The following is a 57,671-nucleotide window of genomic DNA, read 5'->3' as shown; positions in this document are numbered from 1 at the left end:
CTGGAGTGTCAGTTCTTCTTGAGCTTGCCCATCGCTTTTATGATATGGACACACCTTGTACTTTGCAGTTTGTATTCTTTGACACAGAAGAATATGGTGCATATGCCGGTTCAAGCTGCTTTGTCTACACCTACCTGATGACAAATAACCTGCTTGATGATGTGCTTTGCTGCATCAATATTGATTCCATCGCAGGCGGTGATCGTCTCTATGGTTATGGCGGTGAATATGATGAGGACGGAAAGCTTACTCGTGAATGGGTCTATGACGAAGCTAATCTTATTGCAGATGATCTAGGACTTGACCTTTACACACTTCCAGAACAAGTTACTGAGTTTCAGTCTCCGACAAGACTTCTTGGAAGTGACAGCTACTATTTTGCCAAGGAGGGCATTCCTTACCTTTATATGGAAGCAAGTCTTTGGTGCAATGATGACGGAACAGGCGGCAATGATGAAACACATTTAACGTGCCACTATCAGACAGCAAATGAAGCGTTTGCCTCCACCGGCGGTCAGATCATGCATACAGAATTTGATGATCTGAATCGTTTAAATGAACTGCTTCCTGGCCGTGTCCAGAAAAATCTGCATGATGCAAGCGCAATCGTAACCGGAATGCTTCTTGACATTTCTCCAAACACAGAGGCAGGAATTGCCGCGGGCAAGGCTGCTGCAAGCGCTGCTGCACAAGAGGAGTCGTCTAGCATTGATAACTCTATCGAGGAGAACGTCTCTGAGGACAGTTCATTTGAAAATGATACTTCTGAATCTATTGAATCTGAAACACAGAATGCTTCACTTGATGAACCAAACGAAAGCGCAGCGTCAGTCATCGAGAGCGATCATAAATTTATGACCGGACTGTTTGCTGCCGCTGCGATTGTATTAATTCTATTTGTTGTTTTTCTTTTGACTGCTGCTCTTACTGCAAACCAAAGACGCCGTAAGCGTATCCGCCGTTTTGGAGAAGACTATAAGAAGAAAAAATATTAACGTCGTATTACTTACCATATACCTTTAGCTGTGACAATGCCGGGAACGGAGACGGATCATCTGCCTTGATCAGTTCCTCAAGCTGTACCCAGCGAACTTTCTTGGGCGGGAATGTAAATTCCTGCCCTTCGTCTGTCTTAACAAGATCACAAACCATTGTAGTATCATCTGAGAAACGTACAGTTGCCTTTGTCCACCATGCATCGTGTGGGAAATCTGCACGTGTATAGATTTCAATACGATCAGTTGTTACTTCTCTTCCAAAGTCAACACGCATTGTTGCCTGTGGATTTCTGTTGATTCCCCAGGAACCATATGGCCAGTAGCCATGAGAATGATTTGAGGTTACACCGTCAATGGCATTGCGTGCTGCAAACACGGACTCACCGCGAGTTTCAACATTTGCTGTTGCGTGCGGATAGCAATTAGTATCTCCGTGCTGATCCATCACATTGACTGCCAAATTGCGGTATGACTCGTATTCCCACTCTCTTGCCTTTCTGGCAGTAATCAAATGACTCTCACCTGAGAAAATCTTCGGTGAATAGCACACCTTCTTTTCTCCAAATGGAATCTCATAAGAAACCTCGCCTGTCACATAGACAAGTGCCTCTCCTAATGCATCATCTGCCTGAAATACATAAAATGCCGGAGTCTCATCTACCAAAAATACAACGCGATCCCCTTCTTCATATGTACGTGAAACTGGTAAGTTTACTTCCCTTGTTCCTGCAGCCTCTGCAATAATTGTTCCTTCTTTGTTAACTACCTGTACCTTAATCATAGCTGATTTACCCATACTTCCATTTCGCCTTCACCACGGTTTGCCCATGCATAGTAAGGGATGAAACGAAGTTCCTTTCCTTCATATACTGGCTTTTGCCATGTTTGATATAAGCCATTTTCTACTGTTACCGGCTTCTTTGTCTTTGCGTCTACACGCAGCATAATCATCGTAAAGCCAAGCTCATCAGTCTTTTCCTCAGTAAAGACGGCATCTGGCTTTACTCGCACAAGCGGCAATCCCTGTCCATTGTCAGCTTCCTCTAAGCAGTAAACAACCGGTCCTCTCATAATGGCAACCTTGCCCTCATCCTGACGAACTCTGCTGTCTGCCTGCATTACCTTTACCTTCATTGCAAAGCGAAGCTTTAACAAATCCCCTTCTTTCCACTCACCGCTGACATACAGATAGCCGTTTTCCATACGGCACTCCTTGCCAACAGCACCTTCCAGCTCGAAATCTTCACCGCACCAGCCTGGAATGCGAAGTGCTACTGTCATTGTAACTGGCTGTTCACTCTCTACCTTGAGTGTCACATCTCCATCCCACGGGAGGCCAGAAGTAATAACAACCTGCGCCTTCTGTCCGTTTACCTCTTTTTCAACAGTACCGCCTGCATACAAATGTACCCACAAGGTATCTTCATTTTCTGTGTATGCATAGGAACCAATAGAACTGATCAATCTTGCTAAGTTTGGCGGACAGCAGGCACAGCCAAACCACTTTTGACGAACAGGCTTTACATGCTGCTTGCCTGGATCATCATGACAGCTTCTTGGATTGACAGATAACGGATTGACATAGAAAAAGCTCTTTCCGTCAAGTGCCATACCGCTTAAAACGCCATTGTGAAGCGCCAGCTCCATAACATCTGCGTATTTTGAATCTGGATTCATCTCAAGCATACGGCGGGCAAAGAAAACAAGACCGATAGATGCACACGTCTCAGCATAAATAGTATCATTTGGCATATCATAATCAAATGTAAATGCCTCACCATGATGCGTCTGTCCGATTCCTCCTGTCACATACATCTGTTTTGTAGTGATGTTATTCCAAAGCGTCTCGCATGTCTGATACAAGGAATCATCTCCTGTCAGTCTTGCCACATCTGCCATACCAGAGTAGAGATAAACGGCGCGAACAGCATGACCCATCGCTGTTTTCTGCTCTCTCACTGGCAAATGTGCCTGATAATACTGATAGCGGATCTTTGTCTTCTTTTCCTTTTCTGTAACCTTGCCCTCACTGTCAAAGTAATACGGCTGCGTGCCTCTCTGGTTGACAAAATATTCAGCTAGCTTTTTATATTTTTCATCACCCGTAACCTCATACAGACGGACAAGTGCCATCTCTGCAATCTCATGACCAGGATAACCCTTACATTTGCCTTCTTCTGTTCCAAAATATGATGCAATGAAATCAGCGAAACGCATTGCTGCCTTTAACAGCTTATCCTTGCCAGTTGCCTGATAGTAAGCGACAGCACCTTCTGTTAAATGGCCAAAGCAGTACAGCTCATGATGATCCTTTAAGTTTGTGAACATCTTATCCATACCATTAATAATATAGTAGGTATCAAGATATCCATTTTCAAGCTGTGCTGCACACACAATATCAATTGCGCCGTCTGCAATCTTTTCAAGCTCTGGATCTGGATGCTGTGTCAATGAATATGCCACTGCCTCAATCCACTTGGAAAAATCGCTGTCCTGGAAGACACATCCATAAAACTTATCATCATCAGGATGTCTTGGATCATCTGGAAGTGCCTCAAAACCACGAAATGTATATGTTGGTTCCTGATACCTGCTTCCAAGCTCTCTCTTTTCTTTATTCATCCGTCCTGCTACTTTAAAATTATGCATGCAGTAGCTTGGTGCTGCCTCTGGTACTCTGTCGTTTAACGTTTCCCACTGATAAGGAATTACTTCCTTTCTTACCAACTCCATCTCTGGCTTCCAAAATCCACCATCAAGCTGAATACGCTTTAGACTGATTGGTTTACTGAATTTGGTGCTGTCCATTTTTCATATCCTCCCTTTCTGCACTTACGTGCTTATTCCAGTCCTGCCTTTTGTCTGGCCTCGTGTACCTGCGCTGCCTGCTCGGCCTGAAGCTGGAACATATAATCTAAGTTAAAATTCGCATTGCCATTGCCGATATTTCCTGATTCTGCAATTGCTCTGGAATATTTACTCCACGGATAAGTTGTAATGATATCAAAATAATTGGTGACACGTACACCGCCAAGGCGATAATCTGTCACAAGTGTTTCCATATCAAAGTCAACGATTCTTGCTCCCTTAAAATCCTTCTTAATTGTTACCTTTGCCATGCCTCCAAGAAGAGTTGCCTCTTTTCGCTGTAAGGACTGAAAGTTTCCAAGTGAGTAGTAAATCAGCATTTTTCCGCCATCCGGACGATCTATGTAATCAATTGGCTCTACAACATGAGGATGCGTTCCTATTACAAGATCAACTCCTTGTGCTGCCAGAAAAGCTGCCTGCTCAGTCTGAGAAGCATCTGTTCCCAAATTGTACTCGGTACCCCAGTGTGGAAACACAATCACAAAATCAGAGGCTTCCTTTGTCCTTTGAATTAATGTTGCCAGACGATCATAGTCAAGCATATCGACAAGATATTGTCCATCTGCATTATAATCTCCCTTGCAGTTTAAAATATCTGTATAATTGATCATGCCAATTTTTATGCCATTTTTCTCAATTACGTGAATCTCGTCCCGTGTCTCCCAACTGTCATGAATACCAAGAAGCGTCAGCTGTGGATAATTGTTTCTAAAAAAGTCAACCATATAAAGACTGCCGACCTTTCCTATATCAAGGACGTGATTTGTTGCCGCAAGTACAACGTCAAATCCAGCATTTGCAATTGCTGCTGCTACCTCAGTACGGACATTGAAGCAAGGATAATCTTTGATTCCCCACTGATCACCGCCAATGACACACTCCTGATTGATGACTGCCAAATCAGCTGCCTGTACAATATCTCTGACATAAGCAAAATTATAATCATAATTATAGCTTCCATCTGCCTGAAGTCCGCTCATTGACACATCATAGTGCATCAGATTATCTCCGACTGCGACAAGACTTACATATGTTGGCTTTTCTGACTTAACATCACCTATCACAACATTATGTGCCGGCTCAGCCTTAGAAGAAACATCTGCCTGTGTCTGCGTCTGTGTTTCTTCTTTTTCAATGACTGTGCTTACAATACTTTGTTCTTCAGTACTTTCTAATTGTAATTCACTTTCTGTTTGTAATTTGCTCTCTGATTGTGAGTCACTTTCTAATTGTGACTCAGACTCTGACTCACTTTCTGTCTGCGATTCCCCATTAAATGCATATGCCCATTTTGCATCCCTGCTTGATTCTAACATTTGCGGAAGCTGTGCGTTCTCCTTACGCATTTCCTTATGATATAACCCATTCATAAAAAGGATTATTCCGCCCACGCCAACTATAATTACTGCTGCTACTATGAGCCACGAAGTTACCAGCCAATGAAAACGGGCCTTCTTTCGTTCTTCTCTCTTACCTGCCACTTTCTTTTCCTGCTTATCAATACTTTCTAATACTTTTTATTCCAATCCAAAAGCCTCTGCCATGCGATCATATTCCTCATCGGTAATCGCAACTACACTTCCGTGACGCTTCATAGTCTTTCCCATATCAAATTCTGACTCATCAAGAGGCTTAAAATCCATTGTCTTCAAGCTGTCGCACACAAGTGGAAGATATCCTTTATGAGAAGCAAACCTGTCAATTATCAGACACCACTTTTTCTGATCTTCTAAATAATAGATTTCTGGTCCCTCTACTCCATAAATTGCCTCCAGATTTGGGACAGGGCGATCTGTAAATGATTCTTTATTTAAATCTGGTGCTGTATCAGTTTTAATATTCTTTGTCGTCTCATCCTTTGAGAAACGGTAATATACGCCATCGTCATACACCATCGTAGAATCAATAACATGATTATCCTTCTCAAGATACACCTGTGCCTTAGTAAATTCATGAAAATCCTTTGTTCTTGCGGCATAAATGCGCTGCTTTGGCTCTTTATCACCATCTAACTGTACCATAGATGCCCAAAATACAAGATAATTATCCTGCTGTCTGTCATAAATTGCCTCGGGTGCCCATGTACATCCTGCCTCTGGCACTGATACTTCTACTAATACCGGATTACTCCAATGAATGAGATCCTTCGACTCCATAACAGCCAGATTTTTGCTTCCAGTTTTAACTGCAGCATCCCATCCTCTGCCATTTGCAATACAAAGATCTGTAGCAATAATTACAAAACCACTTCCGTCTGCCTTACGAATCAAAAATGGATCACGCAGACCACACTCTCCAACTTCTGAGCAAATTACTGGCTTTCCATCATGAAGATCCTTCCAGTGAAGACCATCCTTGCTCAAAGAAAAATAAATTTGCTCGCCCTGCGGCTGCTCTCCGATAAAATGTGTAAATAAGTATGCCATATCAAACCAATTCCTTCCACATTATGTTCTCTTTTTCCCTGTCTTTTTCACAGGACATGTTCTTTCGTCAGTATAGCACAATTTTCATCATGATACAATTCTTTCATGATGAAAATCACAACTATCTTCTTTCCAAAACGCCAGAAGTATGCTACACTGAAAGCAGTCTTACAAAACAGGCATAGTCAATTCTTTGTCTGGAAATGAAAGGAGCTTTTTACCATGTTTCAACAGTTACTTGGGGAGTCTGCCAGCCCCGTCATTGCCTTCATCGGCATACTGGCCGCATTCTTTCTTACGTGCGTGTCACTTGCAAAAGGCAGCGCTCATCTTCCAAAGGATCAGGGGCGTGAATTTGCCGTAGGAGGCGCACTCTCTGCCGGAAAACCAAGAGGTGCCGGACTTATTTTCGTCCTTGTTTTTGCTATTACTGCCGTTTTATTCGCACATGTTGATCCAGAGATGATTATCTATCTTCTTCTTTTGATCTGCTGCATGATGACTGGATATCTTGACGATGCTGCAAAAACTTCATGGGGACGCTTAAAGAAGGGCATTCTTGATTTTCTTGTTGCTCTTTTAGTAACATTTACGTATCTTCATTTTAATGGCAATCAGATCACTCTTGCACTGACTGGATCTAGCTTTTCTATCCCAGCTCCTGTTTTTGCAGTTCTTTCTATCGCGCTGATCTGGATTTCTATTAATGTAACCAACTGCGCTGATGGTGTAGATGGTCTGTCTGGAACATTAACGATTATTACGATCATGACCTTCTACTTTGCAAACCAAATTTTGGGACGCACTGGAGATTTTGATTATTTAAGCTTACTGTTTGTTGTCTGCCTGCTTGGCTATCTGTGGTTTAATGCTACACCAAGTAAGATGCTTATGGGAGATGCAGGTTCTCGTGCCATGGGACTTTTCATCGCAATCGCAGCTCTTAAGTGCCATGATCCGTTCCTCTATATTTTAGCTGCACTTGTGCTTATCATCGATGGTGGTCTTGGTCTTGTAAAGCTTACATTAATCAAAACAGTTCATGTCCATATTTTAAAGAATGTGCGCACACCAATCCATGATTTTGTCCGCAAGACAAAGGGATGGTCTAACACACAGACTGTTTTTCGTTTCGCTATCATTCAGATCATTCTGTCTGTAGCACTTATTTACCTGATTATGTTATAAGATTTCTAATAAAATAAGAAGAAACTCTTATTTCATACGGATCTAGCCATAAAAATATGATTGCGATCCGCAAATACATTGAAACATTATTTTATTATGCGAAAGGAGATTTCGTTATGAAATTACCGAATTACTATGAGGATCCTAATACGCTCCATGTAGGTACCTGTGAAAACCGCAGCTACTACATCCCATACGGTCAGGATCTAAACAGCCACGCTACATTACTTTCCGGTGACTGGCGCTTTGGCTACTACCCATATCCGGAGGCTGTTCCAGCTGATTTTATCAATCCGGATTTTGATGATTCCTCTATGGATACCATCCCGGTTCCTTCCTGCTGGCAGTGCCACGGATATGATTATCATCAGTATACTAATGTAAATTATCCAATTCCTTTTGATCCGCCGTACGTTCCAAAGGAAAATGCAAGCGGTGCATACCGCACTACCTTCACTCTCTCAGCTGAGGCTGCAAAACAGCGCAATTTCCTGTATTTTGAGGGTGTTGATTCCTGTTTCTATGTATGGGTTAACGGCAAATTTGTCGGCTACAGCCAGGTTTCTCATTCTTCCAGCGAATTTGAAATTTCTTCTTTTGTTAATGAAGGCACAAACACACTGGCAGTTCTTGTATTAAAGTGGTGTGACGGCACATATCTTGAGGATCAGGACAAGCTTCGTATGTCCGGTATTTTCCGTGATGTTCTGCTTTTAACTCGTCCTAAGAGCTTTGTTCGCGACTATACTGTACGCACATTCTTAAAGGATGGCGGCGCTGGTGTAGTTCGTGTAAGTGTTGAAGCTGATGGTGAGATTTCCCCAGTTCTTACTCTGTGTGATGCTGACAAAAATCCAGTTGGTGAAGCTGTCTTAGCAGATGGTGTTTATGAGTTTACTGTTTTAAATGCAAAGCTTTGGACTGCTGAAACACCATATCTGTACACCTTAACTATTTCAACTGCTGATGAAGTGATCACTCAGGCAGTTGGTATCCGTGAAGTTTATATCAAGGATGGCGTTGTTTATGTAAACGGACAGAATCTTAAGTTCCGCGGAACAAACCGCCATGATTCAGACCCAGTGACTGGATATACTATCTCTAAGGAGCAGGCAATCCGCGATCTGACTCTTATGAAGCAGTTTAACTTTAACGCTATCCGTACAAGCCACTATCCAAACGCGCCGTGGTTTACAGAGCTTTGTGACCGTTATGGTTTCTATGTTATCGCTGAGTCTGATATTGAGATGCACGGATATTTAAGTACCTATCACAGTGACCGTGAGAACACATTAGGACTGCTTGATGAAGGCGGTGTCTTCACTGAGGCTGTTTTAGACCGCGTTCAGAGAAATGTTATCCGCGATAAGAACCATCCGTCTGTTTTAATCTGGTCTCTTGGAAATGAGGCTGGCTTTGGCTATGCTTACCAGAATGCCGGACGCTGGACAAAAGAGTATGACCCAACACGTCTTACTCACTATGAGTCTTCTACATGGGATCACTCCAATCGCTTTGATAAGAGTATGCTTGATCTTTACAGCCGTATGTATGCTACTACGGAGGAAGTTGACAGCTACTTTGCTGAGGAAGGTCCGAAGAAGCCATTTATCCAGTGTGAGTTTGTTCACGCAATGGGTAACGGCCCTGGAGATATCGAGGACTATTATCAGCAGATTATGAAATATGATGGCTTCTGCGGCGGCTTCGTATGGGAGTGGTGTGATCACGCAGTTAATCAGGGCATTGCTGAAAATGGCAAGACAATGTATGGTTATGGCGGCGACTTTGGCGAGTATCCTCACGATGGAAACTTCTGTATGGATGGACTTGTATATCCAGACCGCACACCGCACACTGGTGTTTATGAGTGGAAGAATGTTGTTCGCCCTGTTCGCGCAAGACTTGTTGACGCACACAAGGTAACTCTCGCATTAAAGAACATGCTTGATTTCACTGATATGGCTGATGCTATTACTCTTTCCTATGAGTGTAAGGCTGACGGAGAGCTTCTTTGCTCTGGTGAAATTGCCGTTCCTTCTACTGCTCCGCACACTGAGTCAGAGGTTACAATTCCTGTTACTCTGCCAAAGACAGCAGCTGACTGCTACCTGAAGCTGACTTACCTTACAAAGACTGCTCATGAGCTTGTACCAGCTGGACATGAAGTTGGCTTTGATCAGTTCTTATTATCTGGAAGCGCTGTTCGTCGCCTGAATACTGTTACTGATGAAGCTACTGCTCCAACTGTTACAGAGGGTGATCGTTTCCTGACAGTAAGCGGTGAAGAATTTACTTATCAGTATGATACATTTACTGGTATCTTCTCATCACTTGAGCGCGGCGGTGAAACTATCTCTATGGATTACAGCATTTTCCGTGCACCAACTGATAATGACCGCAACATCCGTGAAGAGTGGGAGCGTGCAAATTATCATCACAGCCAGACACGCACCTACACAACAGAGTATGCAATTGACGGTCAGACAGTACAGATCACAAGCACAGTTAATCTGTGTGCAGTTACTGTTCAGTCTATCATGAAATTCACTGTAATCTGGACAATTGATGGTGCTGGTACTATTACATGCAAGATTGATGCAAAGCGCAATACTGATATGCCGTATCTGCCAAGATTTGGTGTTGAGCTGACACTTCCAAAGAGCTGGCAGCAGGTTTCTTACTTAGGATATGGTCCTCAGGAATGCTATATTGATAAGCATCATCTGGCATGGTTCGATGCATTTGAATCTACAGTTGAAGATATGCATGAGGATTACATTAAGCCGCAGGAGAACGGAAACCACTATCACTGCCGCAAGGCTTCTGTTGGAAATGGAACAAACGGCGTGACTGCATATGCAGCAACCAGCTTTGATTTCTCTGTTTCTAACTACTCTGATTATGAACTGGCAGTAAAGAAGCATAATTATGAGCTTGAGGAAAGCGATTTTGTAACCATGCATCTTGACTACAAGAACAGTGGTGTTGGAAGTAATTCCTGTGGACCACAGCTTCTGCCGCAATATCAAATGAATGACAAGGAATTTGAGTGGGAATATCAGCTGAAGTTCTGATGATAAGATGTGCTGCCTGGTAGGTTATAAATGCTACCCGGTAGATCTACGAATGCGGTGAGTTGAGTGTGCTGCCCGGTAGGTTATGCAAGGGTGCTTCGACGAATGACTTTGTCGGTGGACCCAACTCCGCGGGTTCCTGTTACGTTATTTATTATCATACGTTACTTTGAAAGACCCGCTACAACGGTCCACCTCGTAAAGCATATCGTCTCAGCACCTAGGTAGATTACGAGTAGTCAGCCATAAATATCTATAATGTTAACATAAAAGACCATATCAAAAGAGATGCTATTCCTCTAATGATATGGTCTTTTTTATTCAACTAGGATTGGAAGCGAAACGCTTATTTCGAGTAGGTTGGTGTCTCGTCTTTTCCTTTATAATCAAATAAACCGTCGTTTTTTTCTTCTAATGCTTTGATCATGTGATAGGTGTATTCATTATATGGGGTTGGAATGCCAAGTTCTTTGCCCATGCGCATCAGCACACCGGAAAACATGTCAATCTCTGTATGGCGTTTTGCGTCTAAATCCTGCAGCGTGGAGTAACGAGCGGATGGCATGACAGGAGAACCTTTTGCAGATGACTCGATTTTACTAAATTCAATTCCTTTTGCAGCAGCAATTGCTTCTATTTCGCTGCGAAGTCCTTCACTGATCGCTTTCATATGAACACTATCGCGATAGCAGCCTACACCCGCACCGAGAATTGCCTGTGGAAGATTATTGCAGACATTTAGGCGAAACTTGCTCCAGATCTCCTCGCGGATATAGTCAGTTACGCGATAGCTTATATCACTCTTTTCAAAAAGATCGCAGACTGCTTTGACTCGTTCACTTTGAAACGGTGATTTATACTCTCCAAAAATAATGCCAATTGTGGACTTGCGATCAAAATGATAGCCGTCTGGCTCTTTGTGGGATGCCACTTTGATCAAAGCCGGAAGAATATGGGACATGCCAATCTTTGCTCCTATTATTTCTTCGCTGTCTACACCATTCATCAGACTCATGACAATCGTGTTTTGTCTAGTTGCCTGTTTGATTGTATCTAATGCGGTCGGCAATGCGCCATATTTTAATGAAACAATTAAAAGATCAATATTGTCTGTTTCTTGGGAAGTCCATACCTCTGGATGATAGGTCACTCCATTTATAGTACAGCCTGCACTCTTAAGACGTGCGTTTCGTTCTCCCTCTGCGATTACGCCAAGACGAATCTCCATGCATCCTGAAATTCCTTCTATTACATAGGAGCCTACCGCTCCTGCTCCTAGAATTGCTACTTTTTTGATTTCCATAGTTTTTCTCCTTTGCTATCTATTACTCTTCCAGCATTACTTTACAATCTTTAATCTGGCAAGCAATTCCATATTTAAGAATCCGCTTTACCCCCGCCTGATACAATGTTTCTGTGTAATTTTTTTCATCTATCTGCTTTAAAGCTGCCTTACAGTCACTTTCCATTGACTTTCCTTCTTCAGTATACTTCACTTCAATTACAATTCCAGTATCTGAATCATCAATTTGAATCAGTATATCACTGAATCCATTGCCAGATTCTCGATTTGATGTTACTGTCCATCCATCCTTAAAGCTTAGAATGCCAAGCAGAATACCATGATAAAAATTCTCTCTGATCGCCTTTCGCACAAAAGTATCTCTCACGCTGACCGTCTTTGACATATATGTGGCAAAAATCTGTTCAACCTGCTGTGCTTGTCCATTAGCCAATGCCTGACAAAATCGCTGCACCATCTGGCCATCTTTTTTAATATCCTGCCGAAACTTAACCAGTATGTGCTCTGTAATGATATTTCTCACTTCCCTATTCGGTATTACAAGATTGTAACGATTTCCATCCGCTTTTCCTCGTTGTGTAAGATAGCCTGTCATAAAAAGTGTACTCCATAAATTTTCAGATGTATTGTACAACTCCTTATAGGTGATAAACTCGTTAATCTCTTTCTGAACTATTTCTCCGCTGATTAATCGCTCTAGCTCAATTTTTGTAAGCGTCTGCTGCCCATTCACACTATCAATAAAATGTTCAATTACATCGTTTCCACTCGTATTTAACCAATAGTTTTCAGGTTGTGCTTGTTCATCTTTCAAAAGATCACGACAATAATTGAGCACATCCCATGGACAATACACGTCTGCTTTTCCGAAACGATATCCATCATACCATTCTTTTACTTCAGTATAATGAGTTTCCTGCCCATAATATTGCAATATCGACTTTACCTCACTGTCGGTAAATCCAAATGCCTCATCAAAATCGCTGTCTGTAATCGAACAGACCTTAAAATTATTTAATCCAGTAAAAATACTTTCCTTTGCGACTCGCAGACACCCAGTCAGCACAGCAAATTTCAGACTATCGTTCGTTTTTAATACATTTTCAAAAAGCCCCCTAATCAAAAAAACCATATCTTCATAATAACCATTTTCGTTGGCTTTCGCTAGTGGCACATCATACTCATCAATTAGAACAATAACTTGCTGACCATAATATTTCTCGAGTAATATTGTAAGCTTACGCAAACTACCTATAAGTGTACTTTTTGTCATATGCTCATCAAGAAGTGCCTCCAAACGTGTTTTATCAAATTTTGTAAGCTTATCACTTTCCAATAAGAACTGAAAACGACCAACTTCCTCATTGATCACACTCACCAACAGCGCATAAGCATCCTTATAAGATCTTGCGTTAACTCCCTTTAAGCTGATCGATACCACAGGAAACTTTCCCATATAATTTTGACATAGCCCATGATTTTCAGCAATAGAAAGACCTGAAAACAGCGCACTGTTTGTACCGATTTCAAAAAAATGTCGAAGCATGCTCATATTCAATGATTTTCCAAATCGACGTGGGCGTGTGAATAATGTAACGAAACAGCCATCTTCTAAAATCTGTCTTATCACATCAGTCTTGTCCACATAGTAATATCCTTCTGTTCTGATCTTTTTGAAATTTTCAATTCCAATCGGAAGCTTTAACTGTGCCATTTAAATCTCCTTTCGATAATTCACTGCCATAATATGTTATGTATATGATACCATGGAACTAATTTTGTTACAAGTTTCTTTTTCTATAGTAAAACCGCCATGCAATCAGCTTTTACACTTATCGCACGGCGGCTTTCTCTTTAGTATCTTTGCAATCTTTTCTCTTTTGTAATCTAGGGCAGTCTTTTGTATCTTTGTATTAATTTTCTTTTGAAGGCATCCACTTTTGTACTTTTAGAAAACGCTTTTCTTTGGTACATTGTAAATCATCTTTTGTAAAAGCTATCCTTTGTACTTCAGAATTTTATCTTTTGTAAAAATCATCTTTCGTACAGGTTGTCTTTTGTAGGGTGATCCTGTATGGTTTCGTCATCTTTTGTATCTTGCTGCCCTGTTTCGTCAAAAGGTGATTCCTTTCGACAAAATTATCATAGCACACTTTTTACACTTTGTCATTGAATTCGTCGTTCAATCAGCAACTTTTTTATATCTTCTTCGATATAGCCATTTCCCGCTATAATGTCAGACGGTTCCATAGCATTTGCACTGCTTCCTTTTATATCAATCACTCGTCCGCCTGCTTCCTCGACAATGATCTTTCCTGCTGCAAAATCCCATGGCTTTAAATTTCGCTCAAAGTATGCCTCGACACGTCCACAGGCAACATATGCCAGATCAACGGATGCTGCTCCCATACGGCGAATGTCCACACAGTGCTCATAAATACAGCGGATCGCATCAAAATTTTTTTCTGTGAGATCGCGGTGGTATGGGCTTGTTCCAACAGCAACAAGGCTGTCCTCTAATTTCTGTGTATCACTTACATGAATCGGCTTTCCATTGCAGAACGCGCCTTTTCCCTTCTGTGCCCAGAAAACTTCATCAAGAAATGGCTGATAGATCACACCAAGCGTCACCTGCCCCTGTTCGCACAACCCTAAGGACAATGCACTATCCTTAAAGTCATGAATCAGATTTGTCGTGCCGTCTACTGGATCTAGGATCCAAACTGCACCGTTAAAATCAATGTCGCTGTTATCTTTTTCCTCGCCCATAAACTGTACATCCGGCCAGCGCTTTGACAGCTCGTTTCGCATATATTCCTGCACACGGATATCTACCTGTGTAACAAAATCTGCGCGTCCCTTAACAGTGACATGCTCTGCCTCTGTGTGATTTAAAAACATCGGCTTTACGCTTTTTACCAGTTCAATGAGTTCGTTTATATCAAGCTGCATCATTTAGTCTGTCCTTTCTTATTTAATTACTTCCTGTTACTTTTTATCAGTTTGCTGTCTTTTATTTCCTGTTCTTATATTGATGCTGCGCGTTTATTTTGTCACTTTTCGGGGGATTCTGAATTTGTAACTATTTTACACTTCTACGAAAGGATTCCACCTATGAGACAAAATTTTATCCGCTGCGGACTTACCGGCCTTTTCATTGAAATCTTCTTCACTGGAATGGGTGCTCTTTTTGCGCACGACTACAGCATGACTGGTCACTCTTCTATTATAATGTTTCCCATTTATGGATCTGCTGCTTTCATTGAACCTATCTGGCGCCGGCTTTGCAGCAAGCCCATCGTGCTTCGCGGTCTAATTTACACCATTTGTATATATGCTGTGGAATATACATCTGGCCTGCTTCTTCGCACACTCGGCATCTGCCCGTGGGATTACACTGGTGATCCTACGAACATAAATGGACTGATACGCCTTGACTTTGCACCATTTTGGTTTGTCGCAGGACTTATCTTTGAGCGGATTATTATTTTAAATAACCTTAAATCTAAGCCACTTTCCTCTGACAAAACGGATTGTAAAGATAACGCCTCTTACGCCCCAGTCTGCGAACATTCCGTACCAGACACCAATCGGACCTGTCTTTACAACACGCATCAAAAAGATAGAAAGTGCTACACGGCACAGCCACATCGTCAATGTCGCAGTAATCATTGAAAAGCGCACATCGCCTGCTGCGCGAAGACCATTTGGCGGTGTAAAGGAAGGTACCCAAAGAATCGGTTTTACAATCGTAATGGCAAGAATCATCTGCATACAAAGCGCGGTACTCTCTTCACTCATGCCTGCCAACACAGTAACCGGCCGCGCCGCAATATACACAAGAATACAGCTGATAATCATCGCAACCTCTGCATAACCGGCAAGCTTCACTATGTAATACTTTGCCTCTTCCTGCCGTCCTGCACCAATGCTTTGGCCAACAACTGTCATTAATCCAATACCTATTCCAACTGCTGCCATTCCGTTTACATTTTCAAAAATAATAGTCATTGCCTGTGCCGCGATTGCTGCCGTTCCAAGTGATGATACAGTTGACTGAATCGCAAGCTTTCCAAACTGGAACATTCCATTTTCTATACCTGACGGAACACCTATTGCAAGAATCTTCACGATCAGATTCAAGTCTGGGCGAATAGAAAAATAATTCTTAAGCTGAATTGCATAGCCCGGCTTTCTCAGTGCATAGAAAACAACAAATGCACACACTGCTCGTGAAATCAATGTGGAAATAGCTGCTCCTGCTGCGCCCATCTGTAAAATAAAAATAAACAATGTATTTCCAACAATATTAGCTACATTTGCGATAAGTGCTGTTTTCATTGTAAACTTAGAATTTCCGCATGCACGGTAAAATGCTGCTCCTGCCTGAAACAATGCTATAAACGGATATGAAAGCGCCGTAATCAGAAAATACATCTGAGCGTTAGTCATAACAGCCTCTTCGACACTTCCAAATATCAAATGAAGCAGCGGCTTTCGAAAGCCAACGCCAATAATCATAATAACAGATGAAATTACTACCACGGTAAGCACAATCTGTTTAGCGGCATCATTGCAGCCCTTTTCATCTTTTCTTCCCAAATATTGTGAGCAAATGATTGCCGCACCTGCTGCCATCGCCGCAAATACCTGGAGTACCAGGTTGTTTATAGAATCTACAAGTGAAACGGCTGAGATCGCCTCCGCTCCGACACGGCTGACCATAAGCGTATCAACCATTCCCATCAAAGAGTTTAGCATCTGCTCAATAATTAAGGGAATCAGCAGCATCCACAGCGCACGCCGCGGAAACAGCAAATTCCCATAATCAACTTTACTCTTATCGTAAAAAATATTTTTCATACTGTCTTCTGCCTCCTGTAATTGTCCAATTTATCGTAACACCACAAAGCAGAAATTACAAGTTAGTTTTATATGTAAAATCCATCTTTCAAGGATTATACAAATTTTTTACAAAATATACATCCTATTTTATACAGCACTGCTGTGCGTCAAAAAAATTCAGCCAACCTCTCTTTGAAGGATCTCTGTCAGCGCATTCTGGCTGCTTGTATGACAGCGCACAATATTAGCATTACATTTTTCTGCCTCTGTCACAGCGCAGTGAACCATTTTGTGAGAAACAGTATTGGTAAATAAAATAAGCAGATCAGGACTTCCAATCTGACCACTCAAATTTGCAGACATCTGCGTAAACACCTTTGCCTTACATTTGAAATCCTTACAAATTTTCTTATACTGACTTACCATGCGGTCATGACCGCCCACAATAACAACACTCATTAAAACACTCCTTTCAAAATGCAAAATCTTCTGATATAAACGATAAACTTTATTGATATCCAATAACCTACTTTTCTTATATGTTAGTTATTTCTAACTTATGTTAAGTTTACCTTATTTTGTCATACACGTCAATGCTGTTATTGAGTTTTTTTCTCATTTTTAATTCTGCATTTTTGCAATAAGCTGCTCTTATTTTAAACCTATTGACAAGGTAGGTTTATAGTGCTATAATCCCCGTAAATAAAATATGTCCTTAAAAGGAGGATACTGCCATGATTTACACATCTGCTGACCAGCTTATCGGAAAGACCCCTCTGCTTGAACTAACTCACATTGAAAAGGAACTAGGCCTTCAGGCAAAACTGCTCGCTAAGCTTGAGTATTTTAATCCTGCCGGATCCGTAAAAGATCGTGTTGCTAAGGCTATGCTTGATGATGCCGAAGCAAAGGGCATTTTAAAGCCTGACACTGTAATCATTGAGCCAACTTCCGGAAACACTGGAATTGGATTAGCAAGTGTTGCCGCAGCCAGAGGGTATCGTCTGATCATAGTTATGCCTGATACGATGTCCATTGAGCGCCGTCAACTAATGAAGGCATATGGTGCAGAGCTTGTGTTAAGTGATGGCTCTAAAGGCATGTCTGGCGCGATTGCAAAAGCTAATGAACTTGCAAAGCTCTATCCAAACAGCTTTATTGCTGGTCAGTTTGTTAATCCGGCAAATCCAAAGGCTCATTTTGAGACAACTGGTCCAGAAATTTACGAAGACACCGAAGGTGAGGTTGATGTATTTGTAGCTGGTGTCGGCACAGGCGGTACAATCACAGGTGTTGGCAAGTACTTAAAGTCCAAGAAACCATCCGTAAAAATCGTTGCTGTTGAGCCAGCATCCTCAGCAGTCCTGTCCACTGGAAATGCAGGTCCTCACAAGATTCAGGGTATTGGCGCCGGCTTTATTCCAGAAGTACTTGACACTACCATTTATGATGAAATCATTGCTGTATCTAATGATGATGCCTTTACAACAGGAAAGAGCATTGGAAAGAAGGAAGGCATCCTTACTGGTATCTCCTCCGGCGCTGCTTTGTGGGCAGCTATTGAGATTGCAAAACGGCCTGAGTCAAAGGGCAAAACAATTGTCGTGCTGCTTCCTGACACTGGCGATCGCTATCTTTCAACTCCACTTTTCGCTGATTAATTTTTAAAAAAAGTCCGCCGCACCTGCATAACAGGTACGGCGAACTTTTCTTTTATAAGGAAGATTTACTAAAAGCTATTTTACTCAGCTGCCTTCTGTGCTTCTGGCAGTTTTGTGGTATTTCCATCCTCAAATGCAGCCTTACGCTCCTCAACGATATCTGCAAATCCTGCATCATTGAAATCATCAGTATACTGCTGATACTTCTCGTCAAACTCTTCTGGTGCACACATGGTCAAAGTATCACGTGCTTCCTTGTACAGAGTAACTAATGTCTGCTGATACTCAGAAGTATTCTCCATGGAAGATGCATACAGACAGTCAGCAACTGCATACTTTTCAGCGATTTCCTGTCTTGCATAGTAGAAGTCGATTACATCCTGAGTGAAATCCTGCGGCAGATTGTGTGGTGTTGTTGCATAGATAACATCCTCGATAGTACCTGCTGCCTTAGATGCAGTCTCACAGCTCCAGTAATCACCGCTGCTGTTGTAGCCCTGCTTGTAGTCTCCGCTGTAATCAGCTACAGATACTGGCAGACCATCTTCATTGTAGTTGAAGTTCTCACCCTCAATACCATACTGCATGGTGAAGAGTACATCGTCGTTGCACATCCACTCAAGATACATCCATGCTGCCTTTAACTCATCCTCTGTTGCAGATGATGAGAAGCCTACCATCATACCAAATGGGTTATTTGAACGATAAGCAGGAGTAACTGTGATTCCATCAGCTGCTGTATCATCCTCGGTAACAACCGGATAAATTGCCAGCTCAGCATCTGGGTTTGTCTCATAGAAGGAAGTCAGTACAGGCATATCAGAGCTGATGTAGCATCCATATGAATAAGCATCACCGTTGATGAAGTTTGCCTTTGCTGTCTCGCCATCGATCAGATAATACTCTGGATCGGTAATTCCGTTATTGTAATCCTCGTTTGCTCTCTTTAACAGGTTATAGTTTGCATCAGTTCCAAGTGCCGGGATGTTATAATCACCATACATAGCCCAGTCAAGCTCGTTAAACGGATACTCACGATATGCATGGTTCTGATCGGAACCAAGACCTGTGATCATAGTACCACCGCCTGGATGCTCGCAAAGACCAGCCTCCTGAATCTTCTTCATTGCATCAAGATACTCGTCACGCTTTGTTGGAACATGATCATAACCAACCTTCTTTAACCAGTCCATACGAACAAATGTCTGCCATGTATAGTTGATGTTATAATTCGGATTAGATGCCAGTGCGAAGTAAGTCTCATCACCGATTGTAGTATATGGAATCTGTCCGTCTGCCTCCATACGAGCGTAGTAGTTTGGAGCTACCTCTTTGAATGCATCCATATCAAAGGAAGTTAAATATCCGTCATTTACCCATGTGGACAGCTTCGGATAATCATACTCCATCAGAATTGTCGGAAGATTCTGATCAGCTGCAAGAAGTGCATAGCTTGTCATAACATCAGTTCTTGTGATCGGAACATACTCAACAGTGATGTTATACTTATCACCGAAATTCTCCTGAATCCACTGTGTCCAGTAGTTGTTTGTTACATCCGGAACACCCTCAACACCTCTGTCATAAACTGGAACACGTAAAGTTACATTCTCTGCAAATGGCTCCCAGTTATTCTCTACCTGGTCAGACTCAACTACCTCGGTGGCTGCCTCTGTGCTTGCTTCCTCTGTGCTTGTCTCCTCAGCCATAACTGGAAGTGCGCCAAAAGCCATGATTCCTGCGAGGGAAATTGCTGCAAATTTTCTTATAATCGAACTTCTCCTTTCTCTTAAGATGGCTTACTTTATCTTTCAGCCGTCTTTTTCTCATGTCTACATAGTAGACCGATTATGAAAATGATTCTACTTACTTTTTTATTGTTTTCTCCTAATTATGACCTTTTAACTATAACGTTCATTTTAAAGCTATATTTTTATTATATTATTCACAATGCCGATATTCTTTGCTTGATTCATATTAACGATTTAACTTTATTTTTTCTTTTATTTACTGCTTTTATTGACAAAATAAGACAGCAGACATTTTATTGCCTGCTGCCCTGTCACAAAATTTTATCGCTTAGCGAACTGCTTATTTTTATTGATTTTCCTCATGAAGAAGAGGCTTCATGCTCTCCATCGCGATTAAAAGTGTTGATGTATTATGCAAAAGTGCTGATGTAGTTGGCTGCAAAACACCTGCAATACCTCCCGCAATAAGTGCTGAGTTAAATCCTACTATTACCTTATAATTGCGGTAAATACGCTTCATCAATCTCTTTGACAGCTTGCGAAGTGTTACAACCTCAAACAAATCCTCTGCTGCGATTGTAACATCAGCGATTTCACGCGCCAGTTCTGCACCGTCACTTATAGCAATACCTACATCGGCAGCAGAAAGCGCCGGTGAATCATTTACGCCGTCTCCAACCATGATAACTTTTCGTCCTGCTGCCTTTTCCTGTTCAACAAAACGTGCCTTATCTTCTGGAAGTACCTCGGAGAAATACTGGTCAACGCCAACTCTTTCTGCGATGGCTCTTGCGGTACGATCACTGTCACCGGTCATCATAACCACCTTGGAAATACCGCATTCCTTTAATGCGCGGATTGCATCAGCGGCCTCCTCACGGAGCGGATCTTCAATGCAAATTACTGCGGCAAGTTCACCTTCAATTGCAAGATACAAATGAGAATACTCAAGCGGAAGCTGTTCAAACAAATTTTCCTTGCCTTCTGGAATATGACACTTTTCGTCCTCAAAAACAAAGTGATGGCTTCCAATAATTGTCTTTTTTCCTTCAAGCTGCGTGGAAATACCATGTGCCACAATATATTCTACTTTCGAATGCTTTTCTTCATGGTCAAGACTCTTTTTCTTTGCAGCATCAACAACAGCCTTTGCCATGGAATGTGGAAAATGCTCCTCCAGACATGCAGCCGTGCGAAGCAGCTCATCCTCAGAATCACCATTAAATGAAACAACCTTCACAACAGTTGGCTCTGCCTTTGTCAGCGTACCCGTTTTATCGAATACAATTGTATCTGCATCTGCTATACTCTCTAAAAACTTTCCGCCCTTTACATTGACATTGCGGTTTCTAGCCTCTTTAATTGCAGACAACACTGCAATCGGCATTGAAAGCTTTAGCGCACAGCAAAAATCTACCATCAGCACAGAAGTAGCTTTTGTCAGATTTCTCGTAAAGAGATAAGTCAGTCCTGTTGTCAGGAAGGTATATGGAACAAGCTTATCTGCAAGGCGCTCTGCCTTTCCTTCCATAGAGGATTTTAATTTTTCTGACTCCTCAATCATGACAACAATCTGCTCATAACGGCTCGCACCGCCAAGCTTTTTAACGTTAACTGTAAGCTCACCCTCTTCAAGAACTGTTCCTGCATACACAGTTGTTCCTGCATATTTTCTGACAGCTGCAGACTCGCCTGTCATAGATGCCTGATTCACCATGCCTTCTCCGCTCTCAACTGTTCCATCAAACGGAATGACATTGCCCATATGGATTACAATCTTATCATTTTCTTTGATCGTGGATGCATCAACAAGAACCTCCTGCTCACCGGCAAGCATCCATACCTTAGATACATTTAAAGACATGCTTCTTGCAAGGTCGCCAACAGATTTTTTATGTGTCCACTCTTCTAAGATCTCGCCAATTCCAAGAAGGAACATGACAGAGCTTGCCGTAGACACATCACCTCTTGCAATGGAAATAGTAATCGCAGTCGCATCAAGAACCGGAACCTCAAGTTTTCCCTTTGCAAGTGTTTTTACACCCTTCCAGATATAAGGAATTGCTGCTGCAAGCGTAATGCATGTACGAATTGGTGCCGGCACAAACAGTTTCTTTGTGCAGCGCCAAACAACTGTTCCAACAAGCTTATCCCAATATTCATTGTTCAATGCTCTTCCTGAATGTGCCAGATAGCTTTCTGGTGCCTCAATCTCGTCTACGCGGCACTTTCTTAAATAGGAAAGAACTGTTGCTCTGTCAGTCTTATAGCAAAGGATCACATCAGCGGTACGTTCATTGACGCGCACTGAAGTGATCCCCTCCTTATTAGACAGAGCATATTCGAGCAGATCAGCTTCCTTTACTGTCATGTGCTTCACAATGGCACGGACACGGATTCTGCCCTTTATTTCATGCTTTATCTTAAATTTCATTATTCAGCCTTCTCTTCTGTCTTTGTCTCTTCCTCTGCTACAGTCTCTGCTACCTCGTCCTGACCCTCAGCCTCAGCTGCATCCTCTGCTGCTGCGCGCTCGTCATTGATCTGCTGTGCACCTGCATAGATATCCTGTGCATTCTCCTGAATGTTGGATACAACATTTAATACGCAATCCTTTGCGCGAAGTACAGCTGCTGTTGCCTTTGTATATAAATTCTTAGCATCCTTGCTGGAAAGTGCTTTGATACCTGCAGTTCCGAACAGAACACCTGCTGCAAAAATACCACCCTTTTTGTAATCGAAATCTTTTAAACTCATGTTTTTATCCTCCTGTTCGATGATTGTGTAAAAGGCAAGCAAACCTTCTTGATTTGCTTGCCCCTTATTATAAAGAATATGTGCCAGAATTTCCACAGTCTTATTGATAAAATTTATCATCAGGTACTAGTAAATTTTAACAAATTTCATCAACCTATGCCGGTGTGATGCTTCGAATGGCCGGTTCTTTCTTGTATCCACATACAGAAAGCCCTGCCTGAATGATTTGATTCCAAGCTTTTTGTGAGAGTACAATGCTGGAATTGTCATCAAATTCGATTGTGCATGCACTTCTTGATGTGCCGCCCGGCAGCTCATCCATCGCCTCCTCGCATTCTGTACAGGAAACCTTGTACATGTTGCGACGGTTGATTGCCCCGATCTCCTCTAGCATATTGATCATGCGATAAACCGTCGCTGATCCAATGCTCGAATCAATCTTTGATGCTTTGTAATAAATTTCTTTACAGCTGGAACACTCTTCTTCCAGTATGATATCTAGTAACAGCATCCGCTGCTTTGTGATCCTGCAGCCCCGCTGTCTGAGTCTGTTCAGGATCGCCTCTTTTTGCATATTTCCTTGCTGCATAGGCTGACCATCCTTTACGTTTCTCTGCTTAGTGACAATGACCTCCACAGTGACTGCAGTCTCCTCCACACTGGAGTGACTTTCCAGACTTCTTATCTTTTACCATGCTGCGAACGATCAGTGCAACTACACCAACTACAATTGCTCCAACAATTACTGTTCCCATAATTACCTAGCCTTTCCAGAGCGCACATATCTATTTCATTTTTTACTTGCCCGTTGCGACCTGAAGAGTCTCGCTCTCTTTATAAGGTCTGAACAGCAGGTAGATAAATGCGATAATAATTACAATTGCTACTACTGTTCCAATACCAAAGCCTGCACCTGTGAAGAGACGTCCAATCTGATTGATTACTAAAGCTACCAGATAAGCGAAACCACACTGATAACCAATTGCAATCCAGAACCACTTGGTGTTGTTCATCTCTCTCTTGATTGCACCCATTGCTGCGAAGCAAGGAGCACATAACAGGTTGAATGCTAAGAATGCATAACCGCTTACTGCTGTGAAGGAAGCTGCCATTGCTGCATATACGCTTACACCTTCCTGTCCACCGTAAAGGATACCCATTGTACCAACAATGTTCTCCTTTGCTACCAGACCCGTAACAGATGCAACAGTTGCCTGCCAGTTTCCAAATCCCTGTGGGATGAAGATCCAGCTGATTGCCTTACCGATTGTTGCAAGGATACTATAATCAATCTGATCCTCAGAAAGCATCTGGAATGCGCCGTCAACAAATCCAAAGTAGGTGGTGAACCAAATTACGATGGTGGAAAGAAGGATGATGGTACCAGCCTTCTTGATGAAGGACCAACCACGCTCCCACATGCTTCTAAGAACGCTGCCTACGGTTGGCAGATGGTATGCCGGAAGCTCCATAACGAACGGAGCCGGATCACCAGCGAATAACTTTGTTTTCTTTAAGATAATACCAGAGCAGATGATTGCTGCGATACCAAGGAAATAAGCGGACGGAGCAACCCAAGAAGCACCGCCGAAAATTGCACCTGCAACCATTGCGATGAATGGAAGCTTTGCACCACACGGAATAAATGTGGTTGTCATAATGGTCATCTTACGGTCTCTGTCATTCTCGATGGTACGTGAAGCCATGATACCAGGAACACCACAACCAGAACCGATTAACATTGGAATGAAGGACTTACCGGACAGACCAAACTTTCTAAAGATTCTGTCCATGATGAATGCGATACGAGCCATGTATCCGCATCCTTCAAGGAATGCTAAGAAGATGAACAAAATCAAGATCTGCGGAACGAAGCCAAGTACAGCTCCTACACCAGCTACGATACCATCCATGATCAGACCTCTTAACCAGTCTGCACAATTTGCTGCATCAAGAGCAGACTCAAGGAAGGCCGGAATACCCGGAATCCAGATGCCATAATCGGCATTATCAGGAGCGGTTGCATTCCACTTTTCATAAACTTCTACTGCTGCCTTTAAATCAGCGCCATTAGCAGTCTCATCTTCCTCTGCCATGGTTTCCTCATCCTGAACAACGTAAGTTACTTCTGCGTCATCTGCTACAGTTGCTGCATAAGCCTTTACAGCTTCGATTGCAGCTGCTGGATCGTAATCTTCTGACTCAGCGTCAACTGCTGCTGCCAGATCCTCATCACCAGACTCATCAACGAATGCATTGATGATTGTCTCTGCATCGCCATACTCACCAGCATCTTCTTCATATGCACTGCGACCAATACCAGCTAAATACCAGCCATCACCGAACACACCATCATTTGCCCAGTCAGTTGCAATGCCTCCAACTGTTGTTACTGATACATAATATACAATATACATGATAACCGCAAAAATTGGAAGAGCCAAGAAGCGGTTTGTTACAATACGGTCAATCTTATCAGAAAGTGTTAACTTCTTTCCACCACTTGCCTTCTGACAGCAATCTCCGATAATCGAAGAAATGTATGTATAACGCTCATTTGTGATAATACTCTCAGTATCATCATCAAATGCATCCTCCATGCGTCTAATCTCATCAGAAACATCTGGAACAGACTTCATCTGAGCTGCAATCTTATCATCCTTCTCAAGAAGCTTGATTGCGAAGAATCTCTTCTGCTCTTCCTTGATACCAGTAAGCTTACTCTCAACTGCTGCAATGATCTCCTCAGCATCCTTTGAGAACTCGTGTACCGGCTTTGTCAATGCCTTCTTCTTTGCAAGCTCAACAGCCTTGTTTGCTGCTTCCTTGATTCCGTCACCCTTCAATGCAGAAATCTCTACAACTGGGCATCCAAGCTTTTTGGACAGCTTATCAACATTAATCTGATCACCACTCTTGCGAACCAGATCCATCATGTTGATTGCCATGACAACCGGAATACCAAGCTCCATGATCTGTGTGGACAGATACAGGTTTCTCTCAATATTGGTACCATCTACGATATTTAAAATCGCATCCGGTCTATCTGTGATCAGATAGTTTCTTGCTACTACTTCCTCAAGTGTATATGGGGATAAAGAATAAATACCTGGAAGGTCCATGATGGTAACTTCCTTGTCCCACTTCAGCTTACCTTCCTTCTTCTCAACTGTAACGCCCGGCCAGTTTCCTACAAACTGATTGGAACCGGTAAGTGCGTTAAAAAGTGTTGTTTTACCACAGTTGGGATTACCTGCTAATGCAATCTTAATTGACATTACAAACCTCCTGTTTTCTCACCTTTTTTAATGCTTACTTTTTTTTGCCTCGACTTATTTTATTTTGTCTAGGCTTATTTTGTTTTGTTCACCCTTATCTTGAATCGTTAGCCCTTATTAAAATTAGAACTAGCTAACCTATGGGTAAAAAAAATAGTTACTCGACCTCGATTATCTCAGCGTCAGCCTTACGCAGTGATAACTCATATCCTCTTACGGTTACCTCTACCGGATCACCAAGCGGAGCTACCTTTCTTACGTAGATCTCAACGCCCTTGGTAATTCCCATATCCATGATACGGCGCTTTACCGGACCCTCGCCAGTCAGCTTCTTAACCTTTACTGTCTGGCCAATGCTTACATCTTTCAGTGTTTTCATATCGATACCCCTTTCCGTGATCCAAAGCTTCACTTAGGCTCACAAAATTTCTCCTCTCAGGAAACTAAGATTTTGCTGGCCATGTCCTTGCCAATCGCAACTCTTGAGTCCTTTACATTGACAATCAGATTTCCCTGAATCTCAGAGACAACAGTAACAATAGCACCAACAACAAAGCCCAGTCTTTCTAAAAACAGTCTGGTCTCTTCCTTGCCGCCTATTTTACGGATTACACTCTCCTTGCCCTCTGGAGCCATAGATAATGGCATAGCACATACCTCTCTTTCTTATAGTATACCTGGAAAATCCACCTACATGACCTCATAAAATAGATCTTCCATAGTTCTTGATAACATTTATCATTTCCTATCGACAATTAGTATACTCAAACCTCGATTAGATGTCAAGAACAAATTGCACGATTTTTTCAAAAAAATAAAAAAGAAAGCTGTGGCTTATCACTATTGGCTACCCGATAGTTTATTGGAGGGCGCTTTGCACGGGCGCCCCTCGTAAAGCAGTTCACCTCAACGCCCACTACAAATAATGCCCCACAAGGTTTTTCTACCTCGTGGGGCATTTACTTTACAATGTTAGCAAGATCACTCTTCGTGTTTCAGATACTCACCTGACACGTCGGACAGAGCCGTCACACCATCACGGCAGATTTTAACATAGAAGCCCTTATATGGCTTTTCGTAATTCTTTACTGCATCTTTAATCTGCAGACGACCGTTATTTTGTGAGAATACATATGCATTGTAGCCACCTTTTTTATAGGCGAAGCTCTCACCATCGTCCTGATAATGAATATAATTTCCAATACCTGGGTAAACCGCAAGTGTCAAGTCTTCCACTTCCTTTTCACCAACATACTGCATTAAAGGATAAAGCGGCAACACAGCACCTGCACGTACAAACAGCGGCATAGTATCTAACGGTGCCTTCTTCGTAATATACTGACCGCCCTTATACTTTTCTCCTGTCCAGAAATCGTACCACATCGCACCCTCTGGCAGATAGACAAGACGCATAGTTGTTCCCTGTGTTACAACTGGAGCAGCAATCAGCCACTCACCTACCATAAACTCATCATTTATTTCGTAAGTTTCTGCATCCTTTTCGAAATTTAACATAAGAGGACGCATAATCGGAAGACCTGTCTGCTCACTTTCAAAGAAGCAGTCGTAGATATATGGAAGCAAGTGATATCGAAGCTCTACATACTTGCGGTAAATCTCTAAAAGCTCCTTATCAAACTGCCACGGCTCCTGTCTTCTCGTGCCCTGTGCACTATGATTTCTAAAAAACGGTGATAAACATCCCACCTGAACCCAACGAGCCAATAGTTCCTTTGTTGTATCTGCACCAAAGCCTCCGACATCTGTTCCTGCATAGGAAAATCCGGAAAGGCCAAGATTACAAAGCTGTGGAATTGCCATCTGCAAATGTGCCCAGATACTCTGATTGTCTCCCGTCCAAAACATGGAATAACGCTGCGTTCCGGCATAGGCTGCACGTGTGATTATAAATGGTCTGCGGCCATCATATTTTAACCATCCCTCCTTTGTTGCCATTGCCATACAGTGACCATAGATGTTATGTGCATCCTTATGAAGAATTACTGTATCGTCCTCATCTGCAAATTGTACATCATCAGGCAGCGGACCTTTAAAGCTCGCCGGCTCGTTCATGTCGTTCCAAACACCGCGAACACCCATATCAATTAAAAATTTCTGCTTGTCTGCCCACCAGCTGCGTACCTTTGGATTAGTAAAGCTTGGGAAAACAGCATCACCTGGCCACACCTCGTTTACATAAAGCTCATTCTCTGCTGAGAAGGCAAAATAGCCGTTCTTAATTCCCTCCTCGTAAACATCGTAGCCATCTTCTTTTTTGACACCTGGATCAATAATAGTAACTGGCTTATAGCCCATCTCAGTTAACTTCTGTAATGTCTTTTTCGGATCCTTATAATTTTTCCGATTCCATGTAAATACCTTAAAAGCATCCATGTAGTCGATATCAAAATGAATACTGTCGCATGGAATACGGCATTGACGCATCTTTTCTGCAACATCCATGATATCGTCCTCAGTAATATATCCCCAGCGTGACTGATGATATCCAAGCGTCCACTTCTGCGGAAGAGCGGTGCGTCCTGTCAGACCTGTGTAGGCACCTACGATATCGCGCATCGTCTCTCCTGCGATAAAATAGTAGTCTAAATCGCCGCCGTCTGCTGCAAAATAATAGCTATCTGCATCTTCCTTTCCCATATCAAAATAGGACTTTGATGTATTGTCAAGAAAAATTCCATATGTAAAATGAGGACGCATTGAAATAAAAAACGGAACAGACTTATAAAGACTTGGGAAAAAGTCTGCATGCGTATCCGGAATATCGCTGTTCCACATTTCATAAGCATAGCCTCTTTTATCAAGAAAGCCAGTCTTATCGCCGAGTCCGTAGATATGCTCCTTTGGATGAAGCATACGCACAACTTCAAATTTATGCGCTTCTTTTTCTTTTGGAAGAGAATGTCCCTCTTTTGCCAAAAGCTCTGCCTGCTCTTTTGTGATGGTCTGCGTATTATCTGAGCGCACACTCTGCTCTGAAATCATTCGGCCATCTGGTGTCAAAAAATCAACCTGAAACTCATCTCTGACACGAACAAGAAGCTTCTTTGTTTTAATTGTAATAAACTCTTTTTGCTGGCGCGCCTGAAAATCAACCTTCTTTGGTTCCTGCACAACTGCCCTTGATGGTCTGTGCTTTTCTTCCATCGAGCTATATACTCGTACAATGCGGTCTGTAATAAATGAAATTCTTCCCTCTTTATGTTCAAACTTTACCGTTACGCCTGTGGCATCTGGTTCAAATGACAAAAGCCTGCCAAACATAATGCTCCTCCTTCAACATTTTTGCATCACATGGATTGCTTTTTATTTTCTCAGTATAGCATAACTTTGCGAGCATGTACAGCAATTATAATGTCGGATTTCGACTACACACATAACTTTACTGTTACGATTCACAAAGCTATGTTACGAAAGCCATTCACCTTAGGGCTATGCCATAACTGACTTAACGATTACAAAAACATACCTCAATTTTGCTATTTCCTTTCTTGCTCCATTTTGTGTGCTATTATGGCATTACCCACTGAAAAATTAAATACATGAGTTTAAGAGGAGGAATTATGAGTTTAGTTGTACAAGATCTTTCAAAAAAATACGGAACGCGGACCGTTGTTGATCACTTAAGCTTTGAGATGAACCGTCCGGGTGTCTATGCACTTCTTGGAACAAATGGAGCCGGAAAAACGACTTCTATCCGCATGATGCTTGGCATGCTTTCACGCGACAGCGGAACTGTCACATGGAATGGAAAGCCGCTTGATATAAATAACTGCAATGTAGGATATCTTGCAGAGGAGCGCGGCTTGTATCCTAAATATACTATTATGGATCAGCTTATGTATTTTGCCGCCCTGCGCGGTGTATCAGCTTCTGAAGCAAAAAAGCGAATCCACTACTGGGCAGAGCGCTTTGATATTATTGAATATCTTTATCCGCAGGAATATGCCGATATTCAGGCAAAAAAAGCACGCATGAATGAGGAAGCTTCACCAAAGAAAAAAGGCTTATTTGGAAGCAGTAATCAGAGAAAAAAGCGCATTGCACCAAAGACAGCTGATCAGCTTTCAAAAGGAAATCAGCAAAAAATTCAGATGATTGCAACTCTTATTTCTGACCCGGAGCTTCTTATTCTTGACGAGCCGCTTTCTGGTCTTGATCCTGTCAATACTGATTTGTTTAAGGATATCATTCACGAGCAGATCAATAAGGGCAAATATCTGATTATGTCTGACCATCAAATGTCCACCATTGAGGAGTTTTGTACTGACCTGACAATACTTGATCACAGCAAAACGATTCTTTCTGGTAACTTAAATACAATCAAGAAAAGTTATGGACGTGTTCACCTGTTTCTAAAGACAGAATCCGATATCACCTCATATATCCATGATGCCGGTATTTCGATTCTCTCTGAGTTAGCAGGCGAATATCATTTGAAGGTAACTGGTGAAGCGCAGGCAAATGCACTGCTTGGCACACTTATTCAGGCAGGAATCACAATCGTTACCTTTAATCTTCGCGAACCATCTCTGCATGAGATCTTTGTAAGTAAGGTAGGTGAGGCACATGAAGAATAATGACAATCTTCGTGGACTGAAAAGCGTATATTCATTTACACTTAGTCAGACCATGAAAAGCAAATCAAATATTGTTTCAATGCTCATTTTATTTGTAATGGCGCTTATTTCACTTCCGCTTCAAAACCTTACCGGAAATAGTATTTCAATCAGCCCAATTCAAACAGCTTATGTGACAAATGAGAGTGGAACCGAACTTGATTTTGATGCATTGACGGCTCAAAATGCTGCTTTTTCATCTGTTTTATTTGAAACCGCTGAGTTTGACAAAACTTCCTATGCCGATCATTTAGGCGACACTGATGTCTACGTTTATATCAGCGCACCAGATAAGAGCGGTGCCTGCACAGTAGAGAGCCATATCGCAGAAAACAGCTCCCTCAAAACAGAGGATCTGGAATCACTTCTGACCGCGATTTCCTCCCAGATGACATCGGAGCGCTTTGCTTCACTTGGCCTGTCCGCAAAAAATTCCTACGATGTGGACAGCATGAGCGCCGCTGACTACCTTGATCAGAAAAATGGCACAGAAAGTATTGGCTTTGATGCCAACTTTGCCATCCAGTACGGCTATTCGATCGTAGTTATGATCTTGTGTCTGCTTTCTGCAAGCTTTATCATTCGCTGTATCGTCACCGAAAAGGATTCCAAGTTGATTGAACTGCTGATGGTAAGCGTTTCCCCACTCGCACTTTTACTTGGAAAGATTCTGGCTGTCATGACCTATGTGTTAATCATGATCGCGATGATGGCAATCGGATTTGTTCTTTCCTATGAAATCAGTGTCGAGTATCTTCAGATGGCAAGTCTTAGCACCACACTTTCTCAGATGGGCATTGATCTCTCACAGCTGAATCTAAACTGGGGCACCATTGTAATTGCACTGATCTCACTGCTTCTCGCATTTGCGACCTATGCAGTTCTGTCCGGTCTGATCGGAACCTGCTGCAATACAATGGAGCAGTCTGAGCCAGCGATCATGATTGTAACGCTCCTTATTATGGTTGGTTACATCGTATCCTGCTTCACACCGATTATCTCCAGCAACGCAGTTGCCGCAGCCGTGCTTTCCCTTTGCCCGGTCATCAGCGTATTCTGCGCACCAGTTTCGTATGTGTGCGGAAATATTTCACTGATTGTCCTGATTCTTTCTTGGGTTATTCAGGCAATCATTCTTGTTGCACTGAGCATATTCTGTGCAAAGGTATACCGCGATCTTTTGCTGTACCGCGGCAGCCACATGGGAATTTCTCAGCTGTTTCAAATTTTTAAAAATAGAAAAAAGGAGGGCGCTACATTATGAAATCCTTTTTAAACGGACTAAAGAAGGTCTTTGGCTTTACTGTGCGCCACCGCCTCACAAAGGGCTGGAAGACAGCGACACTTATTGTCATGCTGTTATGCTTTGCGCTCCCGCTCGGAATTATGTCTTTCTTGGAATTCACTCAAAAAAGTGACACACCAAGCGCCGTCATTTCCGACGTATATACAGCTGACCTAACCGATGGAAATGCATTCGACTTTTCCGTTTTCAATATGATTGCAAAATCATCCGGCAACGAAACCTTCGCTTCCATTTCCTATCACAGCTTTGACACCGACGAGGATGCACTCGCCGCTGCCGAAACTGATACTGGCAATGCACTTGTTGTCGTTGTCACCTCCGACGAGGATGGCTTTCACACAAGCGTAATCCTGCCAGAAGCATCTGCCATCTCCATGGACGATGCCGATGACTACAGCGACTTTTTAAGCCAGATGTTCTCCGTCTTTGCCGTAGCCAAATCAGGAGCATCGATCAGTGATCTCACGGCTCTGGGCGGCATCAGCTATAAATATTCCTATTATGAGAGCCAGAACGGCACAGACACACTTGTAAGCGGCGACGATGCCAACTCCGAGCAGAATGCAGATGCTACCGTTAAAAACGTCTTAGGTTACATGCTTCCATATGTAAACATCATGCTTCTGTATTTCTTGATCCTGTTCTACGGTCAGGGCACCGCAAACTGTGTTGTACTAGAAAAATCCTCTAAGCTTATGGATACGATGCTTGTATCTGTAAAGCCAGAGGCAATGGTCATCGGAAAAGTACTTGCACAGGCATTTACCTGTGTCATTCAAATTGCACTGTGGGTAATCGGACTGTGGGGCGGCTTTGCAGCCGGTATCTGGGCAGTAAAAACAATCAATCCAGATACCACCATGCCGCTCATCCAGATGTTTGGTCATATGGGACTGCTCTCAAGCATCTTTACACCGGTCAACATCCTATTTTTCTTACTCTACTTAGCAGCTGGCCTGCTTCTCTACCTTGCAATCGCCTCAATTGGCGGTGCAATAGCTTCCAAGCAGGAAGACCTAAGCATGACAAACGGTATCTTCGTTATTGTCCTGCTGCTTAGCTTCTTTGCAACACTCGGTACGGGCAGCTTCTCCGGAAACTTTGATTCGATGGGTTCTGTCGGCATCCTCGACTGGATTCCATTTACATCAATCCTTGTTTCACCAAGCCACCTGCTTCTTGGCTCCATTTCCATTGCTGAGGCCTGCGGTTCACTCGTAATCGTAGTTATTACCGCCCTTCTTGGCATGGCACTTGCTGGACGCATCTACAAGGCAATGTCCATGTACAAGGGAAATATTCCGAATGCGAAGCAACTATTTTCTATGATTTTCTCGAAGTAAGCCTCGTAACCTAACGGGCCGCATAAAAAAATCCCCCGCCTGGCACATCCATGCCAGACGGGGAAATTTTTTTATTCTTCGTTTGTTACATGAAGCCGGACTAGTGCTCTGCGAAGCTTTGCCTCGGCAATTCTTTGCTCTCTGTCTGAAAGATTTTTCTGATTCAGACGCTCCTCAGCTCGTTCCTTTGCTTTCTTTGCGCGCTCCTCATCAATCTCTTCCTTCCATTCCCAGGTTGTCGCTGCTACCTGGCACTCGCCATTTAACATCGACACCATGCCGCCAATGCAGGCAGCATATCGCTCATGACCATCTGCGAGCGTCACATGAGCCTGACCCATGCCGATTCCGCTGCAGTAATTGATATGACCTGCGCGGATCGCCACATCACCATCAATTGTTCGCAGAAAAATCTGAGATGCCTGATCATCAAACACTTTTCCGTCCATCGTCACTATGCGCAAATGGAATGTGTTCATACAGTTCCTGCCTTTCCAGCCTTTTCAAATACTTCGTCAATAGTTCCTGCAAAGAGGAAGCAGCTCTCCGGAATATCATCGCACTCACCGTCAATAATCATACGGAAACCACGAATAGTCTCCTTAAGCGGAACATACTGTCCCGGCATACCTGTAAACTGCTCTGCAACAGAGAAGCTTTGTGACATGAAACGCTGCACCTTACGCGCACGGTTTACAGCCAGCTTATCTTCCTCTGCCAACTCGTCCATACCCATGATGGCGATGATATCCTGCAGCTCCTGATAACGCTGCAAGATCTGCTGAACAGCTCTTGCTACCTCATAGTGCTCCTGACCTACCATATCTGGTGTCAGAATACGGCTTGTAGATTCCAGAGGATCAACAGCCGGATAAATACCCTGACTTGCGATATCACGGGAAAGAACCGTTGTCGCATCCAGATGGGTAAATGTAGTTGCCGGAGCCGGGTCAGTAAGGTCATCGGCAGGCACATATACAGCCTGAACAGAAGTAATAGAACCCTTCTTCGTAGAAGTGATTCGCTCCTGAAGTGCACCCATCTCGGAAGCCAGTGTCGGCTGATAACCTACTGCTGACGGCATACGTCCCAAAAGTGCAGATACCTCGGAACCAGCCTGTGTAAAACGGAAAATGTTATCAATAAACAGCAGCACGTCCTGATTCTTCACATCACGGAAATACTCTGCCATTGTAAGACCTGACAGCGCAACTCTCATACGTGCACCCGGCGGCTCATTCATCTGTCCATATACTAAGGCAGTCTTTTCGATAACGCCGCTCTCCTGCATCTCACCGTAAAGGTCATTTCCCTCACGTGTACGCTCACCAACTCCTGTAAATACAGAAGTACCGCCGTGAGCAGTCGCTACATTATGAATCAGCTCCATAATCAATACTGTCTTTCCTACACCTGCACCACCAAACAGACCGATCTTTCCGCCCTTTGCGTAAGGACAAATCAAGTCAACAACCTTAATACCTGTCTCAAGAATCTCGGTCGTAGGCATCTGCTCCTCATAGGACGGTGCCTGTCTGTGAATGCTCCAGCGCTCTGCATTTTGAGGTGCCGGCTTTTTATCTACCGGATCGCCCAGAAGATTAAATACTCTTCCAAGGCATGCATCACCGACTGGAACGCTGATCGGTGCACCTGTGTCAACTGCATCCACGCCGCGAACCATACCATCAGTAGAGTTCATCGCAATGCAGCGCACAACATCGTCACCGATCTGCTGGGCAACCTCTGCAATGACGCGGCTGCCCTGATTTTCAATCTCAATGGCATTAAGCAATTCTGGAAGCTGTCCTTCCTGGAAACGAATATCCAGAACAGGACCCATTACCTGAATTACCTTGCCAACATGTCTTTCACTCATATATTCACCTTTCATCAGCTCTCTGAGCCTGCAACAATCTCTGTAATCTCCTGCGTAATACCAGCCTGACGAACACGATTATAGTGGAGATTGAGCTTATCAATCATCTCCTGCGCATTCTTTGTCGCTGCATCCATCATCATTCGGCGGGAGGCAAGCTCACTGGCCACAGATTCACTCATGGCTCCATAGATCAGTCCTGCCAGATATTCAGGCACGATGGCATTAAATACTGCCTCGCTGTTCGGCTCGTAAATGATCTGACGCTTCTTTGCCTCAGGTGCATCCTTCGGAAGCAGTGACTTCATATCCGGCAGTGGCAAAATCGGAATAAATTTTGGTTCCTGCACCATCATGTTTACGAAATTCGTGTAAACAATCGCTACATGACCAAAACCACCTTCCTTATAGCCATGGCATATCAAACGTGCGATCTCAAAGCAGTCCGCAACCGAGATATCGCCTGCCTCTGTAAATGAATCTGAGACAACAGGCACCTTGCGGTTTGAAAAATGCTCCAATGCCTTCTTTCCTATCGGAAGCACACACGCCTCATGACCTTCCATCTGTTCTTCGACAAGGCGAAACAAATTGTTGTTATAACCGCCTGCAAAACCTCTGTCACCCGCGATTACGATAAAACACCAGTCATCATTTTGCGGTTCCTTCGTGTAGATGGACATCATATCGATATTTTCAGCTGCGATCTGAGCCAGTGTGCCCTGAAGTGCCTCAAAATATGGACGGCTGTTCTCAGCACGCTCCATTGCCTTGTGAAGCCTTGACGCTGCCACCAGCTCCATTGCCTTACAGATCTGCATCGTACTCTGTACGCTCTTGATTCTCAGTTTGATTGCTTTCTGATTTCCAGCCATACAAACTCTCCTTTAATATTACTGTAAGAACTTCGCCTTATAATTGTTGATGCAATGCTCCAGTTCGCTCTTTGCCTCATCGCCAAGTACGCCAGTGCGTCGTATCTCTTCCATCGCTGCTTTTCCTTCACGATCAATATCAAGCTCATTGTTTAAACCAGTCTCAAACTCGTGAATACGCTCTACTGGAACATCTGCTAACAGATCGTTAACTACGGCGTAAATAATAGCAACCTGCTTTTCAACAGGAAGCGGAGAATTTTGAGGCTGCTTTAAAATTTCCACGATACGCTCGCCCTTTGCAAGTCTCGCCTTTGTATCAGCATCCAAATCGGAGCCAAACTGTGCGAAGCTTTGCAGCTCTCGATACTGTGAATAAATAAGCTTTAATGTTCCGGCAACCTTCTTCATCGCCTTAATCTGTGCATTTCCACCTACTCGTGATACAGAGATACCAGGATTTACAGCTGGGCGAATACCTGAGTGGAAAAGCTCAGTCTCCAAAAAGATCTGTCCGTCTGTGATGGAAATAACATTTGTCGGAATATAAGCAGATACATCACCTGCCTGTGTCTCAATGATCGGAAGCGCGGTAAGGGAACCACCTCCCAGCTCATTTGACAGCTTAGATGCACGCTCAAGCAGACGTGAATGCAGGTAGAAAACGTCGCCAGGATAAGCCTCACGGCCCGGTGGACGACGGATCAGCAACGAAAGTGCACGGTAAGACTCTGCATGCTTACTTAAATCATCATAGATGATCAGCACGTGACGTCCATTTTCCATGAAATACTCACCCATACTGCAGCCTGAATATGGCGCAATATATTTTAATGCATTTGCATCGGATGCCGTTGCTGCAACAACGATACTATACTCCATCGCACCATTTTTTTCCAGTTCGGATACAATGGATGCAACAGAAGAACGCTTCTGTCCAATTGCAACATAAATACAGATAACGCCCTTGCCCTTCTGGTTAATAATCGTATCAACTGCGATCGCAGTCTTACCAGTTTGACGGTCTCCGATAATAAGCTCTCTTTGTCCTCTTCCAATCGGAATCATGGAATCTATTGCCTTAATTCCTGTCTGAAGCGGCTCCTTAACTGGCTGACGGTCACAGATACCCGGTGCCTGACGCTCAATTGGACGGTACTCGCTTGCTGCTACCGGTCCTTTGCCGTCAATTGGCTGTCCAAGTGCATCTACAACACGTCCAAGCAGTGCATCGCCTACCGGCACAGACACTACCTTTCCAGTTCTCTTTACAGTCTGACCCTCGCTGATACCGTCATCTGCGCCTAAAAGCACAATAGATACACGGTTTTCTTCAAGGTTCTGAGCCAGACCATATGCACCATTTTCAAATGCAAGCAGCTCACCTGCCATGCAGTTTGATAATCCGCTGGCACGCACAATGCCGTCGCCGACTGTCAAAACGGTGCCAATTTCACTTTGCTCCAAGGCATTCGAATAATATTTAATCTGGCTTCGAATAACCTTGGAGATTTCTTCTGGTTTCAGATTCATTCGTTCGTCCTCACTTCTGCATATGCTTTTTTACTGCTCAATCAGCTTATGCAGTCTCTCCAATCGGCCGCGGACGCTTCCGTCCAGCTGCCGTCCTTCTATTTCAACTTTCAAACCGCCCATAAGGTTTGGATCGGTCTTTGTGACCAATATGATTTCCTTCTTCCAGACCTCTTCAAGCTTCGCCTTAAGTGCCGCCTTTTGCTGACTGCTCAAGGTCACTGCACTGACAACATGTGCCTCAGCGATATTGTGATCCTTCTGGAAGCGCTGCCTGTATTCTTCCTCGCATCCTGAAAACTCGGATAAAAGTTCTTCTTCGCATAAAAGCTTTAGAAAATTCACAAGATACTCATCAGCCTGCGCGCCAAATGCCTTATCAATAAGTCCAAGTCTTGTTTTTCTTGGAATAGATGGCTCCTGCAGCAGCCTGATGTAATCTGGATTTTCATCAAAAAGACTCTTTACAATGCGAAGCTCATCAAGCAGCTCTTTGCTGTATGTGCGCTGCTCAACATCCTTTTCAAGCGCTAACTCATACAGACTATCTCCATATAGCTTTCCGGTTTTTGTCATGATGCCTCACCTACATCTGAAATAAACTCATCAATCAGTTTCTGATGATCTGCTTCCTTTACTTCCTTTTCAATCACCTTTCCGGCAATGGATACGGCAATATCACCGATCTCGGACTTCATCTGCTGGAATGCAGCAGTGCGCTCCTTGGCGATATCAGCAGATGCCTTTTCCTTGATGGCAACTGCTTCCTTCTTTGCGTCAGCAACAATCGCCTCACCTCTCTCGGTAGCACTCTTTTGAGCATCGGAAATGATCTGTCTTGCCTCATCCTTTGCGTTTGAAATGCTTGCCTCGTATTGATCGCGCATCGTCTTCGCCTCTTCCTTGGCTTTTGTCGCATCTGCGATCTGGGAGTCTGCCATCTGCTTTCTCTCTTCCACTACCTTATTAATACGGTCAAAAAGGAACTTTTTCACCAGAAAAACAGTCAGAAACAAATTACAGATCTGTGCAACGAATGTCCACGGCACAATTCCTACCAGTTCCTGTACTTCCTTCATGTGTCAACCATGCCTTTCTTTGGTTCTAGCACATTTTGTGTTAGAATCCAAATATGTCTTTTATATACTTTATAATGCCCACGAATTGCTTCGTTGCTACGCAACTCTCGCAATTCTAAAAACATTCGAATTCGCTGATTTTCTTCGAAAATCGCTGCATTCTCATGTTTTTGCGGGTCTCAAGGTCACAAGCTTCCTCATGCAAGCATGATCAGCTTGTAACGTTTCGCCCCTGATTAGCCCAAGAAATTCATAAACATACCAGGTGCAACAAAGATCAAAAGAAGACCGGTAACGAAACCATAAATACCGGTAGTCTCTGCAACGGCACAACCAAGAAGCATGGTACTTGTAACATCACCCTTGCACTCTGGCTGACGTCCAATTGCCTCAAGTGCCTTTGCTACTGCATTACCTTCACCAATACCAGGTCCGATACCTGCGATCAAAGAGCAGCCTGCACCAATTGCACAACCTGCAAGAGCAATACCTTTAGCCAATACTGTAAAATCCATTCTTTTTTCCTCCTGTTAGAAAAATCTTTTTTGTTTTATTAGCCCTCTTCTGCGGCGTTTGCGATATACATAATCGTCAGCATACAGAAAATGAATGCCTGCATAACACCTGAGAACCAGTCAAAATATAAAGATGTAATTGCCGGAAGACCCACCGACAAAAACGGAATTGTTCCAAGCACACTTCCTACTGCGCCTGGAATCAGACCAAACAGCGCCTTTGTTGCAGTTGCAAGCGCTGCGTAAATCAAACCATCAATAACGACACCAGACAGAATATTTCCAAAATGACGGCATGCCATGCTGACTGGTGTTGCCAACTCAGACAAAATGTTAAACGGCGTCATAACTGGAATTGGCTGTGTAAAGCCCTTTAAATATCCGCCAAGCTTGTTAGTCTGGATCTTCTTTGCCGTGATCATAATAAATACAACCACTGCCCATGCTGCTTCTGTTGACAGATCTGCTGTTGGGCTTCGAAGACCTAGAAGACTGATTAGATTTGAAAATACACTTGTGGTAAACAACGCTGCGATAAACGGAATCATGTAGTCAAACTTATAACCACCCGTATTGCCGCGCACAAAGTTGTTCGCCTTTTCTACCAGAAACTCAGCCACTGCCTGACGCTTTGAGATGTTTGTTACTTTTAAATCATGTGTCAGCCACAGGCAAAGCACTGCAATAACTGCCATGACAATCCAGCTGACCACCATAGTCTCACTGATCTGAAGATCACCCAGAATAGGAATGTTCGTCGGAATCGTAAAAAACACCTGAGCTCCTGAAATGTCAAAATCCATTGTTTACTGTTCACTTCCTTTCCCAGCTGTGGGATCAGCTGACTGGCTGTCCTTTTTTTCCTGCGCAAGCTTAGCTTTTCCAATTGTAAGATAATAGATTTTTATTACCATACTAGGAAACAGAAGCGGAATAATTCCGGCTGCCCCATTAAAACACGGAGCTGCAAGCGCTACAACACCCCACGCAAGCATTAAAAGCGTTCTTTGACGCTGACTAACCTGCATGCGCTGACGCGCTCTGCCTTCGTCTGTCTCTGCAGCTACCTTCTGAACTGTAAGTCCCATAAGGAAAAAATTTCCAGCTGCAAAAATAAAACCGCCAATGCCGGCAAGAAATACCGTATAATCAAACGGTATCTTTTCCGGATTCACCTGATGAAGAAAGAAAAATACAACCCACATCAGTACAACACCTATGGCAGTTCCTGATGCAATCCGCATCGTTTCCTGCTTTACCGCAGGAGATACACTTCTCATTCTGTCACCTTCCCTTTCTTTGATGCCAAGGTCAAAAGCTCCAAAAGCCGATCGTGCTTTCACGATGGAGTTACATCGCAACGGAGCAATTCGCAGGCATCATTAATTAAACATGATCATTAAATCCGAATGGTTTCTTATCCTTCTTTTTATTATGCTTTTTCGCACGCAAATACAGCTTATACCAGGTCATAATTCCGGCCCCGATCCCAAAGATCAAACCGATGATATAAACCCAGCTGCCTACACCTGTATGGTCACAAAGCCAGTAACAAAAATACAGACATGCAAGGAGAGGGATCACAAGTGTCAGTCCTAACTGAATAATCACAAACAGCCACCATCCTTTCACCATTTGCTAACTAGTATACCAGTTTTTAATGGAAAAGAAAAGAAAATTTTCTATAAAACCCTTTCCAAAAACTACTATAATTAGCATAGTTGATTATAATTTCTTTCGTTTATGTCTTCAATAGACAATGATTTCTTCGTGTTCAAATTTACACAAAACGGTTTGCGTGTCTATGAAAAACACGAATTGAAAATTTTTTTGAAAAAATTTGAAAAAGTGCTTGCATTTTGTTCTGAGTTGTGGTATCATTCATAACTGTCAAGGAAATATGACATGGATGGATTCCCGAGTGGCCAAAGGGGACAGACTGTAAATCTGCTGCAACTTGCTTCGGTGGTTCGAATCCACCTCCATCCATTGAGCTTCACAAGAAGCTATGCCGCAGTGGCGGAACTGGCAGACGCCCGGGACTTAAAATCCCGTGGGTAGTGATACCCGTACCGGTTCGATTCCGGTCTGCGGCATTGAAAACAGTAATCGAAAGATTGCTGTTTTTCTTTTTCTCATTTTTGTTTGTTTTGTTTTTTACCGCTTCCCGGAAAGCTAAATGACCGGGAAGCGGTTTTCTCATTATTTGCTCATTCTATTTTCCAATCATGGATTCGCTTACTTCATCCCAATTCTTATAATAACAGTCTGCGACCTTTCGAATCTTCTCCTCGTCCTGATTATATGAATCATAAATACCCACAGTAATAAAGCCTGCATTCTTTGCAGTAACAATAGCATGAAGTGCGTCCTCAAATACAACTGTCTCTGAAGGCTTACTTCCAATCTCTTTTGCAGCGGCAAGATAAATATCTGGTTCTGTCTTTCCCTTTCCAATATCACTGCATGTCAAAATTCCTTTAAAATAACTCCAAACGCCAAGACGCTTTAAGCCAGCTGTAACACATGCACTGTCACTTGAGGTTGCAATAATCATTGGAATGCCTTTTGATGCAAGCAACTTAATTACCTGTTCTACGCCTGGTTTTAGCTGCACCTCATCCTCATAGAAGCCGCGTATAAGCTCGCGTATACCGTCAAGAATCTGCGTCCTCGTCAAACTCACACCATAGTGGTCAATTAAATAATCTGCACCCTCTTCCATCGACATAGTCATGATCTTCTCGGAAAGATTTTCCTCTGGTTCTAATCCAAGGCTATTTAGATAACGTACCGCTGCCTCTTCCCAGATCACCATAGAATCAAGAAGTGTGCCATCCACATCGAAAATCACACCGTGGATACCTACCCACTTATTTGCTTCCTTATTATTAAAATTATTCTCATCTGAAAATTTATTCATGCAAACCTCCTGGCTTTGTTAACTTTTTTTGATTATATCACAGTTTTGCCAGATGGGACAGGGGCAATCTATTTTGACACTCCAGACAATGCCTTCAGCGATTCAATATCAGCAAAAGCAATTAACCGCTCACTCTCATAAACGAAGCCAATTTCCAGCTTACTGCCTGTTCTCTGGCATCTACAAATCTCTTATATATACCATCTTGCGTCATAAGCTGTTCATGTGTTCCCTTCTGTACAATTCTTCCTTTATCAACAACTACTATCTGATCTGCATGACGAACAGTCTTTAATCTGTGCGCAATCATGATGATTGTCTTTTCTTTTGTGAGTGCTTCTATGGCATCCATCAAATCCTTTTCATTCTCCGGATCAACATTAGCTGTTGCCTCGTCTAATATGACGACTGGCGCATCCTTCATAATAGCACGTGCTATAGAAATACGCTGCTTCTGGCCTCCTGAAAGCGATGAACCACCCTCTCCAATCACTGTATCATAACCATTCGGAAGTTGACTTATAAATTCATGACAGCATGCTTTCTTTGCAGCTGCTACAACTTCCTCGTGTGTTGCATCCTGACGACCAAATTTGATATTATTTTCAATCGTATCGGCAAACAAATATACTGTCTGAAATACAAAGGAAAAATTGTTCATCAGACTGTTCATGCTGTAATCCTTCACATTTACACCGCCAAGTGTGACTTTGCCTTCATCTACGTCCCAAAATCTTGCGATCAAATTGCACAATGTAGATTTACCGCCACCAGATGGACCAACAATTGCTGTTGTTGTCTTTTCAGGAATTGAAAGCGATACATCATCAATGATTTTTCTCTTGTCATAAGAAAACGAAATGTGGTCAAGTTTAATATTACAGTTTTGCGGCTTGATTTCTTTTCCGTCAATGTCCATTGTGTCAAGCTCAAGAATTGCATTTGCCTTATCTACGCACACACTTACTACATGCAAAAGTGAGGAGTAGTTTCCGGCACACTCAAGGCTTGAATAAAGCATAAATGCTGATATCGTCATACCGATTGCATAAATTGCACTCATCGTTCCATTTATGTAAAATGCCGCACTACTGATCACAATAACTGCTCCTGTGATCTTCGTCACAATTCCCTGAAGAAAATGATATGGCACAAATAAAAGCTCCATTTTCGTGTTGATCTTCGCACATGCTTCGTTTGCATCATTCAGCCGTTTTGCCTGCTTGCCAAGCAGGTTATAAGATTTTACTTCTGATATTCCCTGAATGTATTCCATGATCTGGCTAATCAGCTCCGTATCACACTGAACTTTTTTCTCTGAATCACTCTTTCCAGCCTTTTGCATGATTGAATTGATTACAAAGAAAATGACTACACCAGCCGCTGATATCAAACCAATTCTCCAATCAAAAATGAGAATCATAAGAACAATCATAGTTGTTTCCAGAATACCCTGTGTCGTCAGCATAACGACTCTAGCCGCAATATCACCAAGCATTTCCATAGTATTCGTTGTAACAGAAGAAATCTCACCTATACTGTTTGAATTAAAATATCCCATTGGAAGATATCGAAGATGTTCTGCTATCTTTATCCTCGTAAAAGCACTTGCATTATACCCGCCTTCTGTCTGGAGCACGGTTGAAAATCTCTTGCAGATAATATCAACTACAATGGCAATTCCCATAATAGCAATTGAACCAATGATATATTTTCCCATGGCTTCTTTACTCATCAATCCGATCAGTACATACATGATAGCCGGTATCTTCATCGCAGAGGCAAGGGCTTCTGCAAGACCGATCACTATGGACAATTTAAATTTATTTTCATTTTCTTTTCCGGAAAACTTAAAAAACTTAGCCAGAATCTCAAACATATTAGTTGTCCTCCTTTGCGGTATCTTTGGCAGATATATGTGCATTCCACATTTCCTTATAAAGTGGGCACGATGCAAGAAGCTCCTCATGTGTGCCATGTGCTGCTATATTTCCTTCATCCACAACAAATATCTGATCGCTGTCTTTGACTGTAGAAAGTCTGTGTGCAATAACAATGAGAGTCCTTCCTGCAACAAGCTTTGCAATAGAATTTTGCAAAATAGCTTCATTCTCAGGATCTGTGTACGCAGTCGCCTCGTCAAGAATAACAATTGGCGCATCTTTAAGCATAGCTCTTGCAATTGAGATACGCTGTCTCTCACCGCCTGACAAATGACCACCTGCTCCACCGACAATTGTATCAAATCCATTTTCAAGCTGCATGATAAAATCATAGCAGCCGCTCTTTTTCGTTACGTCTATAATTTCTTCATCTGTTGCTTTCGGATTACCCTGTCTGATATTTTCTCGGACAGTTTCATTAAACAGATAATTGTCTTGTGCTACATATGCGATTTTTCGATTAAAATCAACAAGTGACATCTGTTTTATGTCAACACCGCCGATCTTGATACTTCCGCTATTTACATCCCAAAGAGAAGCAATCAGCTTTGCAATTGTGGATTTACCGCTTCCCGATGGGCCTACAATCGCATTAACTGTGCCAGCATTCAACTTCATATTCACTCCGTGCAGGATTTCCCTTTCATGATAACCAAACTTGACATCGGTAAGTGTGATGGAATTATCCTTTGGAGCTGCTGTACTCTTTTCAGGTCTTTTAAGCTCTGGCTGTTTTAGAATTCCAACCACCTCATCAACAATCACACTGATTTTACCCAGATCATCAGTATAAGAACCTACTGTAATAATCGGTCCTACAATTCCAAGTGACAGAATGATACACATAACAAAACTTGAAATCGTCAGTGTTCCATTTTCCACATAATGTGCTCCAAATGGAAGAACTGTCAATAATGTATACGGTGTCACAACCATCAGCAGTGCATGAAAGATTGAGCAGCGTTTCATCCACGAAATAAAGGAATCTGCATATTCCATAGCTGCCTTTGTAAATTTGGCATAAGAGCTTTCCGTTTTTCCAAATGCTTTGATGACTTCAATTCCATCAATATATTCCACTGCTGCATCATTCAGCTCCTTTGTTGTCTTAACCGTTCTTTCAAAACTCGGTTTATAATCAATCATCATGCCAAAATAAGAAAGAAATCCAACCACCACCGGCACTAATGACAATAATGCCAGTCTCCAATCTGTCATGAAGAAATAAATTAGGATAATGACCGGTGCCAGCAGATTAGAAGTAAATTCCGGTACAATATGTGCCAGTGTTGTCTCAATGCTGTCAATTCTTTCCACCATGATATTTTTAAATGTTCCTGATGGTGTATCCTTCACATATCCAAGCGGCACCCTCGCCAGCTTTTCACAGCAAGATTTTCGTATATTTGCAAGTACAGTAAACGTTGCTTTATGAGAGAGCGATGTAGAAAGTGAATGAAAAAGCTCTGCTATAATAAACGACAGCGCAATCCATATTGCCATAATCAGATATTCTTTAAATTCCTTACTGCCATCCAAAAACATTGTTACGACATTTGCGATAATAAAATATGGAATTATTTTGAAAATAACATTTCCTACCGCAAGCACTACACTCCATACATAGGCACTTCTTTTTTGTCCCGCCCACTCCAGTATCCAACTGGCGGCAGACCTCTTCTTTTCTTTCATGCAAACACACTCCCTTACTATAATTTTGCTCAGGCAATCCAAATTAGTTTTGGCTAACCTATCTATAATAAATAAGATGGCTCACCGGCATAAGCCACCTTATTTTATTATTCTGAAAATCTTATTTATCTTCAGCCGGGAATTTGATATTCCACAATCGCTCCCAGCCACCAGTTTGAAATTCCCTTAACTGGTATACATTTTTCTTTGCCGTTTCCCTATCCATGTCATGTTCAATAATCTGCAGTACTGATGAGAAAAATCCTGTATAAATCATATGCATAAGACTTTTGCTAACAGCTGGGAACTCTATTCCTGCATCACGCATTGTCTTCATATATTTCTGGCTTGCTTCCACCTCCCGCTCTACCATGTTATGGATAAAATCTTCGAACTTTCCGCTGTCTCCACATTTTAAGAGCAATCTAAAATTATCGTAGTGATCATATATATAATCGATCATCTGATCCATTCCATCACTTGAGGTTCCAGACATATTCCTTGTCTGCTCATCGGCAGAAAGCTCTACAAATTCAGCTAAGATTCCATCATATATTTCATAAATGTGCTCCACATAAGGATCTGTCAATGCATCAAAAAGCATTTCCTTCGTCGGATAGTACTTATAAAATGCTCCTGTTGTGAGTCCGGCATCTTTCACAATATTCCTCAAAGATGCTCCACTGAATCCGTCTTTTAAAAAATGTCTAAGTGCTGTGTCCAATATTTTTTCCTTGGTTTTCTCTGCCTTTACTGACATATGATTCATCCTCCAATGCTGCAAAAATATAACAATGTTATATCACACTGTTATATTAATTTTATCTATTGACATTGTCAATAATACACATGATGTCTTATTGGACTTTTTTTCTCACTTAAGCCAGGAGGGACAGGGGCAATGGATCTTTTTGACTCCTTCATTCCTAGAAACTCCTGCTGAAAAATTGCGGATTTAATGCAACCTATATATTTCTATTTTTTTATTGACAAACACTTGCAAAAATATCACCCTCGTGATATTCTCATAATATAAAGGAATACTTTAAGGTACAAAAGAAAAAGCCAGATAGCACAAAATACATCAGATAAGTACCGAAATTCGGAACTACATAAAATGAAGGACTTATTGATGAACGATAACTTAGAAACTGTACAATTATTACCCCTGACTTCTGATATCGTATTTAAACAGGTATTCGGTCAGGAAGAAAGTAAGCCATTTGTTGTGTTTTGACTTATACAAAGATTCCCGTTACTACAGAAGCTTTGTTCTTAAAGATGAAGAAACAAATGAAATATACAGACAAACTTTCAAAATTTCATTCTTTGAGCTACGCAAAGCAGTCAGCGAATTATCTCAAACAAAAGAAGTTGAAACTTTTGAGCTTTCTGGCTTAACTGCAAGAGATCAATGGGCACTATTTATTAACTCTGGTCAACAGGAGGTGTATGAAAAATTGGTTGAAGAAAACAAAACATTTGAGGAAGCATATGAGCGTCTGAAAAAAGCCAGCAGCGATGAAACATTAATGGCTATGTACCGAAACCGCGAAAAAGCAATACGCGACTGGAATGATTCCATAAACTCAGCCAGAAAGGACGGAGTACAACAGGGGGTGCAATTAGGCGAACAGCGTGTTAATATGCTTTATGAGAGATTATTAAAGGAAAATAGAGGCTCTGAAATTCCAAAAGCTATTGCTGATCCAACATTTCGGACAAAATTATTTAACGAATATGGAATTTAAGCCGGTGGGACCTGATGGCTCATTTACTAAGTGATAAAAAATAGGCTTCGCCTATTCAACTCCCCTGCCCCTCAATCTTGAGGGGTGGGGTTTTCTTTTTGTTACAAGCTCTCATTTACAAAAAAGACTCTGACGGTTTCTATATCTTTTTTCATATCAAATTACCTCTTTTCATACGATTGGCAGAATCTGATTTCTTCTCAGATCCTGCCAAAATTGTTTTATTCAGACAGATTTTCTTTACAGAAAAGTTCTATACAGTTCTCAACCATTGTCTGATCATAGTCTGTCGAAATACCTGAGCCAAGCCAGTATGCATAGTCACCTGCATCATATTTTCCCAACGCATCCAGGATTTTTCCTTTATATCTTATCCGTCTCTTTTCTACTCTTCCATTCTGCAACGGCATTTTTAACCCGTTTGTCAATATCCAAACGTGCTCTCTGGCATTCTTTCGGATATTTTCTTGCCCCCTGAAATGCCATTTTCATGAAGATTCCAGATCCAATCGGGAGCATTGTCTTTAACATACTCTCTGGAAAAATAAAATGTGTTCCATGCTCATAAATTACAGACTCTAATCTGCATGTGTATGGATATTCTTTCATTCGCTGTCTCATTCGACGGATATATTTTGCAGTATCCCACAATACATCATCTTCAGCGCCAATCAGCAATAATATTCCATTGATTTTTTCAATCTTGATCATCTCGTCTTCTGTGACTGGGTGAGCCTTTTCCGAATCATCAAACAGTTTTCTTGAATTAACCATATCACCGGTTCGCTTTGTTTCTTTCTCAATTACCCTCCAGTAGTCTGGATGTTTATAGCAAAACGGCATATACGGAAGCGGTTCTCCTTTATAAGAAAAAAGAGATTCTCCTTCAATCGGCCATTCCTTACAGCCATCTTTTTTACCCTGCATAAATCCCTGCCAGATAAAGTCACTCGGTGTCAGACCAATCGTCAATGTGATATCTTCAAAATAAGAAGCGGCAGTTAAAGCAAGTGTTCCTGTAGTAGATGCCCCGACAATTCCTATCTTCTGATTACCATTTGCTTTTAACCAGCTGATTGCTTTTTCTATGCGTTCCAGTGGATAATTATGATGTCCATAATCCTTTTTTCCAGGTGACATCGTCATCACATTAACACCGAGTTTATGTAGCCATTTCACAGATGTACGCGCCAGATAATCCTCTGAATCATCTCCGATCATGGCAATCATTGCACAGTCTGAATCTGATTTACATTTCCAGTATGCACCATAAAATCCATCTGTTCCCACATCAAAATGTTTTTTCTTCATTATCTATCGCCCTTTCCAATAGGTTTTCTTACAACGCAATGCATCCTCATACCTTTGCGGATTTCAAATCTTTCCACTTTTAGCCCTGCTTTTCTGCAACATTTCATAACCACATCTCTTGTTGGCGCTCGGACATCTCCGTGTCCACATATATTTGCCAGAGGCATTTCCAATGTATTCATCAGCCATACCAATACTTTATTATCACTTGTCACATCTCTCAGAATCAGTCTTCCATTTGGACGAAGACATCTTTTTACACTGTCAAAAAATGCCTGTGGATTTGGATAATGATGGAAACTCATAGAACAAATAATTGCATCAAATGAATTGTTTTCAAATGGAAAGTTCTCACAGTCTCCTACAACAAATGTTGCATTTGGAATATTTTTCTTTTTTGCCTGTTCAATCATGGCTGGCGTCAGATCCAGTCCTGTATAATGTCGGTCTGGGTATTTTTCTGATAATAAAGAAATCATTGGAGCAGGTCCACAACCTGCATCCAATAAATTTCTGAACGACTCCTTCTCTAGCTCTGCCAGAATATCCGGATAATCCTTCTTACACATTTCGTAAATGCCAGCATGGTTACTTTCATATCTTCCAGCTGCTTTTGTAAATTCACTAATTGACAATTTTTTGTATTCTTCGTTTTTCATGCCCTTCCTCCAATCACTGCATTTTTTTGCCTTGAATCCATATTCATCACTATCATGTATTAGTTTTATCTAACCCAATCTTTTAAAAAAACCGTGTGAAAACAAAACTGTAATTTCACACGGTTTCTTTTCTTATGCTTTCAGTATATCACTTTTATCCTGTTTCGCAACTAAATTTTGTCTCACTGATACTATTTATCATTACAGTTTTTGAGCCAGGGTGACAGGGGCAATGGCTCTTTTATTGTCCCTGATGGCTCATTGCAAGTGATAAAAATAGGGCGCACCCTTTCGGATGCGCCCTGTATAACAATATTTATTCAATTGTAATGTGTTTCTTCTCTTCTACAACTGGCTTTGCTTCTTTCTTCGGAACAAACAGTGTCAGCATACCATGCTGGAACTGTGCCTTGATATCCTCTTCGGTGATATCCTTACCAACATAGAAGCTTCTCTGGCATGATCCTGCATAACGCTCTCTTCTTAAATACTTGCCAGTCTTCTTATCCTGCTCGTCCTCGTCAAGACCTTTCTCAGCACTGACTACCAAATAACCATCCTTTAACTCTGCATGTACTTCATCTTTCTTGAAGCCTGGAAGATCAATCTCTAACTGATAGCCGTCATCATATTCCTGAATATCAGTCTTCATCAGGTTTGCTGCGTTGTGACCATACAGCTTTCTCTCTGTCTTCTTGTCATTAACATATGGAAAATCAAAGAAATCATCAAATACACTATTTGCAAAAATGCTCGGTACTAACATAATCAAAATCTCCTTTCAATGCTCCAAACTGGATTTTATACTTTAACATCTGCAGCGCCAGCTGCAATCTATTTTGACACTCCGGACACTGCCGATGTGGTATTTATTTTAGCAGCTTTCGCTGCAGAACTAAGGTTTTTAAGAGGCTTCCTTGTTGTTCCCCTTCTTTTGTTCTATGTGTACTATAGCACTTATTATTAGCACTGTCAAGAGGTGAGTGCTAATTATTTTGTGAAGATTTTGTGAACTTCTAATTTTCCTGCTTTTCAAAAAGTCAAGCGAAATTTTTCTTGCATTGAGAGCAGGCACTGTAACTTATTACTATTTTCATAGTATATAGAACAATTTTGTTATCTTGTTTTTTTTCCTCAGAAATGATATGATACTCGAATATAGAGAAATACATCATTCTTATAAGAGAAAGGGATAATGATATGAAAATCAAACCAGATCAAAATGCAGTTACTATGATTCAGGAACTGTCTGATGCAAAGGCACCGTCCGGATTTGAGGATGAAGCTGTTGCTGTCGCAAAAAAATATGGTGCAGAATTTGCCGATGTTGAGGAGGATTGCCTGCGCAATCTCTATCTGCGTTCCAAGAACAATACAGGTAATAAGCCTGTTTTTATGCTTGATGCCCATAGTGATGAGGTTGGACTTATGGTTCATTCAATCAAGCCAAATGGAACACTTCGCTTTGTTTCCCTAGGTGGCTGGAGCGATAATTCTCTCCCGGCATCAAAGGTTCTTGTACGCAATAAATATGGTAATTTTATTCCTGGCGTAATTGCAGCTAAACCACCTCATTTTATGACACCTGCCGAGCGTCAGAATGCCGGTTCCACATCAATTCAGTCTCTTGTAATTGATATCGGTGCAACAAGCAAGGAAGATGCTGTTGAAAACTTTGGTATCCGCATTGGTGAGCCTATTATTTCTGACGTACATTTCTCCTATGACGAGGAACATGATGTCATGATTGGAAAGGGCTTTGACTGTAGAATTGGCTGTGCTGCCCTTCTCGAGACTATGCGCCGTCTCTCAGATGAGAACTTAAATGTTGATCTGGTAGGTGTGTTATCTACACAAGAGGAGCTTGGCGAGCGTGGTGTTAAGGTTGCAGTCGGAAAGGTTGCTCCTCAGATTGCACTTTGTTTCGAGGGCTGCCCTGCTGATGATACCTTTACTGAGCCGTATGCAATTCAGACAGCTCTGAAAAAGGGTCCAATGCTTCGTTTTATGGACAAATCAATTGTATGCTCCCCAAGATATCAGCGCTACGTATTAGATCTTGCTGAAGAAAAGGGACTTGCTGTACAGTCTTCTGTCCGTGAAGGCGGCGGAAACAATGGTGCGATTATTAACACTTCACTTGATGGTATCCCGGTAATCGTTGTCGGTGTTCCTGTTCGTTATATCCATTCTCATTACGGAATTACTTCTTACTATGATTTCGAAGCTACAGTACAGTTAGCAACCGAAGTTGTTCGCTCTATGACAGAGGAAATCATCCGTTCCTTCTAATCAAACTTTTAACTCGCATAAAGACTTAGAATTAAAAAAACGACAAACTGCACATTATGCCATGCAATTTGTCGTTTTTATTTTAAAACTTTGGTTTCCACTTTCCTCGCGCAAAGTATACAGCAAAGAGCATAAATAATAAAACATTATGTGCTATCATACATGCCCATGCAGCAATAAGTCCCATGCCTAAAAGCTGCGTACATATGAAGGTTCCTATAATACGAACACCCCACATGCCAATTACACTAAAGATAAACGGTGCAACTGTTTTTCCAACTCCCTGCATCATACCTTCAAGTACGATCGGGATACCATAGAAAGGTTCTGATATTGCGACCATGCGAAGTACTGTAGAACCTAGCATAATTACCTCTGCGTCACGTGAGAACAATGTCATAAGCTGTGGTGCAAATGCAAACAGAAGGGCACCGCACACAGTCATCAATCCGGTTTCAAGTGGAATAATTGCACGCTCTAAATCACGAAGCTTTTTTCCATCTTTTGCGCCAAGTGCATTACCAGCAAGTGTAGCTGCTGCCGTCTGCATACCCCATCCCGGAATATAAAATCCAGACTCTACTGTATTTGCGATTGTGTGTGCTGCCGCAGATGTCTCTCCAAGAGAGTTGATCATAGAAGCAAATACAACGTAGCCAAGCGATGTTGCAAAACGCTGGCACATATTTGGAAATGCTACTCTAATGCACGGAATAAGAATTGTCTTATCTGGCTTAAAGCTCTGTCCCTTCGGTGAAATATCAGCATGTTTCCACAATTTTACAGTAATGGCAATTCCTCCATATGTATACGCAATCGCACTTGCAAGAGCTGCACCTTCAATTCCAAAACCTGCACCTGGCAGCGTAATAGAAATACCTGCAATCACTGCCACACGTGTCGGGTAAATGAACAGGAAATTGAGCACGGTATTAATAATATTCATCACAACACCAACTCTCATCGGCGTTTTTGTATCTCCTACTGATCTAAGTACCGTACCAAAAATAATATTTGCTGTTCTAAACAGCATCGGTGCATACAATATAAGAAAATAACGAGATGCCATATCGCGGATACCTTCATCTACCTGCATCCAAACCGGCACCTGCTTGTTGATTGCTGCAATCACGATAGTAAAACTGATTCCTACCGCAAGCACTACCAAAACAGCCTGTCCTGACGCCCTTTTTGCGCGTTCCCGATTTCCGGCACCAAATGACTGCGATATAAACGCAAGCAATCCTACACCAATCGCTGATACTGTACTTCCTATCAGCCAGTTTACAGTGCTGGTTGATCCGACTGCCGCAGTTGCCTGTGTGCCAAGTGAACCAACCATTGCAGTATCAATGTACTGCACTGCTGTCTGCAGAAACTGCTCTAGCATAGTTGGCCATGCCAAAGCGAAGATCACTGGCAGCATTTTGTTCTTTCGAATGTTCCACTTCTCCATCTTTTTTCTCCCTGTATTCCATTTTCGCCCAATTGTCAAAGCGCATATTTTTTTATTATAGCATACTTTCAAAATAAAACAAGCGATCAGCGATTTACAAACATATCAAGCTCACTTCTGCTTGAAATATGAAGCTTCGAAAAAATATTTTCCAAATACGACTTTACTGTATTTAAGGAGATTCCAAGACTTTTTGCAATCTCCTTATTTGAACGCCCTTTTGAGGCAAGCATGGCGATGGAAAACTCATATGGTGTAAGTGCATCTGTAACCTGAAGAGTGGATACTGGATTGTGGATTTTCATCCATCCTCTACTGAATGTATATACAGATTCGATGATCTCATTATATTCATCTGGATACTGTTCACGCAGCGACCGCTCGATCTGCCCTTGAAGTAAGCCATGATGCTCAATAAATGGATGTATGTAATGCTCAGGAAGTGCAATGTTCCACGCCCTCATAAACGCTGCATCTGCATGCTCATCATCTTTTAAATTCATACAAATCATGCAAAGGACAAGATTTAAGTAAATACTTGCAATTGGGAAACAATTTCCTGCCATCATAAGTGCGGCCTCTGCCATGCCCATTGCACGCTGATATTCACGTCTAAGATAAAGCTCATGTGCTGCGGCATAGATCACATAATATTGGATTCCAGCCTGACACAAACTAATTTTATCACGCAGCACACTTAAATCTGCTGATTCTGAATGGAAAAAGACACTTACAAAACCTTCTGTGACAAGCGTATAGAGCTTCGCTGAAGGATCTGATGTCTTTTTATTTTCTAAGGCAATGGCATTAAAATCTGCTAAAACTGCTGCTGGATCTCCTTCCTGAACAGTTGCCATGGCATGCACCAAACGCGCCGCCAAACGTATCTGTACACTTTCGCTATTGAAGCATTGCTCGCTCACTGTACAGCATTCTTTCTCTTCGTTGCGAAAATAATGCCAAAGTGCCCTTGTTATCTGTCGCTCTTCCTCATCTGCAAGTGAATGCTCAAACTCATGAAAGCTTCCCGGACATGGACTTGCAATCAATGGCATATAGCATTTATTTACATTCCGCTTCCTTTTTGTGCTTTTCTTCGTATCAGCTTTTTTTCTGATATCTAAAGGACTCTTTGCTGTGTATGGAATAAGCCATTCACTTTTTTTGCGAACAGCTCCCTCAATTCGTCCTGTATTCAAATAATAATTTACCATTCTAATGGACATTCCCCATTTTTCAGAGGTTTCTCTCACTGTCAAATATTCCATGATTTATTCCTTCTTTTATTGTCAATTCCATTAATGTTGCTATTGACAGTTTACCATAGCAAACTGGTCTTTAGAACAAAAACAACGTGATTCAGGTGTTTTATGATGGAAACCTAGAAAGCGACCTCTTTGCCTAACCCTTTAATTTCTCTACTTTGCATCTATGTTTTTTGGTTCCCTTATCGTAACCAATCCCAACAGCCAAAATTCGCCCTGTGTGATGAATTTTGGCTGCCAATTTTCCCTTTAAGCGAAGTGCATACTCTTTTTCTTTAATCTGTGCAATTGCTTCCTCTGGCGTATGATCAACCTTCAGCTCCAAAATAATGGCATCGTCTGATTCTCGAATCGGATAAAAGATAAAATCTACATATCCTTTTCCCGCTTTGTCCTCTCTTTCCACACGATATTGATCTCGTGCTGATAAATAAACCAGATTCACAATCGCTGATAATTCAATTTCGTGATTATAAGATAGTAACGGTGTTTCCGTATTATGTGCATACTCTAAAATTTGTTCCATTACCTGCGTATCCCCATGCAATGTTGCCTCTAACATACGCTTTGATTCTCTTGCCAAGCGATACACATAGCCAAGTGATGGCTCTTTTTGCAGCATTTCATCAAAACGCTCCATCAACTCTCTGTTAGGGATTCGTACTTTTCCTTCTTCGCTGCTCAAAAATCCATACACGACCATCGCAGAAAAAATTTCTTCTCTTGTTGTCAATTCCATTGATGTTGCCGCATATTCCTGCACTTTCGCCTCTACCGATTCTCCCGACACCATTAATGCCAAATCATTTCTCACACCTGCAACATTTTTTTCAATATAATAATAAATCTCATCATATGGACCTGAACTCGTCCAATAGTTTCCCAAATTATTATTTGTGAGCGCCATCACAACGGATCTTGGGTTATATATGCGTTCTCCGCCTTTTGCGTGATACCCGTCATACCATTCTTTAAGCCCACTTCTTGAAAGCAAAGGCTTTCCTGTATTTTTCAAAAAACGCGCATAAAGCATGTCAACTTCTGCCTCGGTAAATCCAAATGCGTCACTGAATTTTTCCTCACTGACCATTGTATACTCTGCAAACATATTCAATTCTGAACCACTTGAATACTTTGCAATAGGCAAGATTCCTGTCATATAAGAAAGTAATACATATGCCTTATCTTTAAGTAAACTGCTCAAGAAACTGATATATTTTTTCTTGTCTTCATCTGTGATAAAGTCCTTATGGAAAATACAGTCCCACTCATCAAATACAAAAATAAAGCGCTGACATCCATATCTTTCATAAACAAGGTCGAGACTATCCCAAACTGCATCCTCCTCTTGAATATCAGCCTTTGGATATGCCTCCATTAAATCCTGTATCAATATTCGCTCAATCCGCTCAATATATTGATCATACGAATTGCAATTTCTTGGCATACGACTAAAATCAATCCGAATCACATCATGCGTGTTCAAATGCTTTTTATAGCCTGTACTTTCAGCTATTTTTAGCTTAGAAAAAATCTCTGTTGAATCTACTCCATGACTAAAAAATGCACTAACCATGTTTGCCATCACAGTTTTTCCAAAGCGTCTTGGTCTTGTGATACAAATATGCGAATTTCCTGTTTCTGCTGGCAAAAATAATTCTTCCAGCATCAAACTTTTATCTACAAAATATGGCTTTTTGACTTCGCTTTCGTACAAAGAATACGGAGCTGCACTATTCAAAAAAATTCCCATTTTCCGCCTCCTCTGTCTTTTATTTATTTTTGTTATCAGTTTACCATGGCAAGCTGTTATTTACAAGAAAAACCGGGGATATTTCCCCGGCTTTCTGTTGCAAAGTTACTGTTCATGGAATACCTATTTCCAAAACTGGAATTACCAAAGTTGCATTATTGCTTTCAAAAGCATCTGAATCATCAGCCAAAATGATATTCTAAAGTTCTTTGCTGCAAAATCAGTTACATTTAAAAATACACTCGTCACAGTTCCTATGAAATCTTTTTCGTTGCCATTATTAACTGGCTCAATTTGATTTGTCTGGTCAGCTTGGTTAGTTTGACTTGGCAGCTTTGCAAGCTCCTCCGTATAAGAGTGTCCACACTTCGTACAGGTATAGATTCTGATTCCTGTGTAAGTTGTAGTCGCTTCTCTTGCTATTTTGCTTTCATAACTATGATCACTAATTTTCGTGCTGCAAGCATCGCAGAGATGATCGTTATTGCTGTCTTCATGACCTAATGCTGGCAGTTCCTTGTAGGTGGTGTACTTGCAGCCGTCGCGCTTACAGATATCATAGGCATCCCAGCCGTTTTCTGTGCAGGTTGCGGCTTTTGCTTCATGATGCTCTAAGTCATGATCTAATGCTGGCAGTTCCACATATGTGGTATAGTTGCAGTGAGAGCAGGTATCATATGCCTCCCAACCGATTTCTGTACAGGTCGGTGCTTTCTTTTCTACCTTTTTAAGGTCATGGCCACTGGCATTTATCTCTACCAGTTTACTGATTTCATGTGTTCCGGCTTCATCTGAAAACAGCTTCGCACAGTTCTTGCACTTCCAGTATGCCTCATATCCGCTTTCTGTACAGCTAGCCTCTTTCTTTTCTGCCTTTTCTAGATTATGGCCGTTTGCATTTATCTCTACTGGGTTACTGATTTCATGTGTTCCGGCTTCATCTGAAAACAGCTTCGCACAGTTTTTGCACTTCCAGTATGCTTCATGTCCAGTTTCTGTACAGCTGGCCTCTTTCTTTTCTACCTTTTCCAGAGCATGGCCGTTTGCATTTATCTCTACTGGGTTACTGATTTCAATTTTTCCGGCTTCATCTGAAAACAGCTTCGCACAGTTTTTGCACTTCCAGTATGCTTCATGTCCAGTTTCTGTACAGCCAGCTTCTTTCTTTTCTACCTTTTCTAGAGCATGGCCGTTTGCATTTATCTCTACTGGGTTACTGATTTCATCTGTTCCGGCTTCATCTGAAAACAGCTTCGCACACTTACTGCACTTCCAGTATGCTTCATATCCAATTCCTGTACAGG

General features: G+C 42.0%; 48 protein-coding genes, 2 tRNA genes and 2 pseudogenes (1 of these 52 running past the window's edge). 12 read left to right on the top strand and 40 right to left on the bottom strand.

The window, feature by feature from the left end; genetic code table 11:
* A protein-coding gene (locus tag LKD48_RS07615; RefSeq protein ID WP_308731636.1) for a M28 family peptidase crosses the window boundary here: on the top strand, nt 1-995 show its 3' portion. Its footprint begins 439 nt before the window's first position; only the last 995 of its 1,434 coding nucleotides appear in the window; the start codon falls outside the window, past its left edge; its stop codon occupies nt 993-995.
* 7 nt (nt 996-1,002) lie between these two features.
* Here the strand turns inward: LKD48_RS07615 and LKD48_RS07610 are convergent, their stop codons facing one another.
* The 4 genes from LKD48_RS07610 to LKD48_RS07595 are packed head-to-tail and all read right to left on the bottom strand — an operon-like array spanning nt 1,003 to nt 6,295.
* Nucleotides 1,003-1,794, bottom strand: a complete 792-nt coding sequence (locus LKD48_RS07610; protein WP_308731635.1) for a discoidin domain-containing protein — start codon at nt 1,792-1,794, stop codon at nt 1,003-1,005.
* A complete protein-coding gene (locus LKD48_RS07605; RefSeq protein WP_227100620.1) occupies nt 1,776-3,806 on the bottom strand; it encodes a glycoside hydrolase family 127 protein in 2,031 nt (676 codons plus the stop codon). The genes LKD48_RS07610 and LKD48_RS07605 overlap by 19 nt, the downstream gene beginning before the upstream one ends.
* 32 nt (nt 3,807-3,838) lie before the next feature.
* The gene (locus LKD48_RS07600; RefSeq protein WP_227100619.1) at nt 3,839-5,350 is read right to left on the bottom strand and encodes a CapA family protein; all 1,512 of its coding nucleotides are present in this window, start codon (nt 5,348-5,350) and stop codon (nt 3,839-3,841) included.
* Nucleotides 5,351-5,386: 36 nt separating this feature from the next.
* The gene (locus tag LKD48_RS07595; RefSeq protein ID WP_308731634.1) at nt 5,387-6,295 is read right to left on the bottom strand and encodes a glycoside hydrolase family 43 protein; all 909 of its coding nucleotides are present in this window, start codon (nt 6,293-6,295) and stop codon (nt 5,387-5,389) included.
* A gap of 222 nt (nt 6,296-6,517) precedes the next feature.
* On the opposite strand from LKD48_RS07595, the gene LKD48_RS07590 reads away from it, so the two are divergent.
* Together LKD48_RS07590 and LKD48_RS07585 are read left to right on the top strand one after the other, a co-directional pair.
* On the top strand, nt 6,518-7,483 hold the full coding sequence (locus tag LKD48_RS07590) for an MraY family glycosyltransferase (RefSeq protein ID WP_262536012.1): 966 nt from the start codon (nt 6,518-6,520) through the stop codon (nt 7,481-7,483).
* 116 nt (nt 7,484-7,599) lie between these two features.
* Nucleotides 7,600-10,560 carry a glycoside hydrolase family 2 TIM barrel-domain containing protein gene (locus tag LKD48_RS07585; protein WP_308731633.1) on the top strand — a complete coding sequence of 987 codons (2,961 nt, stop codon included), beginning with the start codon at nt 7,600-7,602 and terminating at the stop codon, nt 10,558-10,560.
* Nucleotides 10,561-10,906: 346 nt separating this feature from the next.
* Here the strand turns inward: LKD48_RS07585 and LKD48_RS07580 are convergent, their stop codons facing one another.
* From LKD48_RS07580 to LKD48_RS07570, 3 genes are all read right to left on the bottom strand, one after another.
* Nucleotides 10,907-11,863: a ketopantoate reductase family protein gene (locus LKD48_RS07580; RefSeq protein ID WP_308731632.1), complete on the bottom strand. Its 957-nt coding sequence runs from the start codon at nt 11,861-11,863 to the stop codon at nt 10,907-10,909.
* Between the two features lie 22 nt (nt 11,864-11,885).
* Nucleotides 11,886-13,577 carry an AAA family ATPase gene (locus LKD48_RS07575; protein ID WP_308731631.1) on the bottom strand — a complete coding sequence of 564 codons (1,692 nt, stop codon included), beginning with the start codon at nt 13,575-13,577 and terminating at the stop codon, nt 11,886-11,888.
* 452 nt (nt 13,578-14,029) lie between these two features.
* Nucleotides 14,030-14,815 carry an inositol monophosphatase family protein gene (locus LKD48_RS07570; RefSeq protein WP_066560907.1) on the bottom strand — a complete coding sequence of 262 codons (786 nt, stop codon included), beginning with the start codon at nt 14,813-14,815 and terminating at the stop codon, nt 14,030-14,032.
* 162 nt (nt 14,816-14,977) lie between these two features.
* Between LKD48_RS07570 and LKD48_RS16530 the strand changes: the two are divergent.
* Nucleotides 14,978-15,337, top strand: a pseudogene (locus LKD48_RS16530) (putative ABC transporter permease); the annotation flags it as partial.
* 15 nt (nt 15,338-15,352) lie between these two features.
* Here LKD48_RS16530 and LKD48_RS07560 read toward each other — a convergent pair.
* A complete protein-coding gene (locus LKD48_RS07560) occupies nt 15,353-16,726 on the bottom strand; it encodes an MATE family efflux transporter (protein ID WP_308731629.1) in 1,374 nt (457 codons plus the stop codon).
* A 159-nt stretch (nt 16,727-16,885) separates the two neighbouring features.
* Nucleotides 16,886-17,167: a DUF2325 domain-containing protein gene (locus tag LKD48_RS07555; protein WP_066560903.1), complete on the bottom strand. Its 282-nt coding sequence runs from the start codon at nt 17,165-17,167 to the stop codon at nt 16,886-16,888.
* A gap of 275 nt (nt 17,168-17,442) precedes the next feature.
* On the opposite strand from LKD48_RS07555, the gene cysK reads away from it, so the two are divergent.
* Nucleotides 17,443-18,369, top strand: a complete 927-nt coding sequence (gene cysK / locus LKD48_RS07550; RefSeq protein ID WP_308731628.1) for a cysteine synthase A — start codon at nt 17,443-17,445, stop codon at nt 18,367-18,369.
* A gap of 80 nt (nt 18,370-18,449) precedes the next feature.
* Here the strand turns inward: cysK and LKD48_RS07545 are convergent, their stop codons facing one another.
* From LKD48_RS07545 to LKD48_RS07505, 9 genes are all read right to left on the bottom strand, one after another.
* Nucleotides 18,450-20,102 carry an extracellular solute-binding protein gene (locus LKD48_RS07545; RefSeq protein WP_308731627.1) on the bottom strand — a complete coding sequence of 551 codons (1,653 nt, stop codon included), beginning with the start codon at nt 20,100-20,102 and terminating at the stop codon, nt 18,450-18,452.
* 364 nt (nt 20,103-20,466) lie between these two features.
* Nucleotides 20,467-22,554, bottom strand: a complete 2,088-nt coding sequence (locus LKD48_RS07540) for a heavy metal translocating P-type ATPase (RefSeq protein WP_308731626.1) — start codon at nt 22,552-22,554, stop codon at nt 20,467-20,469.
* On the bottom strand, nt 22,554-22,877 hold the full coding sequence (locus tag LKD48_RS07535) for a DUF6110 family protein (RefSeq protein ID WP_118612328.1): 324 nt from the start codon (nt 22,875-22,877) through the stop codon (nt 22,554-22,556). The genes LKD48_RS07540 and LKD48_RS07535 overlap by 1 nt, the downstream gene beginning before the upstream one ends.
* Before the next feature lie 154 nt (nt 22,878-23,031).
* Entirely contained in the window at nt 23,032-23,466 is a 435-nt protein-coding gene (locus LKD48_RS07530) for a Fur family transcriptional regulator (RefSeq protein WP_308731625.1), read from the bottom strand.
* Between the two features lie 28 nt (nt 23,467-23,494).
* Nucleotides 23,495-23,632 carry a FeoB-associated Cys-rich membrane protein gene (locus tag LKD48_RS07525; RefSeq protein ID WP_308731624.1) on the bottom strand — a complete coding sequence of 46 codons (138 nt, stop codon included), beginning with the start codon at nt 23,630-23,632 and terminating at the stop codon, nt 23,495-23,497.
* A gap of 42 nt (nt 23,633-23,674) precedes the next feature.
* A complete protein-coding gene (locus LKD48_RS07520) occupies nt 23,675-26,155 on the bottom strand; it encodes a FeoB small GTPase domain-containing protein (protein WP_308731623.1) in 2,481 nt (826 codons plus the stop codon).
* A 157-nt stretch (nt 26,156-26,312) separates the two neighbouring features.
* Complete coding sequence (locus LKD48_RS07515; protein ID WP_118612313.1) at nt 26,313-26,534, bottom strand: FeoA family protein; 222 nt, start codon at nt 26,532-26,534, stop codon at nt 26,313-26,315.
* A 56-nt stretch (nt 26,535-26,590) separates the two neighbouring features.
* Complete coding sequence (locus tag LKD48_RS07510; protein WP_118612314.1) at nt 26,591-26,803, bottom strand: FeoA family protein; 213 nt, start codon at nt 26,801-26,803, stop codon at nt 26,591-26,593.
* A gap of 333 nt (nt 26,804-27,136) precedes the next feature.
* Complete coding sequence (locus tag LKD48_RS07505) at nt 27,137-29,437, bottom strand: glycoside hydrolase family 31 protein (RefSeq protein WP_308731622.1); 2,301 nt, start codon at nt 29,435-29,437, stop codon at nt 27,137-27,139.
* Between the two features lie 299 nt (nt 29,438-29,736).
* Between LKD48_RS07505 and LKD48_RS07500 the strand changes: the two genes are divergently transcribed.
* Genes LKD48_RS07500 through LKD48_RS07490 form a run of 3 tightly spaced genes read left to right on the top strand, consistent with a single transcriptional unit; the run spans nt 29,737 to nt 33,441 of the window.
* Nucleotides 29,737-30,753, top strand: a complete 1,017-nt coding sequence (locus LKD48_RS07500) for an ABC transporter ATP-binding protein (protein WP_308731621.1) — start codon at nt 29,737-29,739, stop codon at nt 30,751-30,753.
* Nucleotides 30,743-32,056: an ABC transporter permease gene (locus tag LKD48_RS07495; RefSeq protein ID WP_308731620.1), complete on the top strand. Its 1,314-nt coding sequence runs from the start codon at nt 30,743-30,745 to the stop codon at nt 32,054-32,056. The genes LKD48_RS07500 and LKD48_RS07495 overlap by 11 nt, the downstream gene beginning before the upstream one ends.
* A complete protein-coding gene (locus LKD48_RS07490) occupies nt 32,053-33,441 on the top strand; it encodes an ABC transporter permease (RefSeq protein WP_308731619.1) in 1,389 nt (462 codons plus the stop codon). The genes LKD48_RS07495 and LKD48_RS07490 overlap by 4 nt, the downstream gene beginning before the upstream one ends.
* Nucleotides 33,442-33,512: 71 nt before the next feature.
* Here LKD48_RS07490 and atpC read toward each other — a convergent pair whose 3' ends face one another.
* The 10 genes from atpC to LKD48_RS07440 all read right to left on the bottom strand — a co-directional run bounded on the left by atpC (nt 33,513) and on the right by LKD48_RS07440 (nt 40,933).
* Nucleotides 33,513-33,920 (bottom strand): ATP synthase F1 subunit epsilon, encoded by a 408-nt coding sequence (gene atpC / locus LKD48_RS07485; RefSeq protein ID WP_066560871.1) that lies wholly within the window; start codon nt 33,918-33,920, stop codon nt 33,513-33,515.
* Nucleotides 33,917-35,320 carry a F0F1 ATP synthase subunit beta gene (atpD, locus tag LKD48_RS07480; protein WP_066560862.1) on the bottom strand — a complete coding sequence of 468 codons (1,404 nt, stop codon included), beginning with the start codon at nt 35,318-35,320 and terminating at the stop codon, nt 33,917-33,919. The genes atpC and atpD overlap by 4 nt, the downstream gene beginning before the upstream one ends.
* Before the next feature lie 14 nt (nt 35,321-35,334).
* A complete protein-coding gene (gene atpG, locus LKD48_RS07475) occupies nt 35,335-36,195 on the bottom strand; it encodes an ATP synthase F1 subunit gamma (RefSeq protein WP_227100589.1) in 861 nt (286 codons plus the stop codon).
* Nucleotides 36,196-36,213: 18 nt separating this feature from the next.
* Nucleotides 36,214-37,728: a F0F1 ATP synthase subunit alpha gene (gene atpA, locus LKD48_RS07470; protein ID WP_262536036.1), complete on the bottom strand. Its 1,515-nt coding sequence runs from the start codon at nt 37,726-37,728 to the stop codon at nt 36,214-36,216.
* A 30-nt stretch (nt 37,729-37,758) separates the two neighbouring features.
* Nucleotides 37,759-38,304: an ATP synthase F1 subunit delta gene (gene atpH, locus LKD48_RS07465; RefSeq protein WP_308731618.1), complete on the bottom strand. Its 546-nt coding sequence runs from the start codon at nt 38,302-38,304 to the stop codon at nt 37,759-37,761.
* Nucleotides 38,301-38,807, bottom strand: a complete 507-nt coding sequence (gene atpF / locus LKD48_RS07460; protein ID WP_118615819.1) for a F0F1 ATP synthase subunit B — start codon at nt 38,805-38,807, stop codon at nt 38,301-38,303. The genes atpH and atpF overlap by 4 nt, the downstream gene beginning before the upstream one ends.
* Nucleotides 38,808-39,043: 236 nt before the next feature.
* Entirely contained in the window at nt 39,044-39,322 is a 279-nt protein-coding gene (gene atpE / locus LKD48_RS07455) for an ATP synthase F0 subunit C (protein ID WP_066560853.1), read from the bottom strand.
* Between the two features lie 38 nt (nt 39,323-39,360).
* Nucleotides 39,361-40,125: a F0F1 ATP synthase subunit A gene (locus LKD48_RS07450; RefSeq protein ID WP_118615821.1), complete on the bottom strand. Its 765-nt coding sequence runs from the start codon at nt 40,123-40,125 to the stop codon at nt 39,361-39,363.
* Between the two features lie 3 nt (nt 40,126-40,128).
* Nucleotides 40,129-40,602: a hypothetical protein gene (locus tag LKD48_RS07445; protein WP_262536041.1), complete on the bottom strand. Its 474-nt coding sequence runs from the start codon at nt 40,600-40,602 to the stop codon at nt 40,129-40,131.
* A gap of 106 nt (nt 40,603-40,708) precedes the next feature.
* Nucleotides 40,709-40,933 carry an AtpZ/AtpI family protein gene (locus LKD48_RS07440; protein WP_308731617.1) on the bottom strand — a complete coding sequence of 75 codons (225 nt, stop codon included), beginning with the start codon at nt 40,931-40,933 and terminating at the stop codon, nt 40,709-40,711.
* 296 nt (nt 40,934-41,229) lie between these two features.
* On the opposite strand from LKD48_RS07440, the gene LKD48_RS07435 reads away from it, so the two are divergent.
* Together LKD48_RS07435 and LKD48_RS07430 are read left to right on the top strand one after the other, a co-directional pair.
* Nucleotides 41,230-41,311, top strand: a tRNA-Tyr gene (locus tag LKD48_RS07435).
* A gap of 21 nt (nt 41,312-41,332) precedes the next feature.
* Nucleotides 41,333-41,418 (top strand) — tRNA-Leu (locus LKD48_RS07430).
* A 119-nt stretch (nt 41,419-41,537) separates the two neighbouring features.
* Here the strand turns inward: LKD48_RS07430 and LKD48_RS07425 are convergent.
* The 4 genes from LKD48_RS07425 to LKD48_RS07410 all read right to left on the bottom strand — a co-directional run bounded on the left by LKD48_RS07425 (nt 41,538) and on the right by LKD48_RS07410 (nt 46,640).
* A complete protein-coding gene (locus tag LKD48_RS07425) occupies nt 41,538-42,245 on the bottom strand; it encodes an HAD family hydrolase (RefSeq protein WP_118615823.1) in 708 nt (235 codons plus the stop codon).
* A 121-nt stretch (nt 42,246-42,366) separates the two neighbouring features.
* Nucleotides 42,367-44,124 carry an ABC transporter ATP-binding protein gene (locus tag LKD48_RS07420; RefSeq protein ID WP_118615825.1) on the bottom strand — a complete coding sequence of 586 codons (1,758 nt, stop codon included), beginning with the start codon at nt 44,122-44,124 and terminating at the stop codon, nt 42,367-42,369.
* Nucleotide 44,125: 1 nt separating this feature from the next.
* The gene (locus tag LKD48_RS07415; RefSeq protein WP_118615827.1) at nt 44,126-45,880 is read right to left on the bottom strand and encodes an ABC transporter ATP-binding protein; all 1,755 of its coding nucleotides are present in this window, start codon (nt 45,878-45,880) and stop codon (nt 44,126-44,128) included.
* Nucleotides 45,881-46,001: 121 nt separating this feature from the next.
* Complete coding sequence (locus LKD48_RS07410) at nt 46,002-46,640, bottom strand: TetR/AcrR family transcriptional regulator (protein WP_118615829.1); 639 nt, start codon at nt 46,638-46,640, stop codon at nt 46,002-46,004.
* A 463-nt stretch (nt 46,641-47,103) separates the two neighbouring features.
* On the opposite strand from LKD48_RS07410, the gene LKD48_RS07405 reads away from it, so the two are divergent.
* The gene (locus tag LKD48_RS07405; RefSeq protein ID WP_066560820.1) at nt 47,104-47,631 is read left to right on the top strand and encodes a PD-(D/E)XK nuclease family transposase; all 528 of its coding nucleotides are present in this window, start codon (nt 47,104-47,106) and stop codon (nt 47,629-47,631) included.
* A gap of 221 nt (nt 47,632-47,852) precedes the next feature.
* On the opposite strand, the gene LKD48_RS07400 is transcribed toward LKD48_RS07405, so the two are convergent.
* The 4 genes from LKD48_RS07400 to LKD48_RS07385 form a co-directional block, all read right to left on the bottom strand.
* Nucleotides 47,853-47,975: a hypothetical protein gene (locus tag LKD48_RS07400; RefSeq protein ID WP_308731616.1), complete on the bottom strand. Its 123-nt coding sequence runs from the start codon at nt 47,973-47,975 to the stop codon at nt 47,853-47,855.
* A 19-nt stretch (nt 47,976-47,994) separates the two neighbouring features.
* Nucleotides 47,995-48,942 (bottom strand): acyl-CoA thioester hydrolase/BAAT C-terminal domain-containing protein, encoded by a 948-nt coding sequence (locus LKD48_RS07395; protein WP_308731615.1) that lies wholly within the window; start codon nt 48,940-48,942, stop codon nt 47,995-47,997.
* The gene (locus LKD48_RS07390) at nt 48,942-49,601 is read right to left on the bottom strand and encodes a class I SAM-dependent methyltransferase (protein WP_118615833.1); all 660 of its coding nucleotides are present in this window, start codon (nt 49,599-49,601) and stop codon (nt 48,942-48,944) included. The genes LKD48_RS07395 and LKD48_RS07390 overlap by 1 nt, the downstream gene beginning before the upstream one ends.
* Before the next feature lie 316 nt (nt 49,602-49,917).
* Nucleotides 49,918-50,367: an Hsp20/alpha crystallin family protein gene (locus LKD48_RS07385; protein ID WP_118615835.1), complete on the bottom strand. Its 450-nt coding sequence runs from the start codon at nt 50,365-50,367 to the stop codon at nt 49,918-49,920.
* 434 nt (nt 50,368-50,801) lie between these two features.
* Between LKD48_RS07385 and LKD48_RS07380 the strand changes: the two genes are divergently transcribed.
* Nucleotides 50,802-51,893, top strand: coding sequence for a M42 family metallopeptidase (locus tag LKD48_RS07380; protein WP_262539088.1), 1,092 nt, complete (start codon nt 50,802-50,804; stop codon nt 51,891-51,893).
* Nucleotides 51,894-51,975: 82 nt separating this feature from the next.
* Here the strand turns inward: LKD48_RS07380 and LKD48_RS07375 are convergent, their stop codons facing one another.
* The 4 genes and pseudogenes from LKD48_RS07375 to LKD48_RS07355 form a co-directional block, all read right to left on the bottom strand.
* Nucleotides 51,976-53,349 (bottom strand): MATE family efflux transporter, encoded by a 1,374-nt coding sequence (locus LKD48_RS07375; protein ID WP_308731614.1) that lies wholly within the window; start codon nt 53,347-53,349, stop codon nt 51,976-51,978.
* 86 nt (nt 53,350-53,435) lie between these two features.
* The gene (locus LKD48_RS16625; RefSeq protein ID WP_331466820.1) at nt 53,436-54,617 is read right to left on the bottom strand and encodes a response regulator transcription factor; all 1,182 of its coding nucleotides are present in this window, start codon (nt 54,615-54,617) and stop codon (nt 53,436-53,438) included.
* 133 nt (nt 54,618-54,750) lie between these two features.
* Nucleotides 54,751-56,367, bottom strand: a complete 1,617-nt coding sequence (locus tag LKD48_RS07360) for an AAA family ATPase (protein ID WP_308731613.1) — start codon at nt 56,365-56,367, stop codon at nt 54,751-54,753.
* Nucleotides 56,368-56,508: 141 nt separating this feature from the next.
* Nucleotides 56,509-57,671 (bottom strand): annotated as a pseudogene (locus LKD48_RS07355) (hypothetical protein); the annotation flags it as partial.

It is taken from the genome of Anthropogastromicrobium aceti (genome assembly GCF_020687335.1).
GTDB lineage: Bacteria > Bacillota > Clostridia > Lachnospirales > Lachnospiraceae > Anthropogastromicrobium > Anthropogastromicrobium aceti.
This window is presented reverse-complemented; position numbering and strand designations above follow the sequence as displayed.

Coding starts and splice junctions, on each gene's coding strand:
- LKD48_RS07610 (WP_308731635.1), bottom strand. CDS start 1,794: ATGGGTAAATCAGCTATGATTAAGGTACAGGTAGTTAACAAAGAAGGA.
- LKD48_RS07605 (WP_227100620.1), bottom strand. CDS start 3,806: ATGGACAGCACCAAATTCAGTAAACCAATCAGTCTAAAGCGTATTCAG.
- LKD48_RS07595 (WP_308731634.1), bottom strand. CDS start 6,295: ATGGCATACTTATTTACACATTTTATCGGAGAGCAGCCGCAGGGCGAG.
- LKD48_RS07590 (WP_262536012.1), top strand. CDS start 6,518: ATGTTTCAACAGTTACTTGGGGAGTCTGCCAGCCCCGTCATTGCCTTC.
- LKD48_RS07585 (WP_308731633.1), top strand. CDS start 7,600: ATGAAATTACCGAATTACTATGAGGATCCTAATACGCTCCATGTAGGT.
- LKD48_RS07580 (WP_308731632.1), bottom strand. CDS start 11,863: ATGGAAATCAAAAAAGTAGCAATTCTAGGAGCAGGAGCGGTAGGCTCC.
- LKD48_RS07575 (WP_308731631.1), bottom strand. CDS start 13,577: ATGGCACAGTTAAAGCTTCCGATTGGAATTGAAAATTTCAAAAAGATC.
- LKD48_RS07570 (WP_066560907.1), bottom strand. CDS start 14,815: ATGCAGCTTGATATAAACGAACTCATTGAACTGGTAAAAAGCGTAAAG.
- LKD48_RS07560 (WP_308731629.1), bottom strand. CDS start 16,726: ATGAAAAATATTTTTTACGATAAGAGTAAAGTTGATTATGGGAATTTG.
- LKD48_RS07555 (WP_066560903.1), bottom strand. CDS start 17,167: ATGAGTGTTGTTATTGTGGGCGGTCATGACCGCATGGTAAGTCAGTAT.
- cysK (WP_308731628.1), top strand. CDS start 17,443: ATGATTTACACATCTGCTGACCAGCTTATCGGAAAGACCCCTCTGCTT.
- LKD48_RS07545 (WP_308731627.1), bottom strand. CDS start 20,102: ATGGCTTTTGGCGCACTTCCAGTTATGGCTGAGGAGACAAGCACAGAG.
- LKD48_RS07540 (WP_308731626.1), bottom strand. CDS start 22,554: ATGAAATTTAAGATAAAGCATGAAATAAAGGGCAGAATCCGTGTCCGT.
- LKD48_RS07535 (WP_118612328.1), bottom strand. CDS start 22,877: ATGAGTTTAAAAGATTTCGATTACAAAAAGGGTGGTATTTTTGCAGCA.
- LKD48_RS07530 (WP_308731625.1), bottom strand. CDS start 23,466: ATGCAGCAAGGAAATATGCAAAAAGAGGCGATCCTGAACAGACTCAGA.
- LKD48_RS07525 (WP_308731624.1), bottom strand. CDS start 23,632: ATGGGAACAGTAATTGTTGGAGCAATTGTAGTTGGTGTAGTTGCACTG.
- LKD48_RS07520 (WP_308731623.1), bottom strand. CDS start 26,155: ATGTCAATTAAGATTGCATTAGCAGGTAATCCCAACTGTGGTAAAACA.
- LKD48_RS07515 (WP_118612313.1), bottom strand. CDS start 26,534: ATGAAAACACTGAAAGATGTAAGCATTGGCCAGACAGTAAAGGTTAAG.
- LKD48_RS07510 (WP_118612314.1), bottom strand. CDS start 26,803: ATGCCATTATCTATGGCTCCAGAGGGCAAGGAGAGTGTAATCCGTAAA.
- LKD48_RS07505 (WP_308731622.1), bottom strand. CDS start 29,437: ATGTTTGGCAGGCTTTTGTCATTTGAACCAGATGCCACAGGCGTAACG.
- LKD48_RS07500 (WP_308731621.1), top strand. CDS start 29,737: ATGAGTTTAGTTGTACAAGATCTTTCAAAAAAATACGGAACGCGGACC.
- LKD48_RS07495 (WP_308731620.1), top strand. CDS start 30,743: ATGAAGAATAATGACAATCTTCGTGGACTGAAAAGCGTATATTCATTT.
- LKD48_RS07490 (WP_308731619.1), top strand. CDS start 32,053: ATGAAATCCTTTTTAAACGGACTAAAGAAGGTCTTTGGCTTTACTGTG.
- atpC (WP_066560871.1), bottom strand. CDS start 33,920: ATGAACACATTCCATTTGCGCATAGTGACGATGGACGGAAAAGTGTTT.
- atpD (WP_066560862.1), bottom strand. CDS start 35,320: ATGAGTGAAAGACATGTTGGCAAGGTAATTCAGGTAATGGGTCCTGTT.
- atpG (WP_227100589.1), bottom strand. CDS start 36,195: ATGGCTGGAAATCAGAAAGCAATCAAACTGAGAATCAAGAGCGTACAG.
- atpA (WP_262536036.1), bottom strand. CDS start 37,728: ATGAATCTGAAACCAGAAGAAATCTCCAAGGTTATTCGAAGCCAGATT.
- atpH (WP_308731618.1), bottom strand. CDS start 38,304: ATGACAAAAACCGGAAAGCTATATGGAGATAGTCTGTATGAGTTAGCG.
- atpF (WP_118615819.1), bottom strand. CDS start 38,807: ATGAAGGAAGTACAGGAACTGGTAGGAATTGTGCCGTGGACATTCGTT.
- atpE (WP_066560853.1), bottom strand. CDS start 39,322: ATGGATTTTACAGTATTGGCTAAAGGTATTGCTCTTGCAGGTTGTGCA.
- LKD48_RS07450 (WP_118615821.1), bottom strand. CDS start 40,125: ATGGATTTTGACATTTCAGGAGCTCAGGTGTTTTTTACGATTCCGACG.
- LKD48_RS07445 (WP_262536041.1), bottom strand. CDS start 40,602: ATGAGAAGTGTATCTCCTGCGGTAAAGCAGGAAACGATGCGGATTGCA.
- LKD48_RS07425 (WP_118615823.1), bottom strand. CDS start 42,245: ATGAATAAATTTTCAGATGAGAATAATTTTAATAATAAGGAAGCAAAT.
- LKD48_RS07420 (WP_118615825.1), bottom strand. CDS start 44,124: ATGTTTGAGATTCTGGCTAAGTTTTTTAAGTTTTCCGGAAAAGAAAAT.
- LKD48_RS07415 (WP_118615827.1), bottom strand. CDS start 45,880: ATGAAAGAAAAGAAGAGGTCTGCCGCCAGTTGGATACTGGAGTGGGCG.
- LKD48_RS07410 (WP_118615829.1), bottom strand. CDS start 46,640: ATGTCAGTAAAGGCAGAGAAAACCAAGGAAAAAATATTGGACACAGCA.
- LKD48_RS07395 (WP_308731615.1), bottom strand. CDS start 48,942: ATGAAGAAAAAACATTTTGATGTGGGAACAGATGGATTTTATGGTGCA.
- LKD48_RS07390 (WP_118615833.1), bottom strand. CDS start 49,601: ATGAAAAACGAAGAATACAAAAAATTGTCAATTAGTGAATTTACAAAA.
- LKD48_RS07385 (WP_118615835.1), bottom strand. CDS start 50,367: ATGTTAGTACCGAGCATTTTTGCAAATAGTGTATTTGATGATTTCTTT.
- LKD48_RS07380 (WP_262539088.1), top strand. CDS start 50,802: ATGAAAATCAAACCAGATCAAAATGCAGTTACTATGATTCAGGAACTG.
- LKD48_RS07375 (WP_308731614.1), bottom strand. CDS start 53,349: ATGGAGAAGTGGAACATTCGAAAGAACAAAATGCTGCCAGTGATCTTC.
- LKD48_RS16625 (WP_331466820.1), bottom strand. CDS start 54,617: ATGGAATATTTGACAGTGAGAGAAACCTCTGAAAAATGGGGAATGTCC.
- LKD48_RS07360 (WP_308731613.1), bottom strand. CDS start 56,367: ATGGGAATTTTTTTGAATAGTGCAGCTCCGTATTCTTTGTACGAAAGC.